Below are 54818 nucleotides of genomic sequence, written 5' to 3'. Positions count from 1 at the left end.
CTCTCGACTGCCCGGCACGCTACCGCCTCAGGGTGCCGCGCCTGCCTCGGCCCGGGCGAGCGCGAGGACGCCGGCGCAGATCAGCGCGATGCCCAGCAGCTGGGGGAGCATCCACCACCCCGTCCGCAGGTGCTCCTCGTAGAGCACGACGCCCAGCGCGACGCTGACGGTCGCGTCGCCCAGCGTCAGCGCGGGCTGGGAGGCGACCAGCGGCCCGCCCTGCATGGCGTGTTCGAGCAGGAGCAGGGCGCAGATCCCGGTGGCGGCGAAGGCGTACGTCTGCCACGCGCTCAGGAACGGGCCGAGGCCCCCCTCGTCGAGCAGTTTGACCGAGTCCTTCATCAGGGCGGCGGTCAGCGCGTAGCAGACGGCGGTGGCGGCGCCCAGGCAGCCGGCCCGGGCCCGCCCCGGCGGGCGGCGCAGCCCGGCCGCCGCCAGGGCCAGGGCGACGACCGCGCACGAGGCCAGGGCAGGGGCCCACCGGTCGGGCGGTACGTGCGTCCGGTTCCCGGCGGGCGCGGCCGCGGCCAGCGCGAGGCCCAGCCCGGCCACCACCCCCGCGACGGCCAGCCACAGCGCGCCGGGCAGCCGCCGCCGCGCCGCCGCCGAGGCGATCAGCAGCGCGAGCGGCAGCTCCAGTACGAACAGGGGCTGTACGAGGACCAGCGGGCCGGTGGCGAGGGCGACGGCCTGCCCCACCCCGGCCGCGATCACGGCCAGGATCCCGGCGATCCACACGGGCCGCCGCAGCAGGTCCAGGACCAGCCCGAAGCGGAAGCCGGAGCTCTGGGGCACGGTGAGCGCGGCGCGCCGCTGCAGCACGGTGGCCAGCGCGTTGCTGAACGCCGCGAACAGCGCGCAGAAGACCGGCAGGACGAAGCCCATCCGCCGATCGTCACCGGGCGGGCCGCCCGGCCGGCCCGCCGACACGCCCCGCCGGGCGTAATCCCCCTGTCCGGCCTCAGCCCCCGCCGGACCCGCCAGACCCGCCGGACCGGCCGAGGGCCAGGGCAGCCAGGGCCTGCGGAGCGCCCGCCTGGCCCCGGATCCCGGGGAAGGCGTTGACGTCGACGATCAGCGGGCTGCCGTCGCCCGTGGCGATGACGTCCACGCCGTACACGTCGAGCGAGAACACCGAGCCGGCCCGGCGCACCAGATCGGCCCACCCGGCGGGCAGTTCGCCGAGGGCGAGCGGCCGGGTGGGACCGCGCCCCTCGGGCGAGAGCTCGGAGCGGCGCAGTGCGGCGAAGACCTGGTCCCCGATCGCCCACAACTTGTGGTCCCAGCCGCTGTTGGCCGCGAACTCCTGGACCACGACCGGCTCCCGCGACCAGTCCACCGCCAGCTTCGCGAGCCCGGCCGGGTCGTCGACGCGGGCCACCAGGTCGCCGCGGTAGCTGTACCGGCTCTTGACGACCACCGGCCCGGCGGGCGGGGCGTGGCAGGCCCATGCCGCGAGGGAGTCGAACGTACGGGTCGGGGCGAAGGGGAGACCGGCCCGCAGCGCGAGCTCCGCCATCTCCGTACGGTCCTGACACAGCTCGGTCGCCGCCGCCGAGTTGACGACGGGAACGCCCCGCCGCTCCAGATCCCGCGCCAGCGCCAGGGCCTGCGGGGTCCTCGACTTCAGCAGGTACACGTCGGCCGGCGAGGACGGGGCGTCCCCCGCTGCGAGCGGATCGAGGACCTCCACGGCATGTACGGGCGCCAGCAGGGCCGCCGTGGCCGCGAGCAGCGGATGGCCGGGTTCCGGGGTGATCAGGCCGATCCTCACGCGCCGTCCCCCGCCCGCGCGGACGCCTGCACCGGGATGGACACGGGCAGCGTGTACGGGCGCTCCGACGGCGGGGGCGGTGCACCGCCCGTGCGCGCCAGCCCGAGCACCGCCCGGGCCACCCGTGCCGCGGCGTCCGGCACCTGACGGAAGCTCGGGAAGTCGTTCACGTCGACGACCACGGGGCCGTCCGGGCCCAGCAGCACGTCCAGCCCGTACAGGTCGAGCCCGTACACGTCCCCCACCTGCGCGGCGATCGCCGCGACCTCGGCCGTCAGCGGAACGCGGCGCTCCCGCACCGAGGGGTCCGGGTGCAGCGGGGAGCAGCGCTCGGTCGCGAACAGCTCGCCGCCGACCGCGTACACCTTGATGTCGGTGCCCGAGTTGGGCACGTACGGCTGGGCGATGAGCAGGCCCTCGCCCGCGAGCGCGGGGAGCAGCGCCGCAAGCCGGTCGGGCGAGGACACCAGGTGCACGGCCCGCCCGGAGCTGCCGTCGGCCGGCTTCACGACGAGCGGGTACTCGGCCGCCGGTATCTCCCCGAGCAGTTCGGGGCGGGCGGCCGCGTAGGTCGGGGGCAGCGGGAGCCCGCGCGCACGGCCGATGGCGGCGGCCAGCGCCTTGTCCCGTACGCCCCGGATCGACCGGGCGTCGTTGACCGTGGTCAACCCGGCGGCGGCAGCGGCTTCGAGGAGGGTCAGCCCAGGGCCGCCGGACACCGTCTTGAGCACCCAGGCGTCGTGCGTGCCGGCGCTGACCACCTCGGTCATGCGCAGCAGAGAGCCGCCCGGCCGCACCACGTCGACCTGGTGCCCCCACGCGGTGAGCTGCCGGATCACCTCGTTCGGCATGCCATCGTGGCGGTAGTGCTCCTCCACCAGGAAGCAGAGCCTCATGGACCTTCCCCATATTCCCCGGACGTCCGCCGATCCCGCCCGGCGAGTTGTGACGTCACAGGATGTCATGAACCGCAATGTGATGATCGTCCCGCGTGTACGGGTCCACGCGCGGCAGCCCACCCCCGCGGGTGCGGAAGCCCCGAAAAGGCACGGACAGCCCGGCGCCGACGCTACCGTCACTCCCGTGAGGATCACCGTGCAGGTCAAGCTCTTGCCGTCGCCTGAAGTGGCCGCGGCTCTTGAAGCCACCCTGCACGCGGCGAACGAGGCGGCGAACTGGCTTTCCTCGCAGGCCCAGAACCGTGAGCACGACCGTGACCGTACCCGCAGGGCACTGCAGTCTTTCGCCTACGCGGAACTCAAATCCCGGGGCATGTCCGCCCAGCCTGCCCTTCATGTCATCCGGAAGGTTGCCGACGCGTACGCGACGCGGAGGGCGAACCTGAAGGCGGGGAACCACGGAGCGAAAGGATCTGGGCGGTATCAGCGGATCGCCGGTGCGCAGGTGCGGTTTCGGCGCGATGCCGCGCACCCGTACGACGATCGGTGTCTGTCGTGGCAGTACGACACGCAGACCGTGTCGCTCTGGACCACCAGCGGACGTATCCGCAGTGTCCGGTTCGTGTGTTCACGGGACGCGCTCCGGCTGCTCAGTGAGCACCGCAAGGGCGAGTCGGACCTGATCCGCCGTGACGGTGTGTGGTTCCTCATCGCCACGTGCGAGGTACCAGCCGCCGCCGTCAACAGCCGGCCATCCGGGTGGATCGGCGTGGACCTCGGCATCGTCAACATCGTCACCACCTCGGATGAGGGCGAAGCGTTCGCAGGGGAGAGCCTGAACAAGTACCGTCGCCGCCAGATCCGCATCCGAGCCGAGTTGCAGGTGCGTGGTACCAAGTCCGCCAAGCGGAAGCTCAGGCAGCGGGGCCGTCGCGAAGCGAGACATGCTGCCAACGTCAACCACATCATCTCGAAACGCATCGTGGCCGAGGCTGAACGCACCGGTCGCGGGATCGGTCTTGAGGATCTGACCGGTATCCGCGAACGGGTACGGCTCCGCAAGCCCCAACGGGTCGCGCTGCACTCCTGGGCGTTCGCCCAGCTCGCTGCTTTCGTCGAGTACAAGGCAAAGCGAGCCGGGGTTCCGTTGGTTCGGGTCGATCCCGCCTACACGAGCCGGATGTGTTCGTGGTGCGGGCATACGGAGAAGGCCAACCGAGCTACACGGGAACGCTTTGCCTGCCGGTCATGCGGCGTCGTTGCGCACGCGGATCACAATGCGGCCCGCAATATCCGGGCTCGCGCCGAATACGTCTGGGCGGTCGTCAACCAGTCCCATGCGGCGGACATCTCTGGTGCTCCAGCTGCAAGCCCGGCCCTTCCAGGCCGGGCAGTTGACAGGCAGAACACGTTCGTCCACGGCTGATCCGCCACTCCGGGAAACGCCGCCGGTGTGCGCAATTGGGTGGCAAGCAGGAGCCCGGGAGCTGGACATGCTCCCGGGCTCCGTCACGTCTCACGTCTCACGCCCTCACAGGGGCACGGACACGAACGCCTTGCCGGCCTCGTTCTCGACCGTGATCGCCTTGACGTCCGCCGGGTCCACGGCCGCCGAGCCGTTCAGGGCGGCGCCCTTGCCCTCGCCGTTCTCCTGGCTGCCCACGACCCAGCCGCCCGCGGTGGTGCGCGTACCGTCCTTGGCGACCACGACCAGCCGGCACCGCTCGCCCGCCGGCACCCCGGTGACGGCCGCCTGCACCTTGACCCACTTCGCGGCGGGCGTCATCCGTACGGTCAGCCGCGCGCCGGTGCCCGGATCGGTCACCGAGCCCTGCCTGGCCCCGGCCGGCACGGTCGACGGGGCCGTCGAGACCGTCGGGGACGGCAACGGCAGCGCGACCTGCCCGGGGTCACCGGCGCCCAGCCGCGCGCCCGCCCAGAACACGGCGGCCAGCGAGGCCGCCACGGCCAGTCCCGCGAGCGCCGCCCGGCGGCGCCGCGCACCGGCCAGCTCGCCGCGCACCTCCCGCAGGGTGCGCTGGAGCAGCAGGTCCCCGCCCTGCGGCGGTCCGTCCAGGAACGCCTCCTCGGGCACCTCGCCCAGTGCCGCCTCCATCTCGCGCAACGTGGCCACCTCCTCCCGGCACTGCACGCATCCGCTCACGTGTTCCTCGACCCGGCGGACCTCCTCCTCGTCCAGGACGCCGAGCACGTACGGGCCGAGCTGTTCCTCCTCGTGCCGCTGCCGGTTCATGCCACCACCTCACGCAGTGCGGCGGGCTGCTGGGGCGGCCTGCCCGTTCGATTGCCGTTTCTGGAGCCCCTGTCCCCGGCGCTGTTGTCCCGGAAGACCTCGCGCAGGGCCTTGAGCGCGTAGTGGGAACGGGATTTGACCGTTCCGGCCGGGATGCCGAGGCGGTCGGCGGTCTCGGCGACGCTGAGCTGCCGGTAGTACAACTCCGTCAGCACGTCACGGTGTTCCGGCGACAGCTGGTCGAGGGCCCCCAGCACCGTCATGCTGTCCACGACGGAGTCGGCGTGGTCCGCTTCCACCGGGGGAGCGGCCGACTCCCCGGAGACCTCGGGCGGCCGGGCGGCCTTGGCCCGGTAGCGGTCGGTGATGATGTTGCGGGCCACCGTCAGCAGCCAGCCGCGTACCGAACCCTTTCCGTTGACGAGGACCTCGGAGTGCCGCCAGGCCCGGATGAGCGTCTCCTGGACGACGTCCTCGGCGGCGGCCCGGTCCCCGGTCAGCCGGGTGGCGTACGAGAGCAGGGCGTGGCCGTGCTCCTCGTACACCGACTTGATCAGTGCCTCATCGGTCGAGCCCCGCCGAGTGCGGGGCCACAGTGGTCCGGCCATCTCACCCTCTCCGTCTTCCTCGCCTGTGTGGTGCGGTCGGAACACGCCCCCCGGAGGGTTTCGGTTCATGTGGCCTACGTCACTCGGGGGTGCCGTTCACATCCGGCACTCGCGGCCTTCGTTGAGGCAGTCGACCACCTCCGCCATCCGGCCGTCGGTCATCGCGTTCACGAACATCCCGTGGTCCGTCCGCGGACTGTGCCGCTGCTCGGGGAAGGAGTCCAGCGCGACGGCCACGCCCGCGGGGACCTCGTACGCGAGCGAGATGCGCAACTCGGGCACGGCGAAGGTGCCGTCCGGGCAGACTCCGCCCGCGCCGGGGAAGCGCAGGTGCGAGCGGTGGCCCGCGCCGGCGGTGTCCAGGCCGTTCCAGCAGCTCGGGAAGACCAGGGTGCGGGTGATGCGCTCCCCCTTGGGGCAGCGCGGGTAGCTGGTGGTGGAGCGGTCGGGGGAGCCGGAACAGCCCCAGCGGGCCCGGACGTCCGCGTCGCTGCCCGCCGTGAACGCGACGGCGTCGCCGGTCATCCCGCGCAGGAACCGCGGCATCGCCACCACCTTGCCGACCGGACTGCCGCGGAACTCCACCCGCACCGAGGCCTCCGGCAGGATCTCGCCCTCGTTGCCGTGGCCCGCCGCGCTCTCGTGCGGGTGGGTTCCCGGCCGGTCGAGGCGGCGCAGCACGGGCCAGTAGTACGTGGACCGGTCGCCGCCCGTACAGCTGGTGGCGGCCGCGTCCAGGGAGGCGTCGGTCGACATCGCGTTCGTGGACAGGTTCCCCACGTACGCGTGGGTGTGGTGGGCGCCGGCCCGCAGGCCGGGCGAGACGACCAGATTGTCCTCGTTGTAGTGGCCCTGTTCGTTGCGTCCGCAGTCCACCGCCACCGAGCCGGCCGAGGCGTCGGGGCCGGCGGGGGCCGCGGCCGGGGCCCGCGGCACCGTGCGGATGTCCACGTAGTCGGCGGCGGCCGGGCCGGCGGCCGCCGCCCCCGATCGCGGCCCGGCCGCCCGCGAGGCGCCCAGCACGGCGGCGGCCAGCCCGCTGCCCAGGACCAGGCAGATGACGAGAGTGAGCAGTCGGCGTCGGTTCCCCATGGCGGTCACGGTTGCCGGTGGCGACAGCGCCGTCAACGGGGCATCCGCATGCCGGTCCGCATGCCGGGCGCCGCCCCGTCCACATGCCGGGCCGCAGGTCGCGAACCGGCCCCGCCGGCGGGCGGATTGTCCGTGCGCCCGCTTGTCCGACGGGGCGGCGGCCCGCACAGTACGGCCTATGACATCCGCCAAGACCCCGGCCGAGCTCCTCCAGGCCTTCGCCCGCACCCGCGCCTCGCTCGACGGCGCCGAGGTGACGTTCTGGTGGACCGGCGACGTCCACTCCTGGGCGCCGGGGGAGCCCTACGAGCGGCTCTTCGGCTTCGAGGGGCTCAACGTCGCCCGGCTGACGGCGGACGAGGAGACGGGCGGCTACCGGCTGCTGTCCCGGGAGGCCGCGTTCTACCTCGACCCCCGGACCCGCGAGATCGCGGAGACCTGGCAGGGCAGGCCGGTGGTCCACGTCTGGAACGACCCGGCGAACCAGTCGTGGCGGCCCTTCCCGGTCCCCGTGACGGAGCTGGGCGACCAGGTCTGCTTCAGCCTGGAGATCCCGCTGGCCTACCCCTCGCCCCTGCCGGTCGCGGACTACCCGGCCCAGTCGGCCGACGACACCTACCGGGCCCTGGAGCTCTTCCAGTTCTTCGCACCGGCGGACGTCCTCACCACCGACGCCCCGAGCGTCCCCTCCACGATGTCCTGGACGCGGATGTCGCCGTGGCTGCCCTGGATGGAACAGGGGCAGCGCCCCGGCGGCCTCACCTTCCACTGCCGGGGCCGCAAACTCCGCTCCTACGCCGAGGTCCCGGAACGGACCCGCGCGTACATTTCGGACCGGCACCCCGAGTTCGCCCACGCCCCGGAGAAGTGGAGCGAGCCGAACGAGACGAGCTGGACGTACCACCGCAAGCTCTTCCCACCCCGCCGGTAGGGCGGCCGGACACCCCCCTTAGGATCCCCCAGGGCAGCGGCAGGGGGCGGACAAGGGTTTTCCCCGTATCCGGTTCATCTCCGCGTTGCCTACTGTCTGCCCACCGGCGATCTTCCCCAGGCCAGCGGCCAACGCGCCAACCCCACATGGCGTGATGCCGCTCTGCCCGGGGAACCGCCGGAGACGCCGTTGCCCTGCCCCGCCGTCGAGGCCGGGACAACGTGGCGCGCGGTGGCGCCGGGGGGAGTTCGACCAGCTCGCCCCGGTTCCGCAGCCGCCGGAAACCTCCCACACTGCACCGACCGGCCGCTCCGGTCCGCCCGGACACGGCCCGCGAAAGGGAACACCGTGCACGCATCCAGACGTAGGCTCATATCCGTGGTGGCGATGTCCGTCACCCTGCTCGCGGGCTCCGCCACCGCCTCCGTGGCCCTGGCCGCCGAGATCCCCGGTGCCGCTCCTGCCGCCTCGGTCGCCACCCCCGCCGCCCCGGTCGAGAACCTCATCGTCGGATACAAGGCCTCCGCTTCCGAGGCCAGCTCCAACACCGCGGCCGCCGACGACGCCGCCGCCAAGGGCAAGAAGGCCGGCAAGAAGGCGAAGTTCGACCGCCGCCTCGGCACCGGTGCCGCCCTCGTCAGCCTGGGCGGGACCACCGCCCCCACCGAGGCCGCGAACGTCATGGCCCAGTTCAAGGCCGACCCGGACGTCGCCTACGTCGAGGCCGACACCCGCGCCTACGCCATGGCCGTCACCCCGAACGACACCGAGTACGCCAAGCAGTGGGACCTCTTCGAGCCCACCGCCGGCATGAACGTTCCCGCGGCCTGGGACAAGAGCACCGGCTCCGGCGTCACCGTCGCCGTGATCGACACCGGCTACGTGGCCCACTCGGACGTCGCGCCGAACATCGTCGCCGGCTACGACTTCATCTCCGACTCCGCCGCCGCCCGTGACGGCAACGGCCGCGACAACAACCCGGCCGACCAGGGCGACTGGAGCGCGGCGGGCGAGTGCGGCACCGGCTCCACCGCCAGCAACTCCTCCTGGCACGGCACCCACGTCGCGGGCACCATCGCGGCCGCCACCAACAACGGCCAGGGCGTCGCGGGCATCGCGTACAACGCGAAGATCCAGCCCGTCCGCGTCCTGGGCAAGTGCGGCGGCATGACCTCGGACATCGTCGACGCCATCACCTGGGCGTCCGGCGGCTCCGTCGCGGGCGTCCCGGCCAACGCCACCCCCGCCAAGGTCATCAACATGAGCCTCGGCGGCTCCGGTGCCTGCGGCACCAGCTACCAGAACGCCATCAACGCGGCCGTCGCCCGCGGCACCACCGTCGTCGTGGCCGCCGGCAACAGCAACGCCAACGCCAGCGGCTTCTCGCCCGCCAGCTGCGCCAACGTGGTCAACGTGGCCTCCACGAACCGCACCGGCGACCGCTCCTTCTACTCCAACTACGGCTCGATCATCGACGTCGCCGCCCCGGGCGGTGAGACCCGCCGCGCCACCGACACGCCCGGCACCGTCACCACCCCCGAGAACGGCATCCTCTCCACCCTCAACGCCGGCACCACCACCCCCGGCGCGGAGATCTACAAGCCCTACCAGGGCACCAGCATGGCCGCCCCGCACGTCGCCGGCCTCGCCGCGCTCGTCGCCGCCGCCAAGCCCTCGCTGACCCCGGCCCAGATCGAGTCGGCGATCAAGGCCAACGCCCGCCCGCTCGCCGGCACCTGCACCGGCGGCTGCGGCACCGGCCTCGCCGACGCGGCCGCGACCCTCACCGCCGTGACCTCGACCCCGACCACCCCGGTCTTCGAGAACACCGCGGACGTCGCCATCGGCGACAACACCACCGTGGAGAGCCCGATCACCGTCAGCGGTGTGACCGGCAACGCCCCCGCCACCCTCAAGGTCGGCGTGAACATCGTGCACACCTACATCGGTGACCTCAAGGTGGACCTCGTGGCCCCCGACGGCTCCGTCTACACCCTGCACAACCGCGCCGGCGGCAGCACCGCCAACATCAACACCACCTACACCGTGAACGCCTCCTCCGAGGTCGCCAACGGCACCTGGAAGCTCCGGGTCAACGACAACGCCGGCGGCGACACCGGCTACGTCAACTCCTGGAACCTCACCTTCTGAACCGTCTGACGGGCCGATAGTACGGACCAACAGACCCCGCGGACCTGCCTGTACACCTCGTACGGGCAGGTCCGACTGGTTTTCCCGTCCTCCGACTGATTTCTGCGTCACAATGCGGGCCCACCCGGCATCCGACCTCGTATTGTCGCGTCTCACAGGAAAGGCACAGGAGCTGGGGAAGGCTGGTGGCCGTGCGTGGGGGCAGCGACGGGGCACGCTGACACGAGTGTGGGACAGGGCGAACTGATCAGGGCGGTCGACCGCGCCCTGACCGAGCACGGCCGCGCCCTGCTCACCGGACCCGCCGGAGCCGGCAAGACCGAGGTGGTCCGCGCCGTCGCGGCCGCCGCCGGGTGCCGCCGCGAGATGGTACTGCGCCTCGCCCCCGAGGCCGCCGACCAATGGATACCCGAGGCCTCCGCCGCCGCCCTCCTGGCCTCCGTCCCCTGCGCCGCGCTGGAACGGCTCTCCGGCCCGCAGCGCACCGCCATCGCCCTCCTGCGCCGCGAGGCGGACGCCCCCCGCGCCGGCCGCGACCACGTCGCGCTGCGCCTCGCCGTCGTCGAGGTGCTCCGCACGCTCGCCGCCCGCCACCCCGTCCTCCTCGTCCTCGACAACGCCCAGTGGCTCGACGCCGAGAGCACCGACCTGCTCCGCTTCGCCCTGCGCCTCACCCCGCCCCGCGTCCGCGTCCTCGTCGCCGAATGCGTCCAGGGCGGCACCTCCGTCGGCGAACCCCTCTGCGGTACGGGCACCCCCGCGATACGGGTGCCCCCGCTCGGCGCCGACGAGGTCGCCGAACTCCTCGTCCGCCACGGCCTCCCCGCCCGCCTCGCCGGCCGCATCCACCAGGCCAGCGGGGGCAACCCGCGCCTCGCGCTCGCCCTCGGGCACTCCCTCGCCGAAGCCGCCGGATCCCGGGACGGCGGCGCCCACCACGCCGACGTCCTGCCCGTCTCCGGACAGGCCCGCGAGGTCGCCCGCCGGCTGCTCGCCGAAGCCCCCGCCCAGGCCCGGCGCACCCTGCTGCTCGCCGCCCTCGCCGCACGCCCCACCACCGCCCTGCTGCGCCGGGCCGGGCGCCCCGACGCCGAGGCGGAGCTGGCCGAGGCGGAACGGGCCGCGCTGGTCCGGGTCCGCGAGGACGGCGCCGTGGAGTTCACCGCCGGCGCCCTGCCCACCGCGCTCGCCGCCGACGCGGGCTGGCCCGAACGCGCCGCCGGGCACGCCGCGTTGGCCGCCGCCGTCGACGACCCCGTCCAGGCCGTGCGCCACCGCGCGCTGGCCGTGGACACCCCCGACCAGTGGCTCGCCGCGGAGATCACCGAGGCCGCCGCGGTCTGCCGCCGCCGGGGCCAGCGGGCCCTCGCCGCCGAACTCGGCCTGCTCGCGGCCGAACGTACGCCGCCCCATCTGGCCGGCGAGGAACTCGCCCGGCTCGTCAACGCCGCCGAGGACGCGGGCTGGGCCGGCCGCGCCGACCTCGCCGGCCTCGCCACCCGGGCCGTCCTGGCCCGCGACGCCTCGCCCGCCGACCGGGTACGGGCCCGGCTCGCGGTCATCGACGCCGCCGGGCAGGCCCTCGGTACCCTCGACGAGACCTTCGCCTACGCCATGGACGAGGCCGCCGGGGACCCCGCCCTCCAGGCCGCCGTCCAGCTGCGGATCGCCACGAAGCACAACCTCAGCGACGGTGACCCCGTCCGCTCCCGCGACGCCGCGGCCCGGGCCGGGGCCCTCGCCGCACTCGGCGGCGACCAGGTCGCCGAGGCCATGGCCCTGACCGTACGGGCCCGCATGGGCCGCATCCTCGGGGACCCGGGCGCCGAGGCCATCCTGGCCGAGGCGCTCGCCCTCCCGGCCCCCGAAGTGCCCCTCGGCATGCGCAACGCGCCCCAGTACCTCGCCGTACGCCACGCCCTCTTCGACGACCGGCTCGACGACGCCCGCAACCAGCTGATGGTCCTGCTGCCCGCCGTCCAGCGCACCGGGTCCGCCGAGGACGTCTTCGAGGTCCTGCGCAGCCTCACCGAGGTCGAACTGCGCAGCGGCCGCTGCAAAGCCGCCTCCGCCCGCGCCCGCCGGGCCCTGGAACTGACCATCGAGGCGGGCCTCTCGCCCGGCCCCGCCTGGTACGTCGCCGCGATGGCCGAGGTCATGGGCGGCAGCTTCGCCCGCGCCGCCGGATACGCCCGGCGCGGCATCCAGGCCTCGCAGGAGGAGCACGACCAGGTCTTCCTCTCCCGCAGCCTGCACGCGCTCGGCCTCGTCGAACTGGCCACGGGCGAGGCGGCCAAGGCCGTCGCCACCCTGCGCCGCGTCGCCGAACTGGAGGCCGCCCAGCAGGTGGTGGACCCCTCGATCCTGCGCTGGCACGGGGAGCTCGCGGAGGCCCTGGTCGCCGCCGACGCACCCGACGAGGCCGCCCGCCTGATCGATTCCGTACGGACCGTCGCCCGCGGCCTCGGCCGCACCGGGGTCGTCGCCGCCCTCGACCGGGCCCGGGGCCTGTGCCTGTCGGCCCAGGGCGAGGCCGACGAGGCCGTCCGCCTCCTGGAGGCCACCGCGCAGCGGTTCGATCTGCTGGGCCTGCCGCTGGAGCGCGGCCGCACCCTGCTCGCCCTCGCCCGCGTGGAACGCCGCCGCCGGCGGCGGGCGCCGGCCCGCGCCGCGCTGCTGGCGGCGGCCGGGGTCTTCGAACGGGCCGGGGCCGCCCCGTGGACGGAACTCGCCCGGGAGCCCGCTCAGGGCGAGGCGGCCGGCCGCCCGGAGGTGGCGGCCATCGCGGCCCTGACCGAGGCGGAGACCCGCCTCGCCCTGCTCGTCAGCCAGGGGGCCAGCAACCAGGAGGCCGCGGCGAAGCTGTTCCTCAGCGTCAAGACGGTGGAGTCGCGCCTGACCCGCATCTACCAGAAGCTCGACGTCCGCTCCCGGGCCCAACTGGCCACGGCCCTGGCCCGGTCACATGGGAACGCGCCGGCGTAGCGGGGCTGCGCCGGCGCGGATCCGAAGGGCGGTGCGGGTCAGCTGCCGTGCGAGAAGTTGCCCGAGAGGACCGGGATGTTGTCCAGGATGTGCGAGAGGGGCTCGTCGCCCTTGGCCTGCGTGGAGTTCTCGGCGCACTGCTGGTTCTGCGGGTTCGACAGGATCGGGATGTCCTGAACGCCGACGTTGATCAGGAGGAGGATCGACTGGACGTCGGCCTTGGCGGGCAGGCCGATGCAGAGCTTGTTGAGGGAGCCCTGGACCAGGCTGGCCTGGGGGCTCATGATGCCCTTGGTCTCCTGGTTGCCGTAGATCTGCTCTTCGCCGTTGCCGTTCACGGTCTTGATGCCGTTGTCGTTGCCGATCGCCATGGCGGGTGAGGCCACCGCGGCACCCACGCCGAGCACGGAGGCGGTGACCGCGGCGGTGGCCATGAACTTCTTCAACATGTGGGGGATCCTTCTGTCGCTCTGTCGCATGTGATGGCTGCCCTCGGCGGGACGCGCTGATCAACTGCCGGCGACTCCCGGGGTTATCCCCTCTCACCCGGGTGGCCCAACACACGACGGGGCGGCCCCGTCCCGCCGCCGTGACGGCGAGACTGAGCACCTCGTCTCCGAGGGTCAGCCGGTCTTGCGGCGGACCTTCTTGTTCTTGCCGCCGGGGCCGCTGCTCGCACCCTGGACCTTGGCGCGGCTCTGGTGGGCCTGCTGGGCGTGGGACTTCGCGGCGTTGCGCTCCAGCGCCTCCCGGAACCTGCGCTTGGCCTCGTCGGCCGGGGATTCGCCCTGCGGGGCGTCTGTCTCGTCTGCCATGTGTCCTCCTGGGGTGGTCAGGCCGTTTCAGTCTGTCAGCTGGGGTGCGCGCTGACCAGCGAGTTCAGCGGGCCCGGCGGCGCGCTCGGGGCTCCGTACCCCAAGGAGTGCTTTGGGGAGTCATAAGATCAGCTGATGGGGTCATAAGCCGATACCGGGTGCCGGGTTAGGGTTGCCTTCGCTTAGGGTTCCCTTGATCCATCTTGCTGTCGCTCGAAGGGAACCCCTGCCATGCCTCGCCCTCTGCGAGTAGCAATCGTCGGTGCCGGCCCCGCCGGGATCTACGCCGCCGACGCGCTGCTGAAGTCCGAGGCCGCCTCCGAGCCCGGTGTGTCCATCGACCTCTTCGAGAAGATGCCCGCGCCCTTCGGTCTGATCCGCTACGGGGTGGCCCCCGACCACCCGCGGATCAAGGGCATCATCACGGCCCTGCACCAGGTGCTCGACAAGCCGCAGGTCCGCCTCTTCGGCAACGTCGACTACCCGAACGACATCAGCCTCGACGAGCTGCGCTCCTTCTACGACGCCGTGATCTTCTCCACCGGCGCCACCGCCGACCGCGCGCTGAACATACCCGGCGTCGACCTCGACGGCTCCTACGGCGCCGCCGACTTCGTCTCCTGGTACGACGGCCACCCGGACGTCCCGCGCACCTGGCCGCTGGAGGCGGAGAAGGTCGCCGTGCTGGGCGTGGGCAACGTCGCCCTCGACGTCGCGCGCATCCTGGCCAAGACGGCCGACGAGCTGCTGCCGACCGAGATCCCGCCGAACGTCCACGACGGCCTGAAGGCCAACAAGGCGCTCGAGGTCCACGTCTTCGGCCGCCGCGGTCCGGCCCAGGCCAAGTTCAGCCCGATGGAGCTGCGCGAGCTCGACCACTCGCCCAACATCGAGGTCATCGTCAACCCCGAGGACATCGACTACGACGAGGGCTCGATCGCCGAGCGCCGCAAGAACAAGCAGACCGACATGGTCGCCAAGACCCTTGAGAACTGGGCGATCCGGGACGTCGGCGACCGCCCGCACAAGCTGTTCCTGCACTTCTTCGAGTCGCCCACCGAGGTGCTCGGCGAGGACGGCAAGGTGGTCGGCCTGCGCACCGAGCGCACCGAGCTCGACGGCACCGGCAACGTCAAGGGCACCGGCCGGTTCACCGACTGGGACGTCCAGTCCGTGTACCGGGCCGTGGGCTACCTCTCCGACGAGCTGCCGAAGCTTCCCTGGGACGTCGACTCGGGCACGGTCCCGGACGAGGGCGGCCGCGTGATGGAAGCCGGCGGCCACCTCCAGTCGACGTACGTCACCGGGTGGATCCGGCGCGGTCCGGTCGGCCTGATCGGCCACACCAAGGGCGACGCGAACGAGACCGTCGCGAACCTGCTGGCCGACCACGCGGAGGGCCGCCTGCACGCGCCGGCCGCGCCCGCGCCGGAGGCCGTCGAGTCCTTCCTCGGCGAGCGCGGCGTCCGCTACACGACGTGGGAGGGCTGGCACCGCCTGGACGCGGCCGAGAAGGCCCTCGGCGAGCCGCAGGGCCGTGAGCGCGTGAAGATCGTCGAGCGCGAGGACATGCTCGACGCCAGCGGCGCCTAGCCGAACGGCGAGAGAGGGGCCGGGACCCGGACGGGTCCCGGCCCCTGCGCCGTGCGTCAGTCCCGGACGGACACGATCTTCCGGGTGGCCAGGTCCGCCTGGACGAAGACCCGCGTCGTGTCGCTGCCCCAGGTCAGGGTGACCGTGGCACTGGTCCTGCCCGTGCCGCTGCCGGTGGAGGTGACCTTCCACCCGAGCGGCACGTTCTGGGCGCGCAGCACGCCGTCGGCGTGGTTGGCCTCCTCCCACCGGGCCAGCTCGGTCCGGAGCGCGGGGGAGAGGTAGGCGGAGCGCAGCCGCTCGGCCGTCGCCCCGTCTCCGTCGTAGACGGCGTCGATGTACGCGCCGTAGAAGTCGGCGATCCGGGTGAAGGCGGCCTCGGGGCTGCCCGATACGGAAGGGGCGGCGGCGGTGGGAGCCGCCTTCGGTGCGGAGCCGTCCGCGGAGGCGGTGGTGGCGAACGCGAGAGCGAGTGCGGCGGTGGCCGCGAGGGCGACGGCGGCGGTGTGCCTGGACGGGAGTGTGAACATCGGCTGGGCCTTTCCCCGTGCTGGGTGTCTGCACTGACCGACGCAGGCCCGGTTCCGTGCGGTTCTCGGAATGCGTGGAACGGCCGGAATGTTACGCCGCCGGGCGTACGGACCAGGTCAGCGGGACGCTCCGAACCGCCCGACCCCCGTACGTCGGCCCGATCGCGTCGCTCGTCCGGGGGATGTGCGCCCCGGGACGGAATGCCGCGCCGCCCGGGGGAGTTCGTACCAGCGCACCACCCGAATCCGGACGCACGGGAGAGCTCATGAAGATCGGCATCATCGGCGCGGGGAACATCGGCGGCAACCTCACCCGGCGGCTCACGGCCCTCGGGCACGAGGTCTCCGTGGCGAACTCGCGCGGCCCCCAGACGCTGACCGCGCTCGCCGAGGAGACCGGCGCCACCCCCGTCACCGTCGCCGAAGCGGCACGCGGCGCCGAGATCGTCGTCGTCACCGTCCCCTTCAAGAACGTGCCGGACCTGCCCGCGGGCCTCTTCGACGGGGCCGCACAGGGGTTCAGCGTCATCGACACCAACAACTACTACCCCCAGCAGCGCGACGGCCGCATCGCCGCCGTCGAGGACGAGGGCCTGACCGAGAGCCGGTGGACCGAGCGGCAGCTCGGACACCGCGTGGTCAAGGCCTTCAACGGCACCTACGCCCAGGACATCCTCGACCGGCACCGCCCGGCCGGCGCCCCCGACCGCATGGCGCTGCCCGTCGCGGGCGACGACGAGGCGGCGAAGAAGGCCGTCCGCGCCCTCATCGACGAGCTCGGCTTCGACACCGTCGACGCCGGCGGCATCGACGACTCCTGGCGCCAGCAGCCCGACACCCCCGTCTACGGGCTCCGGGCGGGCGTCGACGAGGTCACCAAGGCACTCGCCGAAGCCTCCCCGGAACGCCCCGCCGCCTTCCGCGGCTGAGGACGACCGCCTGCCCCGCGGGCTAACCTGGCTCCAGGAACGGGGAGTTCGGCAACCCGAGGGCTGCCCGGCGCATCGAATCCAGGAGGACGGATGTTGGCCGAGTCACTGACGGCACTCGCCGGCGCGGGCGCCACCGCGCTGATCGGAGCCATGGCCACCGACGTGTGGCAGGGCGCCCGCGGCGCGGTCGTCCGGCTCTTCGGGCGGGGCGGCGAGGCCCGCGGGGAGGCGATCGGGGCGCAGCTGGACGAGGACGCCGTCCTCGTCGGCCGCGCCGAGCCGGAAGGCGCGGACGAGATCCGGGCGGAGCTGCTGCCCGTATGGCGTCGGCGACTGCTCCTCCTGCTGGAGGAACACCCCGACAGCGAAAGCGAGTTGCGCGAGCTGGTCGCCCGCGTGCAGAACGGCCTGCCGGACGGGCGACAGGTCTGGACGCAGTCGAACACCGCACGCGACCACGGCACGCTCTTCGCGGTGCAGGGCGGCAACCTCCACTACCACCAGGCGGCCGAAGGGCAGGTGCCGCCGCCCGCCGACGAGGACGGCGTAGCGGACGGGACCCGCTGACCGTGGACCTCCCCGACGAGGTCCACCAGGAGGTCCGCGCCGTCGCCGGCTTCGCCTACGGCGCTGTCGGCGCCGACATCCACGTCTTCGGCGACGGCACCCCCGTCTACCTGCTGTACGCCCGCGACACCCACGGCGCCGCCGACACCCTGCGGCGGGACTCCGCCTGGCTGCGCGCCCAGCCCAGCAGGATGCTCGACACCCGCAGCGAGATCGTGGAGTTCACCGGCCGCGAAGCGGAGCTGGCCCGGCTGCGGGAGTGGCGCGAGCAGCCCGACCGGTCGGCCGTACGCTGGCTGCACGGCCCCGGAGGCGCGGGCAAGTCCCGCCTCGCCGCCCGCTTCGCCGCCGAATGCGCCGACGCCGGCTGGCTCGTCGTGGACGCCGTGCACGGCACCGACACCCACCCGCCCGCCGAGGGCAGCCAGGACCTGCGCACCGGGAACCGCGCCGGGGTGCTGCTGCTCGTCGACTACGCCGACCGCTGGCCGGACGCCCACCTCAGGTGGCTGTTCCACAACGGGCTGCTCGGCGGCGAACTCCCCGCGCGGATCCTCCTCATCGCGCGCACGGTACGGCCCTGGCCCGCCCTGCGCGCGCAGCTCGGCCGGCAGCGGCGCGCGACCGACCTCTCCGACCAGCCGCTGGAGCCGCTCTCCGGCCGACAGGGCGAACGCAGCAGGATGTTCGAGGCCGCCCGCCGCAGCTTCGCGGCCCACTACCCGGACCCGGCCGCCCTCGACGGCCTGCGCCCGCCGTACGAGGACCTCGCCCGCCCGGACTTCGGGCTGACCCTCGCCGTCCACATGGCCGCGCTCGTCGCCGTCGACGCCCGGGCCGGCGGCCGCGAACCGCCCGCCGGCCTCGCCGGCATGACCGCGTACCTGCTCGACCGGGAACACGACAACTGGCGCCGGCCGGGCGAACACGACACGCCCGGTCCCGGTGGGGCGCATCCAGCGGGCGCCGAGGACGGCGACCGCCGCGCACTCGACCTCGCCCGCACCGTCTTCACCGCCGTCCTCACCGGCCCGATGCGCCGCGACACCGCCCGCCCCCTCCTGGACCGGCTCCTGCTGCGCACCCCGGCCGACCGGATCCTGAGCGCCCACGCCGTGCACTACCCGCCCACCGACCCGGCGGCCGCCCACGTGCTCGAACCCCTGCTCCCCGACCGGCTCGCCGAGGACTACCTGGCCCTCACCCTCCCCGGCAGCCCCGTCACCGGCTACCCGACCGACCTGTGGTCCGTCACCGCGACCACCCGCGTCCTCCAGCGCGACGGCGGCGCCGCGCCCGCCTGGACACCCCGCGCCCTGACCTTCCTCATCGCCGCCGCCGAACGCTGGCCGCACATCGGGCCGGCCGTCCTCTTCCCCCTGCTGCGCCGCGACCCCGCCCTCGCCGTCCGGGGCGGCGGCTCCGTACTGACCTCCCTCGCCACCCTCGACTCCGTGGACCTCGACGTCCTGGAGGCCATCGAGCCGCTGGTGCCCCCGGGCGACGTACGGGTGGAGGACGGCGGCGCGGACCTGGCCGTACGGCTCGCCACCCACCGCCTCGAAGGCACCGCGGACGGAATGGAACGGGCCCGGCTCTGCTCGCAGCTGGTCACCGCCCACCTCAAGGCGGACCGCCGTGGCGAGGCGCTCCCGTACATGGAGGAGGCCCTGCGCCTCACCCGGCAGGCCGCCGAGGAGGATCCCGCGCACCGGCCCGCCTACGGCGACGCCCTCCTCAACCTCGGAGGCCTCTTCCTGAAGGAGATCGCCGCCGAGGACCGGGTCGACCTCCTCCAGGAGGCGATCCCGCTGCTGCTGGAGGGCGGAGAGCGGGACGAGGACGGCGGCCCCGCACCGACCGCGCTGGGCGCCCTGGCCCAGGCGCACACCCGGCTGGCCCTCGCGTTCTGGGAGACCGGGGCCCCGGAGCGGGCGCACGAGGCCGTGGCGGAGGCGCAGCGGCTCTTCGAGGAGGTGCTGGACCACGATCCCTTCCTGTGGTGGAGCATGTCCTCGGACGTGAACCGCCTGGAGATGGTGAAGAGCTTCCTGTTGTCGGTGTCCGGACGCAGCGACGAGGCGGCCGAGGGCGCGGGAGCGGTGGTGGCGTACGCCCGCCAGATGGCGGAACTCAATCCGGCCCGCTTCGGGGACGACCTGGCCGGCAGCCTGGGCATCCAGAGCCTGCACCTGTGGAACGCGGGGCGGCACGCCGAATCGGTCGACATGCACCTGGAGGCGCTCCACCTCTACCGCCAGCTCGCCGAGGTCCGCCCCCACTACCGGGACGTCCTCGCCTCCCAGCTCGACGGCGCGGCGGCCAGGCTCATCGCGCTCGGGCGGCACACCGAGGCCGTCGCCATCGCCGAGGAGAGCCTCGCCCTGCACCGGGAGCGCCTCGCCCGCGATCCGGACTCCGCCGCTGCCGACGCCGAGCGCGCCGCCATCGGCCGCGCCCTGCTGTACCTGCGGGAACGGCGCGGCGCCGACCGCCTGCCCTGGGGCACCGCGGCGGAGATCGACGACGCGGCCGAACACCTCGTACGGGCCGCCGACCGCGCGGGGCTCTGGGACCTCATGCGCGGGGTCCCCGTCACCGACGCGATCCGGATCGCCCACCGCCATCCGCCCGAGCACTGGGCCCCGCACGAGGACGGCCCCGGCCGGATCCTGGCCGCCCGGCTCGGCTCGCGCCGCCACCGGCCGCAGACCGCCGAACGCACCGCCCGGGCCGCGGCCGGGCGGGCGGTGTGGCACCTGCCGCGCCGCGACGGCCCGGTGGCACCGGACCGGGTCTCCTTCGCTCCCGGGGCGCCGGTCATGACCAGGGAGAGCTACCGCCCCCCGGGCCGGGGGCGCCCCCGCGACGAGTACGCCACCCGCATCGAGGTGCACGACCTCGCCTCCCGCTCCCTGCTCTGGTCCGCCGATCACATCAGGGTGGGCACCGCCCCCGTGACCTGCCTCGGACCCGACGCCGTCCTCGCGCTGCGCACGATCCTGTGGTTGGCCCCCGAGCTCGTCCTGTACCGGCCGGGGCGCGCGGAGGTCCTGGCGTCCGGTCCGGACCTCATCGGGGCGCGGACCTTCGCCACCGCCCGGGGCTTCGTCGTCCTGCTGTCGGGCGGGCCGGTGGCCCTGTTCGGCGCGGCGGACCGGCCGCTGGAGCGGATCGACCTGCGGGACCTGGGCCTGGAGCGCTGCACCGTCCACGCCGTCGACCCCACCGGGCAGCGGATCATGCTGGCCGGCGACCGCCGGGTGATCCTCACCGACGCGGAGCTGCGGCCGCTGTCCGCCCGCGGCTGGTGGGGAGTGCCCGAGCAGCACGGCACGGTGGACGCCGCCGCCTTCCTCTCGCCGCACGAGTTCGTGACCGCCGCGTCGACCGGGGGCGTCTACTGCTTCGAACAGGACTCCGACCGGACCATGGTGACCGCCTGGAACACGGCCGGACCCCGCCTGGAGCACCTGTTCGCCGTCCCGGGGTGGCGGGTCCTCGGCGGGCAGAGCCGGGGCGAGGGGGCGGCCCCGTACTTCCATGACGCCGTGGGTCTCGCCGCCGTGCCCCAGCCCCGCCCCCTCGCCGGGCCCGCCCGGGGCGGCCCGCATGCCGTGACCGCCGCACCCGGCGGCCGGCACGTGGTCCACGGCACCGCCGTGCACGACCTCGGCGACCCGCTGTCCTTCACCGGACGTCCGCTCGCCTCGCTGACCGCGGCCGACCGGGCCGCCCTGGGCGCCTACCTCGACGGCGGGCGGGCCCCCTACGCCGCGATCCGGGAACTGCTGGAGCTCGTACGGGATCTCGCGTCCCCCCTGTGACCGCCACCGAACGAGGAGAGTGACGGCGATGTTCCGAAGGAAGCGCGCCGAGGGCGCCGCTCCGGAGAACCCCCCGAAGCCCGCGAACCCGCCGAATCCCGGGACTCCGCCGAGCCCGCTCGACCTGCGGCTGGACGACCCCGGCGACGCCCCGGTCCACCTCAGCCCGGACGCCACCGTGCGGATGCGCGACGAACTCGCCGAGGCGGAGCGGCGGCTGGGCCCGGGGCACGAGGACGTCCTGCGGCTGCGCCACAACTACGCCCTCTTCCTGTGCGTCTGGTCCGCCGCGGCCCCGCCCGGGGACACCTACATGCAGGACCGGGCGATCCCCCTGCTGCTGGAGAACCTGCGCCACCAGTCGGCCTCCCTCGGCCCGCACGCCCACGACACCCTGATCACCCTCCAGGCGATCGGGGCCGCCCACCTGTCGGCCGGGCGCCCCATGGAGGCCGTCCCCTACCTCGAACAGGCCCTGGAGAGCGGCGAGCTCAACCCCGACGTGGACGAGGAGCAGGGCCTCGACTGGCGCGAGAAGCTGTCGGACGCCTACGCGGAGGCGGGCCGCGAGGACCGGGCGATCACCCTGCTGGAGGAGACCGTGGCCGACAGCAGGCGCCTCCTGCCGCCGGGCGGGGAACGTCTGGAGGCCCGCAAGCTGAAACTGTTCAAGGCCTACCGCGAGGCGGGCAGGCTGCCCGAGGCCACCGCGCTCTGCCGGGAGATCCTCGCGGACATGGAGCGGTTCTACGGCCCCGACCACCTCGGCACCTACACGTGGGTGGACAACCTGGCGCACCTGCACCACGACGCCGGGGACCTCGACGCGGCCATCGCCTGCTACGAACGGGCCGTCCACGGCTTCGAGCACATCCACGGAGCCGACAGCGACGAGGTCTCCTACCGCTACCACAACCTCGCGATCGCCCACCTGGAAGCCGGCCACCACGAGCAGGCGCTGCCGTACCTCAAGGCGTCCCTCGCCGCGCGCGAACACACCTCGGGCCCGGACCACGTGGACACCCTGCGCGCGCTGACCACCCTCATCTCCGGCTACGCCCAGGCAGGGCGCCGCGACGAGGCCATCGCGGCGACCGAACGCTTCATCGCCGCCCTGGAGCGCATCGGCGGCCCCACGCACCACAAGCTCCCGGAAGCGCGTGCCTACCTGGACCAGCTCAGGCGTGCCGCCCCTTAGCCCCCCTAGCCCAGCTAGCCCCCGCTAGTCGCCGCCCCGCTCCAGCAGGCCCCGTACGAAGGCGGCCTGGCCGGCGTGCTGGAGGTCGTCGGAGAGCACGCTGACCAGGCGGACCCCCAGGGTGACGGGCGGATCCCAGCGCTCGTCGACCACCCGGTCCAGGTCGGCGGCGGCGAGCCCCCGCACGAAGCGGAGGCTCTGCTCGTGCACCGCGTCGTAGTACCCGAGCAGCAGCTCGCCGGAGTCGACGCGGACCGTGCCCACCTGCCGGGCCGTGTGACCGAAGCCGGTGGCCGAGGCGGGCAGCGGCAGGGCGAACCGGTCCGCCCAGCCCCCGGCCCGCCACACCTGCTCCAGGTCCCCGGCGTCGGCGATGTGGTCGTCCTGGATCCGGGCCAGGTGCCAGACGAGCCAGGTGATCGAGTTCGCCGCAGGGTCCACGCGCGCGTTGAGCCGCTCCGCCGGGAGGCCTTCCACGGCCTCGTGCACGATCTCCCGGATGCGTCCGAACCCGTCGGCGATGATGTCCGTAGCCTTCATGCACCCACCATGCGGCGCCCCGGGCGTCAGCGCACGGCGTCGGCCTTCTCGGCGGCCGCTTCCCCGGCAGCGGCCGCCGGCTGTGCCGGGCCGCCCGCGGCCACGGTCCCGTGCCCGCCCCGCAGGCCGATCCAGCCGATCACCGCGACGAGCGCGAAGGCCGCGGCCCCGATCGCGAAGGTGAGGGTGAACCCGGACTCGGCCGGCAGCGGGGGAACGCCCGCGGGCAGGTGCTCGATCGTCTTGGACGCCAGGATCGTGGTCACGATGGCGGAGCCGATCGCGCTGCCCGTGGAGCGGGAGATCGAGTTGATGCCGTTGGCGATGCCGCTCTGGTGGTGCGGGACGCTGGACATGATCACGGCGGGCATGGCGGCGTAGCCGAAGCTGACGGCCGCGCCGACGACCACGCCGGCGCCGATCACCGACGCGGTGTGCTGGTGGTCCAGGGCGAGCCAGGCGAAGCCGACGGCGCCGAGCGCGGCGGCCAGGCCCAGCGCCACGCGCGGACCCCGGTGGCGGACCAGCTGGCCGCCGATCGGGGAGGCGAGGAGCGAGACGATCGCGCCGGGCAGCAGGAACTGCACGGAGGCGCGCAGGATGGAGGCGCCGAAGCCGTAGCCGGTGAGCGCCTCGGGCATCTGGACGAGGTACGAGACGCCCAGGAAGTTCGCGAACATGCCGAAGCCGACGAGGATGCCGGCCAGGTTGGCCATGAGCACCGGGCGGTGGACGAACATCCGCATGTCGACGAGGGGCTCGCGGACCTTGCGCTCGACGAGCACCCAGACGGCGGTCATGACGGCGGCGCCGGCGAAACTGCCCAGCGTCCGGGCGGAGGCCCAGCCCCACTCGTGGCCCTGGGAGATCGGCAGCAGGAGGAGCAGCAGGGCGATGCCGAGGGTCAGCGCGCCCAGGAAGTCGGTGCGGCCGCCCGTCTTGTGGCGGGTCGCGGGCACCAGGAAGACCACGGCGAGCAGGGCGATGGCCGCGAAGCCCGTCGCCATCCAGAAGGCGTTGCGGTAGTCCGCTCCGGACCCGGAGGTCAGGAGTCCGGTCGCGACGAGCGCGAGGCCGCTGCCGAACGCGAGCGTGCCGCTGACCAGCGCCATGGCCCCGGGCAGCTTCTGCGGGCGGACCTCCTCGCGCAGGACGGAGAGGGCGAGCGGGAAGATCGCGGTGGCGGCGCCCTGGAGCACCCGGCCCAGGATCAGCAGCGGCAGCGAGGTCGCCAGCGCGGCGATGACGGATCCGGCGACCATCACACCGAGCACGGCCACCAGCGTCGGCTTCTTGCCGTGCTGGTCGCCGAAGCGGCCGAGCAGCGGGGTGAAGACGGCCGCCGACAGCAGGGTGGCGGTGGTGACCCAGCTCACGTTGGCGGCGGAGGTGCCGAGGTCGTTCCGGATCAGGCCCAGGATCGGGACCGGGAGGGTCTGCATCATCGACACGACCATGGCGGCCAGGCTCAGGGCGAAGACGATGACCGTCTCGTTCCGTTGCCCGGTGGCGGCCGGGGCGGCGGCGGGGGAGGGGGTGCTCATGGCTGGCAGGACCTTCTTCGTGCTTCAGAGCTTCAGGACGCAGATGTTTGACGTCATCAAGTAACTCGACCGAAGGTAGACCTCAATAGTTAAGGTGGTCAAGTAAACAATTGATAATGTCAATCAAACTGGGTAGGCTCCAGACATGAGCGACACCGCCACGCACGCCCCCTCCAAGCTCGAGCTGCTGGAGCTGCTCGCGGCCATCGGCACCGCCCAGTGGCGCGACTTCGCGGCCGCCGCCGCGCACTACGGCCTCACCTCCACCCAGGCCCGGGTCCTGGCCCAGCTGAACGGCCCGCTCCCGATGCGCGGCCTCGCCACCCTGCTGGTGTGCGACGCGTCGAACGTGACCGGCATCGTCGACCGCCTGGAGGCCCGCGAGCTGGTCCGCCGCGAACCGGACCCCGCCGACCGCCGCGTCAAGAACGTGGTGGCCACGGACGCGGGCCGCGAGGTCATCCGCCGCGTACGGGAGGAGATGCAGGCGACGCACGGCGCGCTCGACACCCTCGACGAGACCGAGAGCGCGACGCTCTACGCCCTCCTGGAGCGACTGCGCCCCACGATGGAGAAGGACGCCTCCCGCGCATGACGGGCAGCGCCGGGCTCCGGATCCTGCGGGCGGCCGACCGCGCCGCCGGCGAGTGGAAGAACGGCGGCGGGGCCACCCGGGAGATCGCGGTCTTCCCCGAGGGCGCCGGCATGGACGACTTCCACTGGCGGGCGAGCCTCGCCGAGGTCGCCGCCGACGGGCCGTTCTCGGCCTTCCCGGGGATCGACCGCACCCTCACCCTCGCCGAAGGCGCGGGCATGGACCTCACGGTCGGGGGTGTCCGCAGGCTGGTGGACGAGCGGTTCGCGCCGCAGGACTTCGCGGGGGACGAGCCGACCGGCTGCCGGCTCCTGTCGGGCCCCGTCGTGAACTTCAACGTGATGTACCGCCGGGGCGCCGCGGAGGTGGAGACCGCCGTCGTACGGGGCCGGATCACCCTCGCCGCCGAGCCCCGCGAAACCCTGCTGGTGGTCGCCCTCGGCAGCCCGGCCGAGCTCGACGCGGCGCCGGGTCCGGCCGTCGCCCTGGGCCCGTACGACGCGGTCCTGGCGACGGGCCCCTTCACCGGGCGTGTGCGGACCTCCGGGCACGCGGCGGTGGCGCGCTTCCGGTAGCGGGCGGCGGCCCGGTCAGCGGACGCCGAGCTTGACCCACTTCGCTGTGCTGGGGACGCCCTTCGAGTTGAGCAGGAACAGCATGTAGTAGCCGGGCGGGGCGTCGGCCGCGCTCGGCGGCGTCCGCAGACCGATCGTGTTGCCGTGGACGCCCGTGCGCCGGAGCTCCAGGTGGCGCTGGCTGGTGTTCACCGAGTGGGTCACCGTCGTCGGGGCGAGCAGCACGGCGCGTGCGACCTGGCCCGGCGTGGCACTCGACACCTGGAAGGCGGCGTCGTAGGCGAGTTCGCCGGCCGGCGCCCGGTCGAGGGCGGGCCGCGGGCCCCGGTGGAGGTAGGCGGGCTCGTACAGCTCGATGCTGCCGTCCATGCCGTCCCGGATGTCGGGGTCGTTGGCGATCTGCTGGAGCTCGTCCCCGGTCACCAGCATCCGGCCGTCGGGCAGGACCAGGGCGTTGGAGTGGTAGCCGCGCGGCAGCCGCTGCGCCGGACCGAGCCGCCAGTGCCCGTGCGCGTCGCGCAGTTCGATCCGGCGGTACTTCGGATCGGCCTTCGGATTGAACGGGCCGCTCCCGTAGTCCCGGGTGTCGAGGGCCCCGTTGACCGTCAGCAGGGTGCCGTCGGGGAGGATCAGCGTGTCGTCCTGCGTCCGGCCGAAGGCGCGCGGCTCCTCGGTCGTCCAGCGGCCGCCGGACAGCCGGTAGGTGAGCGGGTCGCGCGGGTCGCCGCCGAGCACCAGCACCGAGTCCGGGCCGCGGAACCCGGCCGGCAGCGGGACCGCCGAGCCGTACCCCCGGAAGTCGGCCGGCCGCCGCGGCAGGTCGGTGCGGACCTCCTTGACCGGGTCGTACCGCCACTGCTGGTCGGCGTCGCGGCCGAGCCCGTAGATCATCCCGTCCCGGAGCGAGAAGAGGTGCGGATAGTCGTTGCGGAAGGGCGCGTCGGCGCGGAGGCGCTGCGAGGGGAGGTCCAGCGGGATGTCGAACGGGCGCCAGGGCACGGGATGGCGCAGCGAGGGGAAGCGCTCCACCACCGGAGTGGGGGTCCCCGTACCGCGTTCGGACTGGCCGGACATGATGATCTGGCGGCCGTCCGCCCCGGTCACGGCCGAGGGGTACCAGCGGCCCACGGCCATGTCGCGGTTGCGGTACCACTGCTCCGTCCACGGGTCGAACACGAAGGAGAGCTTGGCGCCGCTGCCGCCCTTTCCGCCGACGTTCCCGCCGAAGACGCCGACCATGCCGTTGGGGAGGTAGGAGTGCCCCGCGCAGAAGAAGGGCGCCGGGCGGGGGGCGTAACTGCCGTCCGGCATCAGGACCGTGGGCGGCGGCACGTTCTTGAAGGCCCGCGGGCCGGTGCCCCGGGCCGGGTCCCACAGGTAGGCGCGGCCCGCGTTCGTCCGGCCGACCGTGTTGGTGGGCCCGGTCTCCTTGGTGGGGTCGGCCTCCACGCGCTCGAAGGAGAAGAGCAGCACCTTGCCCGTCCGCAGCAGGGCCACGTGCACGCCGAAGTCGGGCGAGGGGAAGAACTCCGTGAACCGGCCGGACTCGGCGGCCGACAGACCGGCGTTGGTCTTGAGCTGGGACTCCCGCAGTGCGGCCAGGCTCGCGGTGCGCTTCGCCTGCGGATAGGACTGGGTGCCCTTGGCGGCCTCCCGGAGCCGTGCGTGCACCCGGGCGTGGGCCTCGCCGATCACGGCGGCCTCGCCGGCCTCGCCGGCCTTCGGCTCAGGCCCGCCGACGGGACCGGTGTGGTGGCCCGCGGTGCGCGGGACGCCGGCGAGGGCCGGGGCGGGGCTCACCGCCGCGAGGGCCACGGCGGCGGCGATCATCCATGCCGAGACGACGGCGGACCGATGGGCGCGGGGCAGGGGTCTCCTCATTGCGCCGATATTAGGAGAAAAGGGATCAATCGCCGTTGATGTGACGCGAGGTGGGGCCATTCGGGCGTCCCATATGTGGCGAATAAACGTTTCTGCGGTGAACTCCTGCGGCCATCGAGGTGAGTCCGCGTACCCGTCGACCGCCCGGAGCCGCCGCCGGCGGCTATCCATGTCCACGTGATCAAGTCGCTCCGTACCGGATTCACCGCAGCCGCCGTGACCGCAGCTCTCGTCACGCTCTCCCCCTCGGCCGGGGCCATCGCCTCGGCTCCCGCCGCCAAGGCTCCCTCCGACCAGGTGACCGTGGACGTCGCCTCCGTCAACGGATCGGGCTGCCGCCCAGGCAGCGCGGCCGTCGCCGTCTCCCCGGACAACACCGCCTTCACCGTCACCTACAGCGAGTACCTGGCCCAGGCCGGCGGCGGCGTACCCGCCACCGAAGGCCGCAAGAACTGTCAGCTCTCCCTCGTCGTGCACGTCCCCCAGGGCTTCACCTATGCCGTGGCCAAGGCCGACTACCGTGGCTTCGGCAGCCTGCAGGAGGGTGCCATCGGCACCCAGAAGGCCAGCTACTACTTCCAGGGCATGAGCCAGACCGCCCAGCGCACCCACAAGTTCACGGGCGCGCTCGACGACAACTGGCAGGCGACCGACACCACCGGCGTCCAGGCCCTCGTCTTCGCCCCCTGCGGCGAACAGCGCAACTTCAACATCAACACCGAACTGCGCACCGAGATCGGAACCTCCGACCCGGACAAGACCAGTTTCATGGCGCTCGACTCCACGGACGGCAGCATCAACAGCGTGTACCACTTCTCCTGGAAGCAGTGCCCCGTGCGGGGCTGAACCGGGATCGGCAACCCGGCGCGCCGGGGCCCTCGCCACGGGCCCCGGCGCGTCCGGCTGTCCGCGCCCCCACGCCGTGCGGCCGGGCCCCGACTTCAGGCGGACGCGCGGCGGACCAGCTCCGTGGCGGTGATCACCGGAGAGGCCGCGGACCCCTCGCCCCGCTCCCCGCCCAGGATCTCCAGGAGCAGCCGCGCCATCAGCCGGCCCATGCCCTCGATGTCCTGGCGTACGGTCGTCAGCGGCGGATCGGCGCTCTCGGCCACCGGCTCGGCGTCGTCGAAGCCCACCACCGCCACCTCCGCCGGCACCGCCCGGCCCGCCTCCCGCAGCACCCGCAGTGCCCCGGTGGCCATCAGGTCGTTCGCGGCGAACACCGCGTCGATGCCGGCACGGCGCTCCAGCAGTTCGGCCATCGCGCGGGCCCCGCCCGCCACGGTGAAGTCCCCCTCCGCGACCAGCGCGGGATCGGCCCCGGGCAGTACGTCCCGGTAGCCGCTGAGCCGGTCGGCCGCCGAGGTCTGGTCGAGCGGGCCGGCGATGTGCGCGATCCGCCCGCGACCCCGCTCCAGCAGGTACCGGACGGCCGCGCGCGCCCCGCCGCGGTTGTCCGCGTCCACGTACGGCACGCCGTCGGGCTCACCGGGCGCGGCGGTCCAGCCCGGCCGTCCGCCGTAGACCGTGGGCACGGCGAGCCGGCGCGCGATCGCGGGCAGCGGGTCGTCGGTGTGCAGGGAGAAGGCGAGCGCGCCGTCCACGTGGCCGCCCGCCAGGTAGCGCCCGATGCGGTCGTAGTCCCCGCGGTCCTCCACCAGCAGCAGCACCAACTGGGTGTCGTGCGCGGTCAGTTCCTTGCTGATGCCGCGGATCTGGCGGGAGAAGAAGGGGTCGGAGAAGATCCGGTCCTCCGGCTCGGCGATGATCACCGCCACGGCGCCGGTGCGCCGGGTGACCAGGGTGCGGGCCGCGGGGTTCGGCACGTACCCGAGGTCCCGGACGGCTTCGCGCACCTTGTCCACCAGGTGCGCGCGGACCCCGTCACCGCCGTTGACGACGCGGGACACGGTGGCCCGCGACACCCCGGCGCGCTCCGCCACCGCCTCCAGGGTGGGGCGGTTCCCGGGACGCTGTACGGGCACGGGCGCTCCTCCTGGGTGTCCGCGACCGGTCGCCCGGCCGGGGCAGCAGGGTATCCCGTCCGCCCGGAGGCGCGGGGCGGTGCCGGGCGACCCGGAAACCGTGACATGCGTCACGTCGTGGGTGTCGATACGACGGGGGGCGGGGTGATCGTCGAGCGGTCGACATTTCCGCTTTTTGTCTGTTTGGCGAGGACATGCCGTACTCCGACGGAAACGGAACCGGAGTCTCTGGTTTCGCGCCCCTCAACGCTGCTGATGGAGGACGGTTCTGGTGTGGCGTCAGGGGCGCCGCGGGACGGCAGGGGCGGAGGGATGCACGATCTTCGGGCCGATTCAAGCGCCGGCCCGGCACTCCTATGCGCCTTAGTAGTGGCGGCTTGCCAGGTCGCCGCCGGGCTTCTCAGAATGGCGGCTCCTCCGGCGCCCCGCGGGTCCGGCGTCGGGAGCTTCGCGATCACCGAGTGAGGTCACGCATGAGGAAGCACCGTAAGAAGACGCATCGCCGGAAGATAGCCGTCGCCGTCGGAGCGCTGGCGATCGTGGGCGTGCCCACCGCCGCCATGGCGTGCTTCGACGGGCACGAGTCCGGTTCCGGCCGGCCCGCCGCCGCCCGGCACGAAGGCAACCCCTGGCGCGGAACCCCCCTCGGGCTCCCGGGCTCGCAGCAGCCCGTGACGTCCCCGGTCCCGGCCGAGGTCCCGCCGGCGCCCGTCGAGCCCACCGCGCCCGTCGCTCCGCCGGTCACCGAGACGCCCCCGCCGGCGCCCCGGCCCGCGCAGCCGAAGCCGCAGCCGAAGCCGGTGAAGCCGCCGGTCACGACGTCCGCGCCCACCGCGTCGGCGCCCGCCCCGACCGGCGCCGCCGCCGAGGTCCTCGCGCTCGTCAACCAGGAGCGCGCTGCCGCCGGGTGCCCGGCGCTGACCGTCAACGCGAAGCTCACCAAGGCCGCACAGGACCACAGTGCCGACATGGCCGCACACAACACCATGTCCCACACCGGCTCGGACGGCTCCGACCCGGGCCAGCGCATCACCCGCGCCGGGTACGCGTGGCAGACGTACGGCGAGAACGTCGCGTACGGCTACAGCACGGCCGCCAAGGTCATGGAGGGGTGGATGAACAGCCCGGGCCACCGGGCCAACATCCTCAACTGCTCCTTCAAGGAGATCGGCATCGGCCTCGCACAGCCCGGCCAGTACTGGACGCAGGACTTCGGCGCGGCTCGCTGACCCGCCGCCGGGGAGTACGGGGCGCGCCGCCGCGGCGTGCCCCGTACGGCCCACGGTTCAGTGGCCGAAGTCGAACCAGTTGACGTTGACGAAGTCGGCGCCCTGGCCGCTGCTGAAGATCAGGTACACGTCGTGGACGCCCGTGACCCCACTGATGTTGGCGGGGACCGTCCGCCAGCTCTGCCAGCCGCCGGTGTTCGCGACGGAGAAGCTGCCCACCGGCGCGCCGGTGGGGCCGTCCAGCCGTACCTCGACGAGTCCGCTGACGCCGCCGGCCGCGCCGGAGGCGACGCGCCCGTGGAACTGCCGCGCCGCGGTGGAGCCGAAGTCGACGCCCCGGTAGAGGGCCCAGTCGCCGTTGCCGATCGCGCCGAGGTCCTGGCCGCCGCCGGTGTCCGAGGTGGCCTCCTTCACCACGCCGCTCTGGCCGTCGTAGGACTCGGCCTGGATCGCGGAGTACGCGTCGCGCCGCCCTGCCGGCGGGGTCGTCGGAGGAGTGGTGGGCGGCGTCGTGGGCGGTGTCGTCGGCGGGGTCGTGCCTCCGGTCGAGCGCAGGACGGACACGTAGTCGACGACCATCGGGTGGCCGGGCTCGGTGCCCGCGTCGGGGCCCCCGCCGAAGGCGTCCGGGAACCCGCCGCCCATGGCCACGTTGAGGATGATGAAGTAGCCGTGGTTCGTGGCGTTCGTCCACGTCGCGGCGTCCACCTGATCGGCCCGTACGGTGTGGTAAACGGTCCCGTCGACGGAGAAGCGCATCTGCTCGACGGCGGCCGACCGGTCCCACTCGACGGCGTAGGTGTGGAACCCGCCCTGGCAGCTGGTGCCGGGGCAGACGCGCTGGCCGCCTATGCCCGAGGTCTCGTTGCAGGGGCCGCCCGGGCTCGTGCCGCAGTGCATGGTGGCCCAGACGTTGTTGATGCCCTGGACGTTCTCCATGATGTCGAGCTCGCCGATGCCGGGCCAGTTCCACCAGTTGCCGCGGTACGGGGCGCCGAGCATCCAGAACGCGGGCCAATAGCCCTTGGCCGCGGCGCCGGTGACGTTCGGCATCTGGATGCGGGCCTCGGTGCGCAGGGTGCCGCCCGCCGGGGGCTGGAAGTCGGAACGGCGGGTCTCCACCCGGCCGGAGGTCCAGTTCCCGGCGGCGTCGCGCCGCGGGGTGATGCGCAGGTTGCCCGCCCCGTCGAGGGAGACGTTGGCGGGGTCGGCGGTCATCGTCTCGATCTCGCCGGTGCCGAAGCCGCCCGGGCCGCCCGGGTAGCTCGTGCCGGTGGTGTACTGCCAGTCGACGGTGTTCACACCGGAGCCCGCGGCCCCGTTGAAGTCGTCCAGGAACACCTGGGACCAGCCGGACGGGGCGGGGGGAGCCGCGGCGCTCGCGGGCGGGACGACGGCCGCGGCGGCGGCCGCGACCACGGCGATCGTGCCGAGCGCGGCGGTCACGGCCTTTCGGACGGCGGTCGGACGTTTCCTGCCGGATGTCTCACGCATGGGGGCCCTCTCGGCCGGGGAGTCGGGGGAGTGCACCGCTTGAGAGCGCTCTCAAGCCGCGCCGCTGGACACTGTGCTCCCCGCCCCTGCGGGCGTCAAGAGATGGAACCGGGCAACGGGCCGACGGGCCAAGGGAGTTCACACGTTGAACGCTCACCCGTGCGGCCCAGTCCGCCGTGTTCAGTTCGGCCGGCCGATGACCTCCTCCGCGCCGGGCAGTTCGTACACCGAGGCCGCCCTCCCGGTGAGCGGCAGCAGCCCGGCGAGCGGGCACGTGGTCGGCATCTCGTGGTCGACCTCCCACTCGCCGACCCTGCTCCCGCGGCCGCCGCCGTCGGTGGTGCACACCGCGTACAGCCGGCCCGCGCAGCCCCGGCAGAGCAGGGCCTCGCGGCCGGTCACGGCCGACCCGGTGGCAGCGCCGCGGCCGGGCGGGGGCGCGGGCGCCCGCCGGCGCCCAACGTGCCGGTTCCGCCGCGCGCTTGTAGCGTCGGTCGCGTCAGGATTCCCGGTGGTCCGAAGGGAATCCGCCGGCCGGTGCGCATCCGCGGCACACGCCCCAGGAGCGCGCCGAGCCACCCGAGCGCAGCCCGCGCGGGCGCCGGGACGGTCGATCCCCCGCGCCGCGGCAGGGCGCACGCGCAGCCCCCGTACGAGAGGCCGTGCCGATGCAGAACGACGTACCGATATCGAGCCTGCTGCGTGTCGAGAAGGGTCTGGCCGCACCCGAGGAAGTGGCTGCGATCGCGGTCGTGGTGGCGTGTTGCGCGCGCCGCACCGCCGGGGCCCCCGAGGCGGCGAAGGGCGGTCCGCGGCCCGGCCGCCGGCGCGCCGCCCCGCCCCCCGCCGGCTGTTGGGCGGGCTGCTGGGCCTGCCGCTGAGCCCGCCGCCGGGCCCGTCGCCCGGTCCGTCTCTGAGGCCCTGCCGCCGGCCGCGCGCACGGCCGGCGGGAGGGGGAGCGAAGGGCTCACTTCCGGTGGAGCACCGTGGAGAGGACCTCGAGCAGCGCCGCCCGGGGGTCGGCCACGGCCCCCTCGGAGCGCCATGCCACGAACCCGTCGGGCCGTACGAGCACCGCGCCCGCTGGGTCCGTCGCGTGCACCTCGGCCCAGTCGGCGCCCCTCTCCTGGAGCAGGTCGGCGTCCGGCCCTGAGCCGATGGCGTAGGCGTCCAGCCGGACGGCCGGCAGCTGCTCGGCCACCCGTTCGGCCGCCTCCCGCCACGGTGTCCCGGCGCCGCTGAGGAGCACGAACGAGCGCTCGTACAGGTCCAGGGCGGAGATCCGCTCACCGGCCCTCAGCAGCCACATGTGCGGGGCCCGGGTGCCGGTGTCACCCATCAGGCGCATCGCCTGGGGGATGATCGGCCGGTCCGGGTCGCCGCCGACGACCGCGCCGCGCGGGTAGCAGTAGCCCATGGCCGTGGGCAGCACCCCGCTGCCCGGTCCGCCGCCCATCGTGGGCGGCGGAGCGTACCCCGGGTGGCTGTGCTCCGCCGAACGGGCCGAGGCCCGCTCGCTCGTGGCCTTGGCGACCGGCAGCCGCTCGGCCTCGTAGGTGTCGAGCAGTTCGAGGCCGGCCGCCCCGTCCAGCACTGCGGCGATCTTCCAGGCCAGGTTGTGCGCGTCCTGGATGCCCGTATTGGAACCGAAGGCTCCGGTCGGGGACATCTCGTGGGCCGCGTCACCCGCGAGGAACACCCGGCGGCCGGACGAGTAGCGCTCCGCCACCCTTTCGGCGGCGTGCCAGGGAGCCTTGCCGCCGATCTCGACGTCCAGGTCGGGCACTCCGATGGCGTTGCGGATCTGTTCCACGCACCGCTCGTCGGTGAAGTCCTCCAGGGTCTCGCCCCGGTCCGGGTGCCAGGGGGCGTGGAAGACCCACTGCGTCGCGTTGTCCACCGGAAGCAGCGCGCCGTCCGCTCCCGGCCGCATCAGGTAGCAGACGATGAAGCGCAGATCGCCCAGCACGTCGATGAGCCGCTCCGAGCGGAAGGTGACGCTCACGTTGTGGAACAGCTCGCCGTTACCCGTCTGGGGGATGCCCAGCAGCTCCCTCACGGGGCTGCGCGGACCGTCTGCGGCGATCAGGAAGTCGGCCCGCACGGTGGTGTGCTCGCCCGTCTCGCGGTTCTTGACCAGGGCCGTCACCCCCGTCGCGTCCTGGTCGAAGTTCATGAGTTCGCTGGAGAACCGGATGTCGGCCCCCTGAGCGCGGCTCTGCGCGGCCAGTACCGGCTCGATGTTGTTCTGGCTGCACAGGCACCAGCCGGTCGGGCTGAACTTGCGCAGCGCCCCGGACGGGTCCACCGACTTGATCAGCCACGTCTGGTCGCCTTCGGTCAGTGACCTGGCCTGCAGAATGCCCTGAACGCCCTCCAGCGCGGACGCCGCATGGCGGATCGCCCGTTCGGCCCCCGCCGTGCGGAAGAGCTCCATGGTCCGGGCGTTGATGCCGCGGCCGCGCGGGTGCGGGGAGGTACCGGAGTGCTTCTCGACCAGAAGGTGCCTCACTCCGTGGCGGCTCAGGAAAAGCGAGGTGGACAGGCCCACGAGGGAGCCGCCCACGACGAGAACCGGTACGCGAACATCGGCGTTGTCTTCCATCAGCTGCGGGCTCCTGTTTTCTGTGTGGGGGAGTGGACTCTTTATGCCCCCGATCGTCCATCAGGCCCGGATGATTCGCCGGTTGTCACCCGCTTGATCCGGACATGTAGCGGTACGTCCGCACCCAGATGACGATGAGCGACAGCGGCTCCCCCCAGATGCGCCGGCCCCGCCGTTCCCGACCGAGACGACCGGCCGCCGGCCCGGGCGGACGCCACCGGTGACGGACGAGGGGTCCGTACGCGATGGATCTCCACCCCCTCATGAAGGAGTGAGTAGATGACAACCACCCTGTCCGAACGGGTGTCGCAGTCAGCCTTCGACGGCTCCATGCTCCGGGTCGTCCTGCTGATGGACCTCCACGAGGGAACCCAGCAGCAGTTCTTCGAGGCGTACGAAAAGCTCCGCAACGACATCGCGTCGGTCCCGGGCCACATCAGCGACCAGCTGTGCCAGTCCTTCGAGAACCCGTCGCAGTGGCTCATCACCAGCGAGTGGGAGAGCGCCCCGCAGTACCTCGCCTGGGTCAACAGCGAGCACCACGCGGAGCAGGTCAAGCCGCTGGGCGCCTGTGCCCGCGCCATGCGCCCGCTCAAGTTCACCGTCCTGCGCGAAACCGGACGCGGCTACGACCAGGCGGCGCGGCCGGCCACCGCGCGGCTCCAGCACGCACCCCGGCTGGGCGAGGGCATCGTCCGCCACGCCCTCACCTTCACCGTCAAACCGGGCAGCGAGAAGCAGGTCGCGTCCATCCTCTCCAGCTACGCCTCCCCGGCGGCCCGCGTCGACGACCACACCCGGCTGTGCCGCACCTCGCTGTTCATGCACGGCAACCGCGTCGTACGGACCGTGGAGGTCCAGGGCGACCTGATGGCGGCCCTGCGGCACGTCTCCGAACAGCCCGAGGTGCGCGCCGTCGAAGAGGCCATCAACCCCTACCTGGAACAGGACCGGGACCTCAACGACCCGGAATCCGCGCGGATGTTCTTCATGCGCGCCGCGGTCCCGGCCGTCCACCACATCGCCGCACCGGAACCCGAGTCCGCCGACGTGCAGCGGCACGCGCTCTTCTACCCGGCCAAGCCCGGCTGCGGCACGGCGCTCGCCCGGTTCCTGGCACGCCAGGACGAGGCCGCGGCCGACCGGCCCGCCAGCCCCGTTCGGAGCAGCAGCATCTTCCAGCGCGACGACATCGTCGTCCGCCTGATCGATGTGCGCGGCCCGTTCGACGCCGAGCCCGAGACCACCTTCGGTGTCCACGGCCCGCGCAAGGCGGCCGTGCTCGGACGCCTGATGGCCGAGCACGGCGAGCGCGTCCACGCCGCGCACCACACCATGAACCTGATCACCGACCGCCGGGCACCCGCGCAGTCCTGACCCCTCTCCGCCCCCACCCCCCAGCCCCGTCCAGGCTCCCCACACGCCAGGAGGACCCCGCCATGACCAGACAGCGCCCACGCATCGTCGACCTCAGCGAGACGCCGCCCAACCGTCGGCGCGGCGGCGACCTCAGGGCCGTGCTCACCCCGACCTCGGTGGGCTCCACCAGCGGCTTCATGGGCATGGCGATCATGGCTCCCGGGGAGTCCATCGCCGAGCACTACCACCCGTACTCCGAGGAGTTCGTCTACGTGGTCGCCGGCCGGCTGGAGGTCGACCTCGACGGCGAGTCCCACCCGCTGCGCGTCGACCAGGGACTGCTGGTCCCGCTCAACGTGCGCCACCGGTTCCGCAACATCGGCGACACCGAGGCCCGCATGGTCTTCCACCTCGGCCCCCTCGCCCCCCGCCCCGAACTCGGCCACGTCGACACCGAGGAGGCCCCGCACCCGGAGAGCACCGCCTGGGCGCAGCCCCCGGACCGCACAGGAGCGGTCTCGTGACCCGCCGCCGGGTGGCCGTCACCGGGGTCGGGGTCGTCGCACCCGGCGGGATCGGCGTCTCGGCCTTCTGGGACCTGCTGTCCAACGGCCGTACGGCGACGCGCGGCATCACCCTCTTCGACCCGGCCGGCTTCCGCTCCCGGATAGCCGCCGAGGTCGACTTCGACCCCGCCGCGCACGGCCTCGGCGCGGGGGAGACGGCCCGGGCGGACCGGTACATCCAGTTCGCCCTGGTCGCCGCACGCGAGGCCCTGCTCGACGCCGGACTCGACCTCACCACGGAAGAGGCCTGGCGGACCGGCGTCTCCCTCGGCACCGCCGTCGGCGGCACCACCCGCCTGGAGCACGACTACGTCGCCGTGAGCCAGTCCGGCGCCTGGTGGGACGTGGACCACAAGTTCGCCGGGCCCTACCTGCACCGGGCGTTCACGCCCGCCACCCTCGCCTCCGCCGTCGCGGAGGAGACCGGGGCGCGCGGCCCGGTCCAGACCGTGTCCACCGGCTGCACCTCGGGACTCGACGCCATCGGGTACGCCGTGCACTCCATAGCCGAGGGCCGGATGGACGTGTGCATCGCGGGCGCCTCCGACTCGCCCATATCGCCGATCACGGTGGCCTGCTTCGACGCCATCAAGGCGACCTCCCCCAACAACGACGACCCGGCCCACGCCTCCCGGCCGTTCGACGCCGACCGGGACGGCTTCGTCCTCGGCGAAGGCGGCGCCGTCCTGGTACTCGAAGAGCTGGAACGCGCCCGCGCCCGCGGGGCGACCGTCTACTGCGAGATCGGCGGCTACGCCACCTTCGGCAACGCCCACCACATGACCGGGCTGACCGCCGAGGGCCTGGAGATGGCCCGGGCCATCGAAACCGCCCTGGCCCAGGCCCGGACCACCGCCGACGAGATCGACTACGTCAACGCGCACGGCTCGGGAACCAAGCAGAACGACCGCCACGAGACGGCGGCGGTCAAGCGGGTCCTGGGCGACCACGCCTACAAGACGCCGATGACCTCCATCAAGTCCATGGTGGGTCACTCCCTCGGCGCCATCGGGGCGATCGAACTGGCGGCCTGCGTGCTCGCCATGACCCATCAGGTCGTACCGCCGACGGCGAACTACGAGACGCCCGACCCCGAGTGCGACCTGGACTACGTGCCCCGCACCGCCCGCGGCCGCAAGCTGCGCAACGTGCTCTCGGTCGGCAGCGGCTTCGGCGGGTTCCAGTCCGCCGTGGTCATGACCCGGCCGAAGGAGGAGGTCTCGTGACCAGCCGTACGGTCATCACGGGCATCGGGGTCGTCGCGCCCAACGGCGTCGGCGCCGAAGCCTTCTGGAAGGCCACCCAGTCCGGCCTGAGCGTGCTCGACCGGGTCACCCGCGCGGGCTGCGAGCACCTGCCGCTGCGGGTCGCGGGCGAGGTCCGGGGCTTCGACCCCGGCGCCATGGTCGAGGACCGCTTCCTCGTCCAGACGGACCGCTTCACCCACCACGCCCTCGCCGCGGCCGACCTCGCCCTGGAGGACGCCCGCCTCGGGCAGGCCGACTACGCGGACGACCCCTTCTCCTTCGGCGTGGTCACAGCGGCCGGCTCCGGCGGCGGCGAGTTCGGTCAGCGCGAGCTGCAACACCTCTGGGACCAGGGGCCGCGCTACGTGGGCCCGTACCAGTCCATCGCCTGGTTCTACGCCGCGAGCACCGGGCAGATCTCCATCCGCCGCGGCCTCAAGGGCCCCTGCGGGGTCGTCGCCAGCGACGAGGCGGGCGGGCTGGACGCCTTCGCGCACGCGGTCCGGGCGATCCGGCAGGGCAGCCGGGCGATGCTGGTCGGGGCGACGGAGGCGCCCCTGGCCCCGTACTCCATCGTCTGCCAGCTGGAGTACGAAGGCCTGAGCACCCGGGACGACCCCGAGCGCGCCTACCGGCCGTTCACCGCCGACGCCTGCGGATACGTGCCCGCCGAGGGCGGCGCGATGTTCGTCGTCGAGGACGAGGCGGCGGCCCGCCGGCGCGGCGCCCCGGTCCGCGCCGTACTGGCCGGCCACGCCGCGACCTTCAGCGGCACGCAGCGGCCGGACCCCTACGGCGAGGGACTGGCCCACGCGGTCCGCGGCGCCCTCCGGGAAGCCGGCTGCGCACCCGAGGAGGTCGACGTGGTCTTCGCGGACGCCCTGGGCACGGCCGAGGCCGACGCGGCCGAGGCGGCGGCCATCGCCGACGCCCTCGGCACCCACGGGCACAAGGTGCCGGTCACGGCCCCCAAGACCGGTACTGGCAGGGCGTACTGCGCGGCGCCCGCCCTGGACACCGCGGCCGCGGTCCTGGCGCTGGAGCACGGCATGGTCCCGCCGACCCCCAACGTCTTCGACGTCTGCCACGACCTCGACGTGGTGACCGGCGACGCCCGCCCCGCGGAGCTGCGCACCGCGCTCGTGCTGAGCCGCGGACGGATGGGCTCCAACGCCGCGCTCGTCCTGCGCAAGGGCGCCTCGGCGCCCCGGTAGCGGGACGCGTCAGGACACGTCAGGACCCGCACGGTCCCCTCGTAGGAAGAGAGAACGCACATGACCGACCGACTGACCCTGGAGGAGCTGGCGGCCCTGATGAAGACCGCCGGCATCACCGTCGACCCCGGCGAGCTGGCGAGCCGGCCCGACTCGGCCTTCGACGACTACGGCCTCGACTCGCTGGGCCTGCTCGGCATCGTCGGGGAGCTGGAGAACCGGCGCGGCCGGGCGCTGCCCACCGATGCCGACCGCTGCAAGACCCCCAACGAGTTCCTCGACCTCGTCAACAACAGCCTCATGACAGGAGCGTGACATGCCAGGACACACCGAGAACGAGATCACGGTCAACGCGCCCGTGGACGTCGTGTGGGAGATGACCAACGACCTCCCCAACTGGCCCCAGCTCTTCAGCGAATACGCGTCGCTGGAGATCCTCGACCGGCAGGGCGACACCACCCGCTTCCGCCTCACCATGCACCCCGACGAGAACGGCAAGGTGTGGAGCTGGGTCTCGGAGCGCACCGTGGACCGCAAGAGCCTCACGGTCCGTGCCCGGCGCGTGGAGACCGGCCCGTTCGCGCACATGGACATCCACTGGCAGTACTTCAAGGTTCCGGGCGGCACCCGGATGAAGTGGACCCAGGACTTCGCGATGAAGCCGGACGCCCCGGTCGACGACGCGTGGATGACCGACAACATCAACCGCAACTCCCCGATCCAGATGGCGCTCATCCGCGACAAGATCGAGCAGCGCGAACGCGAGAACCGCACCCCCGCCGCCAGCCGCGTCTGAAACGAAAGGCAAGCACCCCGGATGCACACCCCGCACCGCGCTCTCATCGTCGCCCGGATGGCGCCGGAATCGGCCCCGGACATCGCGAAACTGTTCGCCAGCTCGGACGCGGGCGAACTCCCGCACCTGGTCGGCGTCACCCGGCGCAGCCTCTTCCAGTTCGGCGACGTGTACATGCACCTGATCGAGTCGGACCGGCCCCCCGGCCCGGCCATCGCGAAGGTCACCGACCACCCGGAGTTCCGGGACCTCAGCGAGCGCCTCACCGCCTACATCAGCCCGCACAACCCCGAGACCTGGCGCAGTCCGAAGGACGCCATGGCCCACGAGTTCTACCGCTGGGAGAAGCCCCCCGCGAAGTGACCCCGGCGGCCCGGACGGGACCCGCACACCGCGTGTGCGGGTCCCGCCGCGTGAGCAGCCGGCACCTCAGGGGGTGCCCGGCCCCCAGCCCCGACACCAGGAGACGGCATGAACCCGACCGACCACGAGACCTTCCCCGCGGACCCCGCCCGCCCGCACGACGGCGGGAGCGCCCGTTCCACCCTGCGCGTGTTCGTCCTGTCCGGGTCCTCCCGCACCGGCTCCGTCAACGCCCGCCTGGCCGCGCTCGTCGCGCGCCTGGTGGTCAGGGCCGGGGCGATCGCGGACCCGGCGGCGCTCGGCGACTTCCCCATGCCGCCCTACGACGGCGACGCGGAGGCCGACGAGGGGCTGCCGAAGGGCGCGGTGGCCCTGTGTGAGCGGATCGAGGCGGCCCAGGCGCTGGTGATCGCCTCGCCCGAGTACAACGCCTCCGTCCCGGGCGTGGTGAAGAACGCCATCGACTGGGTCTCCCGCGTGCGGCCGCAGCCCTTCAAGGACCAGCAGACCCTGCTGGTCTCGGCGTCGCCGTCGATGGTCGGAGGCAACCGCGGCCTGTGGGCCCTGCGCGTCCCGCTCGAACACCTCGGGGCCCGGGTCTACCCCGACATGTTCAGCCTCGCCGGCGCCCACCACGCCTTCGGGGAGGACGGCTCGCTCACCGACCACGGCCTGGGGGACCGGCTGAGCGAGACCATCGGCTCCTTCCTCGACCTCGTCGAGGCGGACACCCGCTACCTGTGCCTCCAGCGCCGCTGGTACGAGTTCCTCGGCGATCAGACCGACGCCCCGGTGACCTCGCGCGCCCAGGACTGATCTTCGTCGGCCACGGGGCGTGAGCTATGTTTGATCCCGAGTGACATGAGAAGGAGGCCCTCCGGTGTCATCGGGTCAGCAGGCACGCGCACAGGCGGCTGCGATCACGCCGAGCGGCCAGTCGTCCGAGCAGGTCCGCCCTCCGGCCGACCGGCTCCTCGCGCTCTTCGACGGCCGGCGCCTCTCCCCGGGCCAGCGCCGCATCGCCCAGTACCTGATCGACCACCTCACCGAGGCCGCGTTCCTCTCGATCACCGAGCTCGCCGAGCGGGTCGGCGTCAGCCAGCCCTCCGTGACCCGGTTCGCCGCCTCCCTCGGGTTCAGCGGCTACCCGGCCCTGCGCGACGTGCTCCAGCCGATCGCGCTGAGCGCCGTCGCCGGATCCCCCGACTCCCGTGAGCAGATCCGCCGCAACGAGCTCCAGGCGGCCGTCGACGCCGAGATCGAGAACCTGGAGAACGTGCGCCGGCTCCTCGCCGACACCAACCAGGTGCTGGACATCGGCCGCGAGCTGGCCGCCTCGGTGCCCCTGACCGTGCTCGGGCTGCGCATCTCGGTCTCCCTGGCCGAGTACTTCGCGTACGCGGCCCGGCGCATCCACCCCGACGTGCGGCTGGTGACCCGCGGCGGCAGCGTCGCCTACGACGCCCTGCTCCAGTCCCGGGCGGCCGGCGGGACGTGGGTCCTGGCGTTCGCCATGCCCCGGCACGCCAAGGAGACCCTGGCCGCCATCCGGGCCGCCCGCAGCACGGGGCTGCGCGTCGTCCTGATCACGGATCCCACGTTGGGACCGCTCGTGGACGAGGCGGACGTGACCCTGACGGCGGGGACCGGGTCACGGCTGGTCTTCGATTCCTACGCGGCACCCGGAATGCTCTCCGCGGCACTGCTTCAGGCCATGGCCGACGCGGACCCGGAGCGGACGCAGGCGCGCCTCGAGGACTACGAGCAGGTCGCCGACCAGCACGGTTTCTTCCTGTAGGGCGTATTCCTCCCGATGTCCCACGGGGGATATTCAGCCTGCGGCATGCATGAAATTTTTCATGCGCTTGCTTACTCGACGGTATATATGTTTACTGACGGCGGCGTTCCGGATCCACCAGATGCCAAGGAGAGCGACCCCATGCCCTCCCGAACACACACGCGGCGCGACGAACCTCCTCACGTCGCGACAGCGTGTCGAGTCCAGGCTTTCGGATCCCGCAGAGCGCCCCTGGCGGCCTCGGTCAACCCCTGGGCCGAGGCCGCCCACAGCAACGTCTCGATCAGAGTTCGACACCACTCGGAAGTGACGAGAATGCCCCAGACGGCCACCATCACGCGCAGCCCGGACTGGCCCTTGCAGGTCAAGGCGCCCGGGACCCACGACTGGGAACGCACGGCCACCCGCTGGCTGCGGGACCTGCTCCCGGCCCGCTACGGCGGCTACCTGACCCTGACCCGTCACCACGCCCTCCTGGCGCGGCACGTGCAGCTCCAGTTGCAGCACGAGATGCGCGCGGTCCGGGTGGCCCTCCAGACCAGCCGGGCCGAACTGCCGATGATGGGCGTCGCCGAGTCCGTCATAGAGAACACGATCAGGATGTACGCGGTGGAGCTCGAACAGCTGGGGCGCCTGGCGCGCGGCGCGCGGCTCGTCAGCGACGCGCTCCTGGTGGGCACCACCCCCGCCCCGCGCAAGCGCTGAGGCGGCGCGGCGCTACGCGGGCTGCCAGGAGCGCAGCCGGTCGGCCACGTCGAAGACGGTCGCACGGAGCGTGCGGATGTCGGTGACGAGGTCGCGCCACTGCTCGTACGAGGCCTCCACCGTCTTGCCGGAGGCCTCGATGTACGCGACGGCGACCCCGTAGCCGAAGTACTCGTTGGCGTCGGGAAGCGGGCGCAGCAGGACGATCGCCTCGAGCAGGGCGGCCGCGCGCCAGTAGGCGTCGGGGCTGTCCACGTCCAGGCTGGGCGTGTTCACCCGGTGCCGGGCCACGGCGGCGACCAGCGCGGAGTGGTCGGCCACCTCCACGTCCTTGAACAGCGCCTCCTGCCGCTCCAGCAGCCAGCGGTGATCGATGAGCAGTTCCACGCGTCCGAGTATCCCTGTCCGGGGCCCGGACCGTGGGCGGTTCGGCCGGTGCGGTCCGGCCGGTGCGGTCCGGCGGCCGCCGCCCGGCCCGTGGGGGGCCGGGCGGCGGACACGCCTCAGGGCTTCGGCAGGGCGCAGCCCGCGCGGCTCAGGTCGATCTTGTTGCCGGGGGCTATGCAGGGGACGATGATGTAGGTCTCCTGCGCGTAGTTGATGCCCTGGCGGACCGTCACGTTGCCGCTCTCGTCCACCTCGCACGGGTTGTTGTCCGTGCACCGGCCGCCGTCCTCGTTGCCGGTGTTGTTGACGGCGACGACCTTGCCGGTCGTCGTGTCGATCACCGGCGAACCCGAGGTGCCGCCGATGGTGTTGCAGGACGAGGTGTAGCGGACCGAGTCCTTCCAGGTCCACTCACCCTCCTTGAGGCGGTAGGCGAAGCCGTCGACGCTGCAGCTGTAGGTGCGCTTCCAGTAGCCCGAGACCACCTTGATCGACGAACCCTGGGTGGGGCGGGCGTCGTTGAGGGTGAGCGCGGTGATGCCGTACTGGCTCTGGATCTGCGCGTACGTCTTGGTCAGCTGGTAGATCGACACGTCGGTGTCGGTCATCGTCGCGTACGAGACCTTGCTCGCCCGCAGCGTCCCGACCTTCGAGCCGGACGCGTTGAGCAGGGAGAAGGAGCGGCTGGACGGCTGGTCCTTGACGACCTCGCCGGCCGCCGGGAACCCGGTCTCCAGGCAGTGGCCGTTGGACAGTACGAGCGCGGGGTCGTTCGGCTGTGAGGCGGGGGCGCGGACGACGGAGCCGGAGCAGTTGCTGAGCGCCACGGTACCCGCGTAGGTGACCGCGACGGCCGGTGCGGCCGGTGCGGCCACGGCCGGGGCGGCCGCCGCTCCCACGAGGAGCAGGGAGAATAAGGCGCCGGCGAGAGGCTTGTTCATGTGGGGGTTCCCCTCTGAGGACAAATGCGACCGAAGATCCTTCGGTTGTCATGCGCATTGTCGAGAACCCTTGTCTCAACTCGCAAGGGGGCGTGGGGAGTCGGGAACCGTGAAGATCTCGCCACCGCACGGGTGTTCCGTAGCGGAGCCATTGCCTCCTACGGTCTGTCCAGAACGGATCGGACCCGGGAGGCAGCGTGGAGCGCGAGATCGGCATCGGCATCGACATCGACCGGCTGGTGACGGCCATGAGGGCGGTCGACGAGGCGGGCCGGCTCTTCGACGAGGCCCTCGCCGTCTATGAGGCGCGCGGCCCCAGGCGCACGAGCGAGGACTTCAACGTGGCGGGCGGCTCCGTGCAGACCCTCCAGGGCGCCGAGGAGATGGCCCTCGGGGCCCGCAGGTTCCTCACCGAGCTCGCGCTGATCGCGGGCTACGCCACCGCGGGCCTCGACGACCGCCTCGGCGGGAGGGCCGAGACGGTGCGGACGGGCTTCCCCGCGATCCGCGCCGGCGGCTCCCGCATGGCCCGCCCGCTGCTCGACCCGACCCTGCGCGGGCTGCGGCTGCTGCTCGACGTCGACCTCTTCGACCCCGCCTTCAAGGCCGAGATGGAGGAGGTCCTGCACGCCGAGCGGGCGACCTACCCCGATCCCTCGACGTTCCGCGTCCCCGCCCCGGCGGCCGGCCGCACCCCGTGAGCGCCCGGGATGCCGGGTCCGGCCGCCGGGGCGAGGCTGGTGGTATGCATCACGCACCCGTTGTCGTGCACCGGATCTTCCCGTCGGGGGGCCGGCAGGTGACCCTGCGGACCGCCGGAGGGGAGGAGTCCCTCGGCGTGGCCCGCTCGGACGCGGACGTCATCGAGTTCCTGCGGCGGGCAGGCATGCCCGACCCGGACGAGGCGGTCCTCGGCGGCGCGGATCTGGTGGAGTGGGATTCCGACACGCCCCACGTCTACGAGGCCGACCTGCCGACCGACGACCTCCCGTGACGACGCACGCCGCCGGCCCCGCTCGTTCGTACGAGGGTCGGCGGCGTCAGCCGCGGAGATAGGCGAGCACGGCGAGCACCCGCCGGTTGTCCTCCGCGCAGGGGGCGATCCGCAGCTTCGCGAAGATGCTCGCCGTGTGCTTGGCGACGGCGCTCTCGCTGAAGTGCAGGGTGACGGCGATCGCCGCGTTGGACCGGCCCTCGGCCATCAGCTCCAGCACGTCCCGCTCCCGCGGGGTCAGGCTCGCGATGGTGCCCCGGGCGTCGCCGCGCGAGAGCAGCCTGGAGATCACCTTCTGGTCCAGGACGGTGCCGCCCGCCGCGACCCGGCGTACGGCGTCGATGAACTGGCCGGTGTCGGTGACACGGTCCTTGAGCAGGTAGCCGACGCCTCCCTCGTCACCCGCCAGCAGCTCGTTGGCGTAGAGCTGGTCGACGTACTGGGAGAGCACCAGGACGGGCAGCCCGGGGCGCCGGCGGCGGGCCTCCAGTGCGGCCTGCAGGCCCTCGTCGGTGAAGGTCGGCGGCAGGCGTACGTCGACGACCGCGACATCGGGGCGCTCCTCCAGCAGGGCGCGCAGCAGGGAGGGGCCGTTGTCCACCGAGGCGGCTATGGAGAAGCCGTGCTCCCGCAGGGTGCGTTCCAGCCCGTCCCTCAGGAGGAAGAGGTCTTCGGCAAGGACAACGCGCACGGAATCTCCAGCGTCACTGTGGTCGGGCCGCCCGGCGGGCTCTCCAGGGCGAGGGTCCCGTCGAAGGTAGCCAACCGCCTGCGCACGCCCAGCAGCCCGGTCCCCCGTGACGGGTCCGCGCCGCCGCGCCCGTCGTCGGTGACGGTGACGCGCAGCAGGGGGTTGCGGGCGTCGTGGTGTTCGACGGTGATCCGGACGAGTCCGGCGCCGGAGTGCTTGGCGGCGTTGGCCAGCAGCTCGTTGACCGCGAAGTAGGCCGCCGACTCCACGGGCGCGGCGAGCCGCCCCGGCAGCCGGGCCTCGACCCGCACGTCGAGGAAGCTGTCGAGCGCGAGGGAACGCAGCGCGTCGCCCAGCCCGCGGTCGGTGAGGACGGGCGGCTGGATCCCGCGGACCAGGTCGCGCAGGTCGTCCAGGGCGCGCGCCGACAGCGCGCGTACTTCGGCCAGTTCGGCGCGGGCGGCCACGGGATCACGCTCCAGCAGCCGGGTGGCGGTGTCGAGGCACATGCCCAGGGCGACCAGCCGGGCCTGGGCGCCGTCGTGCAGATCCCTTTCGATGCGCTGGAGTTCGGCGGCCTGCGCCTCCAGGGCCTCGGTGCGGCCGTCCGTCAACTCCTCGATGCGGCGCTTCAGTTCGGTGCCCCGAGGACGGGAGAGGAGGAGCCCGGTCCAGCGGGCGTGCAGGCGGAGCACGCGGGGCGCGACGGCGGCCCCGAGGACCATGAGGGCGAGACCGAGCGCGAGGGCCGCCAGCATGGCGGGGGTGCTGTCCACGAGGACGAAGCCGTACCAGTTGCCGTCGCCGAGGAGGCGCCAGACGAACGGCTGCACGAGCACGCCGAAGGCCCCGTACTCGACGAGGGCGAGCGGCAGCGCGACCAGCAGGCCGCCGGCCAGGGGCTCCAGCCAGGCCCAGGCCAGGTCCCGCCAGAAGCCGTCGGCGGCCAGGAGGGCGCGGTGGGCGCGGGGGAGGGGCTCGGGCGGGCCGATCCGCACCCCCGACCAGCCGCCGGCCCGTTCGCGGGAGCGCTCGGACCGCCGCCGCAGCGCGGCCGCGGCGGCCGGCAGGGCCCGGCGGCCGAGGCCGACGGGCAGGAGCAGCAGCGATCCGATGACACCCGCCCCGACGAAGAACGCGGCCACGGCCGCGAGACTCGCGAGCTGGCACCGCCAGACGGCGGCCAGGGCACGGGAGATGATCGAACTCATGTCCCGTGCAGGGTAGCCGGTTCCCGGTCCGCCCCGGCCCCGGCCCGTGCGGCCCGCAGCACGACCGCCAGCAGGGCCGCGACCAGGGAGGAGGCCCCGAAGCACACCATCGCGAGGACGCCGCCGGCCTCCTCGTCCAGGAAGAGGAGCATGCCGAGGTTGACCAGGGCGTGGAAACCGCCCGCGAGCAGCAGCCGGTAGACGCCGCCCGTGCCGTCGAGCGCGAGGCCCAGCACCACCGACATGCCGGTGGTCGCGGCGAGGAACGCCGCCGCGTACGCGGGCCGCTGCGCGAAGACCTGTACGTGCCAGACGCCCCACAGCACACCCACGGCGACGGAGGAGGAGACCGGCCCGAACCGGGTGCGCAGCAGCGGCTGGAGCAGGCAGCGCCAGCCGATCTCCTCACCACAGGCGCCGATCAGCTGCGCCACCACGATCAGCGCGAAGGGATGCCCGAGCACCCCGGGGCGGGTGAACCACCCACCCCCGCCGGCGCCCCCGGCGTACCCCGCGTACGCGAGGACCGCCGGCGCGACGACCAGCGCCGCCATGGCGAGCAACGCCCCGGCCCGGCCCGCCCCGCGCAGCCCGCCCCCGCGCAACAGCCCGGCGACCCGCTCCCGTTGGAACACGGCGAGCACTGCCACCCCGGCCGCCGGGCCGAACTGCGTCAGCTGCACCACCTCGCTCGGCACCCCGAGGGCCGGCTGCACCGCGCCCAGCACGCCGGAGGCCGCGAAGGCCACCACCAGGAACACCCCCGCCGCACCCCGGATCCGCCGTGGCCGCTCCGCGGCGCCGCCCACCTTGACCGTCCCCATGTCCCCGCTCCGTTCGGCTCGTCCACCGCTGTGTCTCACGGACGACGATGCCGGTCGGGCCGGCCCGGGCCACTGCACCTGGCCACCGGGCAGGGGTGTACCCAGGTGCACCTACTCGGAGGCGATGGCCCGCAGGACGTCCAGGCGCGCCGCCCGGCGGGCGGGGCGCCAGCCGGCCAGGACGCCCGCCGCCGCGCCGACCAGTGCGACCAGGCCCAGCTGCAGCGGCGGCACGGTGAACGCGAGCGCGCCGTCCTCCGCCCCGTCCGCAGCCTTCACCAGGACCCAGCCGAGGATCGCGCCCAGGCCGAGGCCGCCGGCCGTGCCGAAGGCGGCCACCAGCACCGACTCCCAGCGGACCATGGCCCGCAGCTGCGCCCCGCTCTGCCCCACGGCCCGCAGCAGGCCCAGTTCGCGGGTGCGTTCGTGCACGGCGAGGGTGAGCGTGTTGGCGATGCCGAGCAGCGCGATCAGCACCGCGAGGGCGAGCAGCGCGTAGACGAGGGTGAGCATCATGTCGATGCCGCCCGCCGAGGACTGCGCGTACGCCTCGCGCGTCTGCACCTCCGGGCCGCCGTACCGCGCGGCCGTGCGCTCCACCGCCGCCACCCCGTCCGCGAGCGGCACCCCGTCCTTGAAGGTGACCGCCACCAGCGAGTCGCTGTCCTGGGCCCGGTGCGGGGACCAGGCCGCGCGGGTGATGACGTAGTCGCCCGCGAGCTGCGACTCCTCGTAGACCGCGCGGACCGTGAACCGCTGCTTCTGCCCGTCGGTGAAGGCGAGTTCGAGGCCGCTGCCGGGCTGCCAGCCGTGCCGGGCGGCTTCCCTGCCCGCGACGGCGATCCCGTCCGTGCCGAGCGCGTCGAGCCGTCCGCGGACGGTGCCGAGGTCCAGGCCGACCGCGAGCGCGGCCGGGTCGGTGACCGTCAGCGCCCGCCCGGAGCCGTCGACCTCGGCGACTCCCTTGCCGAGGCCGACCGCGCCGGCCACCTCCGGGAGCGCCGCCACCGCCGGGGCCAGGGCCGGGCTGAGGCCGCTGCCGCCCGCCCCGAACGAGGGCGCGCTGATGGCGACATCACCGGCGAAGGACCGCGACACGGTCCGGTCCATGGTCGCCTTCAGGGAGGCGCCGAAGACCGTGAAGAGGGAGACGACGGCGACGCCGATCATCAGCGCGGTGGCCGTCGAAGCCGTCCGCTTCGGGCTGCGCCGCGCGTTGCGCCCGGCCAGCGCGCCCGTCACCCCGCGCAGCCGTTCCAGCGGCCGCGCGAGGATCCGTACGGCGGCCGAGGAGGCGACCGGCCCCAGGACCACGAACGCGGCCGTGACCAGCACCGCACCCGCACCGGACAGCCACAGCGACGGCACGGCGAACACCCCGGTCACGATCACCGCGACACCGGCCGCGGCCAGGACGGCCCCGGAGACGGTACGGGCCCGCGAGGCGCCGGAGGTGTCCACGGCGCTCTCGCGCAGCGCGGCCAGCGGCGCGGTCCGCCCCGCCCGCACGGCCGGGAGCAGGGCCGAGCCCAGGCAGACGACGACACCCACGGCCGGCGGCAGCAGCAGCGACGTGCCGCCGACCACCAGGCCCCCGTCGGGGAAGGGGAAGCCGATCGCAGGGAACAGCGCCTGGAGTCCGGCGGCGATCCCGATGCCGCCGGCCAGCCCGGCGGCGGAGGCGAGGACCGCGACGACGCCGGCCTCCGCCAGCGTGCCGCCGACGACCTGGCGGCGGGAGGCTCCCAGGGCGCGCAGCAGGGCGTTCTCGCGGGTGCGCTGGGCGACGACGATCGCGAAGGTGTTGTGGATGCTGAAGGTGGCGACCAGCAGGGCGATGCCGGAGAAGACGAGCAGCAGGGTGGTGAAGAGGGTCAGGAACTGACCCGAGATCATGTCCGTGTTCTCCTGGGCCGATTCGCGGCCCGTGATCGCCTCGACGCCCTGCGGCAGTACCGGGGCCAGCGCGTCGACGAGCTGCTGCTGGCCCGTTCCCGGCGCGGCCCGCACCTGGAGGGAGGCCGCCTGGCCTGGGCCGGCCGTCAGGTACTTCTCCGCGTCCGCCAGGGTCATGCCGGTGTACGTGACCTGGGCCATGCCGTCCTCGCCGCCGAAGGTGGCCAGGCCGACGACCGTCACCCGGACCGGGTCGGGGGTGCGCAGCACCGTCGTGTCGCCGACCCTCAGACCGCCCTTGACGGCGGTGCCCCGGTTGACGACCACCTCGCCGGAGCGCTCCGGCGCGCGGCCCTGCGCGAGCTTGTACGGGTTGAGCCGCGGGTCCGTGATCCAGTTGCCGGCGAGGGTGGGCGGGCCCTGGCCGCCGATCGGTTCGCCGTTCCGGCCGACGAGCTGGCCCGCGCCCTGGATGTTCGGCGCGACGGCGGCCACGCCCGGCGTGCGCTGGATCCGGTCCACGAGGGCGGTCGGTACCGGCGGGCGGGTGCCCTGGGCCCTGCCCGGCACGGTGACCACGCGCGCGCTGCGCACGACGGCGTCGGTGCCGCTCGCGGCGCCCGCGAACATGGTGTCGAAGCTCGCGCGCAGCGTGTCGCCCATGACGAGGGTCCCGGCGAAGAAGGCGACGCCCAGCAGGACCGCCGTGAACGTCCCGGCGAAGCGCCGCTTGTGCGCGCGCAGGGCGGCCGTGCTCAGCCGCAGAGTGGTACGGGCCGCGCCCATGCCCCTGCTCATGACCCCGCTCCCGTCGTGACGGCGCGCGCGTCGAAGGCCTTGAGCCGGTCCAGGACGCGCTCGGCGGTCGGGCCCGCCATCCGGTCGACCAGGCGCCCGTCGGCGAGGAAGACGACCTCGTCGGCGTGGGCGGCGGCCACCGGGTCGTGGGTGACCATGACGACGGTGCGGCCCATCTCGCGCACCGCCCGGCCCAGCAGGCCGAGCACCTCCTCGCCCGAGCGGGAGTCGAGGTTGCCGGTGGGCTCGTCGGCGAACACGACGTCGGGACCGCCCGCGAGGGCGCGGGCGACGGCGACCCGCTGCTGCTGGCCGCCGGACAGTTCGGCGGGCCGGTGGTGCAGGCGGTCGCGCAGGCCGACGACGTCGATGAGGTGTTCGAGCCAGACGTCGTCGCCGCGGGCGCCGGCGAGGTCCTGCGGGAGGGTGATGTTCTCGGCGACCGTGAGGGTGGGCACCAGGTTGAAGGCCTGGAAGACGAAGCCGATGCGCTCGCGGCGCAGCAGGGTGAGCCCGCGGTCGTCGAGCCCGCCCAGTTCCGTACCGCCGATGAAGGCGGATCCGGAGGTGAGGGTGTCGAGGCCGGCCGCGCAGTGCATCAGCGTGGACTTGCCGGAGCCGGACGGGCCCATGATGGCGGTGAAGCGGCCGGCCGGGAAGTCGACGCTCACCCCGTCCAGGGCCCGCACCTCGGTGTCGCCCCGGCCGTAGACCTTCAGGGCGTCGACGACCCGGGCGGCGACGGCGCCGCCGCCCGGCAGGGTGGGGGCGGTGCTCATGCCGCACCGCCCTTGGAGGCGGGGCCGAACTGCTCGTCCAGCACGGACAGCCGCCGCCAGTACTCGTCCTCGTCGATCTCCCCGGAGGCGAAGCGCCGCCCCAGGATCGCGATCGGCGAGTGCTCGCCGTAGGCGGCGGCGCCGCGGCCCTGCCACGGTCCGCGGCGGCCGCGCCACACCGTGCGCCGCAGTACGGTCACGGCGCCGATCACGACCGCCGCCCAGACCAGCGGGAAGAACAGGATCCACGGGCCGGGCCCGTCGTACGCGAGGGTGGTGAGGGTGTTCATGTCGTTCAGCTCCTCGGAGTGCGGGGACGTTTCGTCTCACTCCGAGACTGGCTGCGGGAAGGGGTCCGGGTCGTCGTACGGCCGGCTGCACCGGGGGTACTTCCCCGGGAGTACGGGCCGCCCCGTCACCGCACGACGGCCGCGGCGGGTCAGCCCAGCCAGCCGGGGCGGACCAGCCCGGACTCGTAGGCGAGGACGACCAGTTGGGCCCGGTCGCGGGCGCCCAGCTTGACCATCGCCCGGCTGACGTGGGTCTTCGCCGTGAGCGGGCTGACGACCAGACGGCGGGCGATCTCCTCATTGGACAGGCCCATGCCCACCAGCGCCATCACCTCCCGCTCCCGGTCCGTGAGCCGGCCCAGCCCCGCCGCGGCGGCGGGCTGCTTCGAACGGGCCGCGAACTCGGCGATCAGCCGGCGGGTCACCCCGGGGGACAGCAGGGCGTCGCCCTCCACCACCGCCCGGACGGCGCGCAGCAGTTCCTCCGGCTCGGTGTCCTTGACGAGGAACCCGGACGCGCCGGAGCGGATCGCCTCGAAGACGTACTCGTCGAGCTCGAAGGTGGTGAGCATGACGACGCGGACGTCGGCCAGCGCCCCGTCCGCGGTGATCCGCCGGGTGGCGGCGAGCCCGTCCAGCACCGGCATCCGGATGTCCATCAGCACCACGTCCGGGCGCAGCTCCCGCGCCAGCCGCACGGCCTCCTCGCCGTCGGAGGCCTCGCCCGCGACCTCGATGTCGGGCTGGGCGCCGAGCAGCGCCCGGAAGCCCGCCCGGACGAGCAGCTGGTCGTCGGCGAGCAGTACGCGGATCACGGAACCTCCTCGGCGGGCCCATCCTTCAGCGGGAGCCTCGCGACCACCCGGAAGCCCCCGTCCGCACGCGGGCCGGCCTCGATGGTGCCACCCAGGGCCGCGGCCCGCTCGCGCATTCCCACGAGGCCGTTGCCGCTGCCGCCGGCGCCGCCCCCGGTGCCCGGGCCGTCGTCGTCCACGCGCAGCTCCAGGGCACCCGGCCGCCAGACCAGGCCGATACGGGCGGTACGCGAACCGGAGTGCCGCACCACATTGGTCAGCGCCTCCTGGAGGATCCGGAAGGCGGCGAGATCCGCGCCGGGCGGCAGCGCCCGGGCCCTCCCCTCGGCGGAGACGTCCACGGCGAGGCCGGCCGCGGCGGCCTGCTCGACGAGCTCGGGGAGCCGGTCGAGACCGGGAGCCGGCGTGCGCGGGGCCTCTCCGGGGGTGCGCAGCGTGTCGAGCACCTGCCGGACCTCGCCCAGGGCCTCCTTGCTGGCGGCCTTGATGGTGGTCAGCGCCGACCGGGCCTGCTCGGGGTCGCTGTCGAGCAGGGCCAGCCCGACACCCGCCTGCACGTTGATCACCGAGATGCTGTGCGCCAGGACGTCGTGGAGCTCACGGGCTATGCGCAGCCGCTCCTCATCCACCCTGCGCCGCTCGGCGGCCGCCCGCTCGACCCGCTCCCGGGCCCACTGCTCGCGGCGTACGCGGACCAGCTCCGAGACGGCGAGCATCGCGAGCACCCACGCGGTGATGGCCAGCTCCTGCCCCCACGGCGCCGGGCCGTCACCCGCGGGCGGAAGCCACCGGTACAGCCAGTGCCCGATGAGCAGGTGCCCGGCCCAGAGCAGCCCGACGGCCCCCCAGGCGGCCCTGCGGTGACCGGCGACGACGGCGGCGAAACAGGCCAGCGCCAGGCTGATGAACACCGGGCCGTAGGGGAACCCGGACCCGATGTACACCAGCGTGACCGCGCTGACCCCGTACACCACGGCCACCGGATACCGGTGCCGCAGCAGGAGCAGCGCGGGCCCCAGCAGCAGCAGGATCCGCGCGAACGCGTCCAGGGCCACCCGCCCGCTCTGCTGCTGCGCGGCCCACCCGGAGCCGGCCTGCGCGAAGACGGCGACGAGCAGCGCCGAGCGCCAGGCCGGGCCCCGCCCGGTCCGCTCCGCCCATCGCCGCCACGGAGGATCCGGGCGCTCGCGCTGCTCATCCATACCCGCCACGCTAGTGCGGGCCCGCCCTGACCCGCGTCACCCCGGCGTAGCGTTTGCCGCGTACTCCCCAGGTAGTAGCCGGGGGTGCCCTACCGGCCGGCATCCCCCATCCGGCGGCCCAGCGGCAGCAGGTACTGGAGCGGCTCGTCCTCCTCGTCGAGGCCGAACAGCTCCTGGGCCGGCTCGTCCCGGAAACCGCCGAGCGGGGTGGTGGACAGGCCCAGCGCGGAGGCGGCCAGCAGCAGCGACTGGGCCAGGTGCCCCGCCTCCAGCAGGCCGAGCCGCAGCGCGCGCAGCCCGTAACGCTCCCTGAGGCGGCCGAGGTCCACGTACAGGCCCAGGACCGCCGGGGCGGCGTCCACGTTGATGCCCTGGGGGTCGTCGGCCGGGCGGTCCAGGTAGGAGCACATGCTCTTGATCTCGTCGAGGTCGGGCACCGGGCCCACGAAGCGCAGCGACCGGCGCTCGGGAACGCACTGGTAGGTCCCCGGGGCCAGGCCCTCCACGTCGAGCGCGAACAGCCGCAGCCCCGCCGTGTACAGGGCGCCCGCGCTGGGATGCGGCCGGTGCCGGAAGGTTCCCGCCGTCCCGTCCGGGAGCGGCACCTCGGAGGTGTGCGAGAAGGCGTGCGCCCCCCACAGCAGCGTGCCGAGCCCGGTCGCGGTCAGCGGGCCCCCGAGCGGCCCCCGCACCGAGACCCGCCCGGCGATCGCCGTACGCAGCGATACGTCGGGCAGCGGCTCGGCGGGCAGGACCAGCTCCGCCCGCAGCGCCGCCGGGCCGGGGTCCGCGGCCGGAGCGAGCGGCCGGGGCAGCGAGTCGTTGTCCCGCCCGATCCGGAACCGGCTGCTCTCCAGGTACTGCCGGTCGGACGCCAGGTGACCGGCGGGGAAGTACGACGGCGGCTCCCCGGAGTCCATCAACGCCCGCGCGGCGAGCCGGCACACGGCCCGCTCCTCGTCGGGGACGATGCCGATCCGGTTGAACAGCATGTGGAGCTGCGACCCCCACACCCGCAGCCGCTCCGGGGAACCGTCGACCGCGTGCAGGTCCCCGTCGGCGGCGGCCACCGCGCGGGCCCAGCGCACGGCGAGGCCGTCGGCGCCCGCGGCGTCCGCCGCGAGCTCCTGCCGCAGTGCGTCCGCCCGCCGCAGCAGGGCCTCGCGCTGGGCCGTGTACACGACGTTCACGTGGGCGAGCAGGAGGCGGGTGGGCAGCAGCGGAACGTCCGTGGCCCACCGCCAGCCCGCCGCCTGCGCACGCAGCCACCGCGCGGCGGCGTGCCGGTCCAGCCCGAGGGCGAAGGCCGTGGCGTGCGCCAGGTCCACGCCCAGGGCC

At 73.6% G+C, this 54818-nt stretch carries 53 protein-coding genes (1 of these 53 only partly in view); 26 read left to right on the top strand and 27 right to left on the bottom strand.

Annotation, left to right across the window (positions count from 1 at the left end; translation table 11 throughout):
- Positions 1–27 precede the first annotated feature (27 nt).
- The 3 genes from ACFTXQ_RS09065 to ACFTXQ_RS09055 all read right to left on the bottom strand — a co-directional run bounded on the left by ACFTXQ_RS09065 (position 28) and on the right by ACFTXQ_RS09055 (position 2670).
- Complete coding sequence (locus ACFTXQ_RS09065) at positions 28–885, bottom strand: DMT family transporter (RefSeq protein ID WP_382637376.1); 858 nt, start codon at positions 883–885, stop codon at positions 28–30.
- Positions 886–961: 76 nt separating this feature from the next.
- Positions 962–1774, bottom strand: coding sequence for a RimK family alpha-L-glutamate ligase (locus ACFTXQ_RS09060; RefSeq protein WP_382637374.1), 813 nt, complete (start codon positions 1772–1774; stop codon positions 962–964).
- Positions 1771–2670: a RimK family alpha-L-glutamate ligase gene (locus ACFTXQ_RS09055; RefSeq protein ID WP_382637371.1), complete on the bottom strand. Its 900-nt coding sequence runs from the start codon at positions 2668–2670 to the stop codon at positions 1771–1773. The genes ACFTXQ_RS09060 and ACFTXQ_RS09055 overlap by 4 nt, the downstream gene beginning before the upstream one ends.
- A 187-nt stretch (positions 2671–2857) precedes the next feature.
- Here ACFTXQ_RS09055 and ACFTXQ_RS09050 point away from each other — a divergent pair, with 187 nt between their 5' ends.
- Positions 2858–4099, top strand: a complete 1242-nt coding sequence (locus tag ACFTXQ_RS09050; RefSeq protein WP_382637368.1) for an RNA-guided endonuclease InsQ/TnpB family protein — start codon at positions 2858–2860, stop codon at positions 4097–4099.
- A 105-nt stretch (positions 4100–4204) separates the two neighbouring features.
- On the opposite strand, the gene ACFTXQ_RS09045 is transcribed toward ACFTXQ_RS09050, so the two are convergent.
- From ACFTXQ_RS09045 to ACFTXQ_RS09035, 3 genes are all read right to left on the bottom strand, one after another.
- Positions 4205–4927, bottom strand: coding sequence for a zf-HC2 domain-containing protein (locus tag ACFTXQ_RS09045; protein ID WP_382637366.1), 723 nt, complete (start codon positions 4925–4927; stop codon positions 4205–4207).
- Positions 4924–5535 (bottom strand): sigma-70 family RNA polymerase sigma factor, encoded by a 612-nt coding sequence (locus ACFTXQ_RS09040; protein WP_382637363.1) that lies wholly within the window; start codon positions 5533–5535, stop codon positions 4924–4926. Before ACFTXQ_RS09040 ends, ACFTXQ_RS09045 begins: the two co-directional genes overlap by 4 nt.
- 96 nt (positions 5536–5631) lie before the next feature.
- The gene (locus ACFTXQ_RS09035; protein ID WP_382637360.1) at positions 5632–6627 is read right to left on the bottom strand and encodes a DUF1996 domain-containing protein; all 996 of its coding nucleotides are present in this window, start codon (positions 6625–6627) and stop codon (positions 5632–5634) included.
- Positions 6628–6805: 178 nt separating this feature from the next.
- Between ACFTXQ_RS09035 and ACFTXQ_RS09030 the strand changes: the two genes are divergently transcribed.
- The 3 genes from ACFTXQ_RS09030 (at position 6806) to ACFTXQ_RS09020 (ending at position 12694) form a co-directional block, all read left to right on the top strand.
- Complete coding sequence (locus ACFTXQ_RS09030; protein WP_382637357.1) at positions 6806–7558, top strand: DUF1838 family protein; 753 nt, start codon at positions 6806–6808, stop codon at positions 7556–7558.
- A gap of 387 nt (positions 7559–7945) precedes the next feature.
- Complete coding sequence (locus ACFTXQ_RS09025; RefSeq protein WP_382637412.1) at positions 7946–9709, top strand: S8 family serine peptidase; 1764 nt, start codon at positions 7946–7948, stop codon at positions 9707–9709.
- Between the two features lie 228 nt (positions 9710–9937).
- Entirely contained in the window at positions 9938–12694 is a 2757-nt protein-coding gene (locus tag ACFTXQ_RS09020; protein WP_382637355.1) for an AAA family ATPase, read from the top strand.
- 38 nt (positions 12695–12732) lie between these two features.
- On the opposite strand, the gene ACFTXQ_RS09015 is transcribed toward ACFTXQ_RS09020, so the two are convergent.
- Positions 12733–13143: a rodlin gene (locus tag ACFTXQ_RS09015; protein WP_382637353.1), complete on the bottom strand. Its 411-nt coding sequence runs from the start codon at positions 13141–13143 to the stop codon at positions 12733–12735.
- A 174-nt stretch (positions 13144–13317) separates the two neighbouring features.
- Positions 13318–13509, bottom strand: coding sequence for a DUF5302 domain-containing protein (locus ACFTXQ_RS09010; RefSeq protein ID WP_382637351.1), 192 nt, complete (start codon positions 13507–13509; stop codon positions 13318–13320).
- A gap of 231 nt (positions 13510–13740) precedes the next feature.
- On the opposite strand from ACFTXQ_RS09010, the gene ACFTXQ_RS09005 reads away from it, so the two are divergent.
- Positions 13741–15102 carry an FAD-dependent oxidoreductase gene (locus ACFTXQ_RS09005; RefSeq protein ID WP_382637348.1) on the top strand — a complete coding sequence of 454 codons (1362 nt, stop codon included), beginning with the start codon at positions 13741–13743 and terminating at the stop codon, positions 15100–15102.
- A gap of 56 nt (positions 15103–15158) precedes the next feature.
- Here ACFTXQ_RS09005 and ACFTXQ_RS09000 read toward each other — a convergent pair whose 3' ends face one another.
- Complete coding sequence (locus ACFTXQ_RS09000; protein ID WP_382637346.1) at positions 15159–15632, bottom strand: hypothetical protein; 474 nt, start codon at positions 15630–15632, stop codon at positions 15159–15161.
- Positions 15633–15898: 266 nt separating this feature from the next.
- Between ACFTXQ_RS09000 and ACFTXQ_RS08995 the strand changes: the two genes are divergently transcribed.
- From ACFTXQ_RS08995 to ACFTXQ_RS08980, 4 genes are all read left to right on the top strand, one after another.
- The gene (locus ACFTXQ_RS08995; RefSeq protein WP_382637343.1) at positions 15899–16561 is read left to right on the top strand and encodes an NADPH-dependent F420 reductase; all 663 of its coding nucleotides are present in this window, start codon (positions 15899–15901) and stop codon (positions 16559–16561) included.
- A gap of 93 nt (positions 16562–16654) precedes the next feature.
- Positions 16655–17131: a hypothetical protein gene (locus ACFTXQ_RS08990; RefSeq protein ID WP_382637341.1), complete on the top strand. Its 477-nt coding sequence runs from the start codon at positions 16655–16657 to the stop codon at positions 17129–17131.
- A 2-nt stretch (positions 17132–17133) separates the two neighbouring features.
- Complete coding sequence (locus ACFTXQ_RS08985) at positions 17134–20958, top strand: tetratricopeptide repeat protein (RefSeq protein ID WP_382637339.1); 3825 nt, start codon at positions 17134–17136, stop codon at positions 20956–20958.
- Between the two features lie 28 nt (positions 20959–20986).
- Entirely contained in the window at positions 20987–22156 is a 1170-nt protein-coding gene (locus ACFTXQ_RS08980; protein WP_382637336.1) for a tetratricopeptide repeat protein, read from the top strand.
- A 24-nt stretch (positions 22157–22180) separates the two neighbouring features.
- On the opposite strand, the gene ACFTXQ_RS08975 is transcribed toward ACFTXQ_RS08980, so the two are convergent.
- Positions 22181–22696, bottom strand: coding sequence for a DUF664 domain-containing protein (locus ACFTXQ_RS08975; protein ID WP_382637334.1), 516 nt, complete (start codon positions 22694–22696; stop codon positions 22181–22183).
- Positions 22697–22722: 26 nt separating this feature from the next.
- Positions 22723–24240, bottom strand: coding sequence for an MFS transporter (locus ACFTXQ_RS08970; protein ID WP_382637332.1), 1518 nt, complete (start codon positions 24238–24240; stop codon positions 22723–22725).
- Positions 24241–24385: 145 nt separating this feature from the next.
- On the opposite strand from ACFTXQ_RS08970, the gene ACFTXQ_RS08965 reads away from it, so the two are divergent.
- Both ACFTXQ_RS08965 and ACFTXQ_RS08960 read left to right on the top strand, forming a co-directional pair.
- Positions 24386–24835, top strand: coding sequence for a MarR family winged helix-turn-helix transcriptional regulator (locus ACFTXQ_RS08965; RefSeq protein WP_382637330.1), 450 nt, complete (start codon positions 24386–24388; stop codon positions 24833–24835).
- On the top strand, positions 24832–25410 hold the full coding sequence (locus ACFTXQ_RS08960) for a HutD family protein (protein WP_382637328.1): 579 nt from the start codon (positions 24832–24834) through the stop codon (positions 25408–25410). The genes ACFTXQ_RS08965 and ACFTXQ_RS08960 overlap by 4 nt, the downstream gene beginning before the upstream one ends.
- A gap of 15 nt (positions 25411–25425) precedes the next feature.
- Here ACFTXQ_RS08960 and ACFTXQ_RS08955 read toward each other — a convergent pair whose 3' ends face one another.
- Positions 25426–27291, bottom strand: coding sequence for a galactose oxidase-like domain-containing protein (locus tag ACFTXQ_RS08955; protein WP_382637325.1), 1866 nt, complete (start codon positions 27289–27291; stop codon positions 25426–25428).
- Between the two features lie 177 nt (positions 27292–27468).
- Between ACFTXQ_RS08955 and ACFTXQ_RS08950 the strand changes: the two genes are divergently transcribed.
- A complete protein-coding gene (locus ACFTXQ_RS08950) occupies positions 27469–28137 on the top strand; it encodes a DUF4360 domain-containing protein (protein ID WP_382637323.1) in 669 nt (222 codons plus the stop codon).
- A 95-nt stretch (positions 28138–28232) separates the two neighbouring features.
- Here ACFTXQ_RS08950 and ACFTXQ_RS08945 read toward each other — a convergent pair whose 3' ends face one another.
- A complete protein-coding gene (locus tag ACFTXQ_RS08945; protein ID WP_382637321.1) occupies positions 28233–29276 on the bottom strand; it encodes a LacI family DNA-binding transcriptional regulator in 1044 nt (347 codons plus the stop codon).
- Between the two features lie 473 nt (positions 29277–29749).
- Between ACFTXQ_RS08945 and ACFTXQ_RS08940 the strand changes: the two genes are divergently transcribed.
- Positions 29750–30505 (top strand): CAP domain-containing protein, encoded by a 756-nt coding sequence (locus tag ACFTXQ_RS08940; RefSeq protein WP_382637318.1) that lies wholly within the window; start codon positions 29750–29752, stop codon positions 30503–30505.
- Between the two features lie 57 nt (positions 30506–30562).
- Here ACFTXQ_RS08940 and ACFTXQ_RS08935 read toward each other — a convergent pair whose 3' ends face one another.
- Positions 30563–31999: a glycoside hydrolase family 16 protein gene (locus tag ACFTXQ_RS08935; protein ID WP_382637315.1), complete on the bottom strand. Its 1437-nt coding sequence runs from the start codon at positions 31997–31999 to the stop codon at positions 30563–30565.
- 180 nt (positions 32000–32179) lie between these two features.
- Positions 32180–32401, bottom strand: coding sequence for a hypothetical protein (locus ACFTXQ_RS08930; protein WP_382637312.1), 222 nt, complete (start codon positions 32399–32401; stop codon positions 32180–32182).
- Between the two features lie 266 nt (positions 32402–32667).
- On the opposite strand from ACFTXQ_RS08930, the gene ACFTXQ_RS08925 reads away from it, so the two are divergent.
- Complete coding sequence (locus tag ACFTXQ_RS08925) at positions 32668–32880, top strand: acyl-CoA carboxylase epsilon subunit (RefSeq protein WP_382637309.1); 213 nt, start codon at positions 32668–32670, stop codon at positions 32878–32880.
- 86 nt (positions 32881–32966) lie between these two features.
- Here the strand turns inward: ACFTXQ_RS08925 and ACFTXQ_RS08920 are convergent, their stop codons facing one another.
- The gene (locus tag ACFTXQ_RS08920) at positions 32967–34604 is read right to left on the bottom strand and encodes an FAD-dependent oxidoreductase (protein ID WP_382637304.1); all 1638 of its coding nucleotides are present in this window, start codon (positions 34602–34604) and stop codon (positions 32967–32969) included.
- 279 nt (positions 34605–34883) lie between these two features.
- On the opposite strand from ACFTXQ_RS08920, the gene ACFTXQ_RS08915 reads away from it, so the two are divergent.
- The 10 genes from ACFTXQ_RS08915 (at position 34884) to ACFTXQ_RS08870 (ending at position 42652) form a co-directional block, all read left to right on the top strand.
- The gene (locus ACFTXQ_RS08915; RefSeq protein ID WP_382637302.1) at positions 34884–35981 is read left to right on the top strand and encodes a SchA/CurD-like domain-containing protein; all 1098 of its coding nucleotides are present in this window, start codon (positions 34884–34886) and stop codon (positions 35979–35981) included.
- A 62-nt stretch (positions 35982–36043) separates the two neighbouring features.
- Positions 36044–36487, top strand: coding sequence for a cupin domain-containing protein (locus ACFTXQ_RS08910; RefSeq protein ID WP_382637299.1), 444 nt, complete (start codon positions 36044–36046; stop codon positions 36485–36487).
- Positions 36484–37755, top strand: coding sequence for a beta-ketoacyl-[acyl-carrier-protein] synthase family protein (locus ACFTXQ_RS08905; RefSeq protein WP_382637297.1), 1272 nt, complete (start codon positions 36484–36486; stop codon positions 37753–37755). The genes ACFTXQ_RS08910 and ACFTXQ_RS08905 overlap by 4 nt, the downstream gene beginning before the upstream one ends.
- On the top strand, positions 37752–38990 hold the full coding sequence (locus tag ACFTXQ_RS08900; RefSeq protein ID WP_382637294.1) for a beta-ketoacyl synthase N-terminal-like domain-containing protein: 1239 nt from the start codon (positions 37752–37754) through the stop codon (positions 38988–38990). Before ACFTXQ_RS08905 ends, ACFTXQ_RS08900 begins: the two co-directional genes overlap by 4 nt.
- A gap of 60 nt (positions 38991–39050) precedes the next feature.
- The gene (locus tag ACFTXQ_RS08895) at positions 39051–39305 is read left to right on the top strand and encodes an acyl carrier protein (RefSeq protein ID WP_382637291.1); all 255 of its coding nucleotides are present in this window, start codon (positions 39051–39053) and stop codon (positions 39303–39305) included.
- Between the two features lies 1 nt (position 39306).
- Positions 39307–39786, top strand: a complete 480-nt coding sequence (locus ACFTXQ_RS08890; protein ID WP_382637288.1) for an SRPBCC family protein — start codon at positions 39307–39309, stop codon at positions 39784–39786.
- 21 nt (positions 39787–39807) lie between these two features.
- Entirely contained in the window at positions 39808–40149 is a 342-nt protein-coding gene (locus ACFTXQ_RS08885; RefSeq protein WP_382637286.1) for a TcmI family type II polyketide cyclase, read from the top strand.
- A gap of 183 nt (positions 40150–40332) precedes the next feature.
- Positions 40333–40965: an NADPH-dependent FMN reductase gene (locus tag ACFTXQ_RS08880; protein WP_382637409.1), complete on the top strand. Its 633-nt coding sequence runs from the start codon at positions 40333–40335 to the stop codon at positions 40963–40965.
- A 64-nt stretch (positions 40966–41029) separates the two neighbouring features.
- On the top strand, positions 41030–41947 hold the full coding sequence (locus ACFTXQ_RS08875) for a MurR/RpiR family transcriptional regulator (protein WP_382637283.1): 918 nt from the start codon (positions 41030–41032) through the stop codon (positions 41945–41947).
- A 315-nt stretch (positions 41948–42262) separates the two neighbouring features.
- Positions 42263–42652 (top strand): hypothetical protein, encoded by a 390-nt coding sequence (locus ACFTXQ_RS08870; RefSeq protein ID WP_382637281.1) that lies wholly within the window; start codon positions 42263–42265, stop codon positions 42650–42652.
- A 12-nt stretch (positions 42653–42664) separates the two neighbouring features.
- Here ACFTXQ_RS08870 and ACFTXQ_RS08865 read toward each other — a convergent pair whose 3' ends face one another.
- On the bottom strand, positions 42665–43039 hold the full coding sequence (locus ACFTXQ_RS08865; protein WP_382637279.1) for a toxin Doc: 375 nt from the start codon (positions 43037–43039) through the stop codon (positions 42665–42667).
- A gap of 116 nt (positions 43040–43155) precedes the next feature.
- Entirely contained in the window at positions 43156–43980 is an 825-nt protein-coding gene (locus ACFTXQ_RS08860) for a serine protease (RefSeq protein ID WP_382637277.1), read from the bottom strand.
- Positions 43981–44177: 197 nt separating this feature from the next.
- On the opposite strand from ACFTXQ_RS08860, the gene ACFTXQ_RS08855 reads away from it, so the two are divergent.
- Together ACFTXQ_RS08855 and ACFTXQ_RS08850 are read left to right on the top strand one after the other, a co-directional pair.
- Positions 44178–44681 carry a hypothetical protein gene (locus ACFTXQ_RS08855; protein ID WP_382637274.1) on the top strand — a complete coding sequence of 168 codons (504 nt, stop codon included), beginning with the start codon at positions 44178–44180 and terminating at the stop codon, positions 44679–44681.
- Positions 44682–44725: 44 nt separating this feature from the next.
- The gene (locus ACFTXQ_RS08850; RefSeq protein ID WP_382637273.1) at positions 44726–44974 is read left to right on the top strand and encodes a hypothetical protein; all 249 of its coding nucleotides are present in this window, start codon (positions 44726–44728) and stop codon (positions 44972–44974) included.
- A 46-nt stretch (positions 44975–45020) separates the two neighbouring features.
- Here the strand turns inward: ACFTXQ_RS08850 and ACFTXQ_RS08845 are convergent, their stop codons facing one another.
- The 9 genes from ACFTXQ_RS08845 to ACFTXQ_RS08805 form a co-directional block, all read right to left on the bottom strand.
- Positions 45021–45665, bottom strand: a complete 645-nt coding sequence (locus ACFTXQ_RS08845) for a response regulator (protein ID WP_382637270.1) — start codon at positions 45663–45665, stop codon at positions 45021–45023.
- Positions 45629–46876: a sensor histidine kinase gene (locus tag ACFTXQ_RS08840; protein WP_382637267.1), complete on the bottom strand. Its 1248-nt coding sequence runs from the start codon at positions 46874–46876 to the stop codon at positions 45629–45631. The genes ACFTXQ_RS08845 and ACFTXQ_RS08840 overlap by 37 nt, the downstream gene beginning before the upstream one ends.
- Positions 46873–47700, bottom strand: coding sequence for a CPBP family intramembrane glutamic endopeptidase (locus ACFTXQ_RS08835; RefSeq protein ID WP_382637264.1), 828 nt, complete (start codon positions 47698–47700; stop codon positions 46873–46875). Before ACFTXQ_RS08835 ends, ACFTXQ_RS08840 begins: the two co-directional genes overlap by 4 nt.
- A gap of 111 nt (positions 47701–47811) precedes the next feature.
- Entirely contained in the window at positions 47812–50394 is a 2583-nt protein-coding gene (locus tag ACFTXQ_RS08830; protein WP_382637261.1) for an ABC transporter permease, read from the bottom strand.
- Positions 50391–51173, bottom strand: coding sequence for an ABC transporter ATP-binding protein (locus ACFTXQ_RS08825; RefSeq protein ID WP_382637259.1), 783 nt, complete (start codon positions 51171–51173; stop codon positions 50391–50393). The genes ACFTXQ_RS08830 and ACFTXQ_RS08825 overlap by 4 nt, the downstream gene beginning before the upstream one ends.
- Entirely contained in the window at positions 51170–51463 is a 294-nt protein-coding gene (locus tag ACFTXQ_RS08820; RefSeq protein ID WP_382637256.1) for an SHOCT domain-containing protein, read from the bottom strand. Before ACFTXQ_RS08820 ends, ACFTXQ_RS08825 begins: the two co-directional genes overlap by 4 nt.
- A gap of 149 nt (positions 51464–51612) precedes the next feature.
- The gene (locus ACFTXQ_RS08815; protein WP_382637254.1) at positions 51613–52278 is read right to left on the bottom strand and encodes a response regulator; all 666 of its coding nucleotides are present in this window, start codon (positions 52276–52278) and stop codon (positions 51613–51615) included.
- On the bottom strand, positions 52275–53480 hold the full coding sequence (locus ACFTXQ_RS08810; protein WP_382637251.1) for a sensor histidine kinase: 1206 nt from the start codon (positions 53478–53480) through the stop codon (positions 52275–52277). Before ACFTXQ_RS08810 ends, ACFTXQ_RS08815 begins: the two co-directional genes overlap by 4 nt.
- Positions 53481–53569: 89 nt before the next feature.
- Positions 53570–54818 carry the 3' portion of a thiopeptide-type bacteriocin biosynthesis protein gene (locus ACFTXQ_RS08805; RefSeq protein ID WP_382637248.1) on the bottom strand. Its footprint extends 413 nt past the window's final position, so the window shows 1249 of its 1662 coding nt (coding positions 414–1662); its start codon lies beyond the right edge, outside the window; it ends in the stop codon at positions 53570–53572.

It is taken from the genome of Streptomyces sp. NPDC057010, assembly GCF_042673805.1.
In the GTDB taxonomy this organism is placed as follows: domain Bacteria; phylum Actinomycetota; class Actinomycetes; order Streptomycetales; family Streptomycetaceae; genus Streptomyces.
The sequence above is the reverse complement of the archived record's forward strand: the minus strand, read 5'-3'. Positions and strand labels throughout refer to the sequence as shown.

Excerpts from the sequence above, each read along its gene's own strand:
- ACFTXQ_RS09065 (WP_382637376.1), bottom strand. The coding sequence starts at position 885 with ATGGGCTTCGTCCTGCCGGTCTTCTGCGCGCTGTTCGCGGCGTTCAGC.
- ACFTXQ_RS09055 (WP_382637371.1), bottom strand. The coding sequence starts at position 2,670 with ATGAGGCTCTGCTTCCTGGTGGAGGAGCACTACCGCCACGATGGCATG.
- ACFTXQ_RS09045 (WP_382637366.1), bottom strand. The coding sequence starts at position 4,927 with ATGAACCGGCAGCGGCACGAGGAGGAACAGCTCGGCCCGTACGTGCTC.
- ACFTXQ_RS09040 (WP_382637363.1), bottom strand. The coding sequence starts at position 5,535 with ATGGCCGGACCACTGTGGCCCCGCACTCGGCGGGGCTCGACCGATGAG.
- ACFTXQ_RS09035 (WP_382637360.1), bottom strand. The coding sequence starts at position 6,627 with ATGGGGAACCGACGCCGACTGCTCACTCTCGTCATCTGCCTGGTCCTG.
- ACFTXQ_RS09030 (WP_382637357.1), top strand. The coding sequence starts at position 6,806 with ATGACATCCGCCAAGACCCCGGCCGAGCTCCTCCAGGCCTTCGCCCGC.
- ACFTXQ_RS09025 (WP_382637412.1), top strand. The coding sequence starts at position 7,946 with ATGTCCGTCACCCTGCTCGCGGGCTCCGCCACCGCCTCCGTGGCCCTG.
- ACFTXQ_RS09015 (WP_382637353.1), bottom strand. The coding sequence starts at position 13,143 with ATGTTGAAGAAGTTCATGGCCACCGCCGCGGTCACCGCCTCCGTGCTC.
- ACFTXQ_RS09010 (WP_382637351.1), bottom strand. The coding sequence starts at position 13,509 with ATGGCAGACGAGACAGACGCCCCGCAGGGCGAATCCCCGGCCGACGAG.
- ACFTXQ_RS09005 (WP_382637348.1), top strand. The coding sequence starts at position 13,741 with ATGCCTCGCCCTCTGCGAGTAGCAATCGTCGGTGCCGGCCCCGCCGGG.
- ACFTXQ_RS09000 (WP_382637346.1), bottom strand. The coding sequence starts at position 15,632 with ATGTTCACACTCCCGTCCAGGCACACCGCCGCCGTCGCCCTCGCGGCC.
- ACFTXQ_RS08995 (WP_382637343.1), top strand. The coding sequence starts at position 15,899 with ATGAAGATCGGCATCATCGGCGCGGGGAACATCGGCGGCAACCTCACC.
- ACFTXQ_RS08990 (WP_382637341.1), top strand. The coding sequence starts at position 16,655 with ATGTTGGCCGAGTCACTGACGGCACTCGCCGGCGCGGGCGCCACCGCG.
- ACFTXQ_RS08980 (WP_382637336.1), top strand. The coding sequence starts at position 20,987 with ATGTTCCGAAGGAAGCGCGCCGAGGGCGCCGCTCCGGAGAACCCCCCG.
- ACFTXQ_RS08975 (WP_382637334.1), bottom strand. The coding sequence starts at position 22,696 with ATGAAGGCTACGGACATCATCGCCGACGGGTTCGGACGCATCCGGGAG.
- ACFTXQ_RS08970 (WP_382637332.1), bottom strand. The coding sequence starts at position 24,240 with ATGAGCACCCCCTCCCCCGCCGCCGCCCCGGCCGCCACCGGGCAACGG.
- ACFTXQ_RS08965 (WP_382637330.1), top strand. The coding sequence starts at position 24,386 with ATGAGCGACACCGCCACGCACGCCCCCTCCAAGCTCGAGCTGCTGGAG.
- ACFTXQ_RS08960 (WP_382637328.1), top strand. The coding sequence starts at position 24,832 with ATGACGGGCAGCGCCGGGCTCCGGATCCTGCGGGCGGCCGACCGCGCC.
- ACFTXQ_RS08955 (WP_382637325.1), bottom strand. The coding sequence starts at position 27,291 with ATGAGGAGACCCCTGCCCCGCGCCCATCGGTCCGCCGTCGTCTCGGCA.
- ACFTXQ_RS08940 (WP_382637318.1), top strand. The coding sequence starts at position 29,750 with ATGAGGAAGCACCGTAAGAAGACGCATCGCCGGAAGATAGCCGTCGCC.
- ACFTXQ_RS08935 (WP_382637315.1), bottom strand. The coding sequence starts at position 31,999 with ATGCGTGAGACATCCGGCAGGAAACGTCCGACCGCCGTCCGAAAGGCC.
- ACFTXQ_RS08925 (WP_382637309.1), top strand. The coding sequence starts at position 32,668 with ATGCAGAACGACGTACCGATATCGAGCCTGCTGCGTGTCGAGAAGGGT.
- ACFTXQ_RS08920 (WP_382637304.1), bottom strand. The coding sequence starts at position 34,604 with ATGGAAGACAACGCCGATGTTCGCGTACCGGTTCTCGTCGTGGGCGGC.
- ACFTXQ_RS08915 (WP_382637302.1), top strand. The coding sequence starts at position 34,884 with ATGACAACCACCCTGTCCGAACGGGTGTCGCAGTCAGCCTTCGACGGC.
- ACFTXQ_RS08910 (WP_382637299.1), top strand. The coding sequence starts at position 36,044 with ATGACCAGACAGCGCCCACGCATCGTCGACCTCAGCGAGACGCCGCCC.
- ACFTXQ_RS08895 (WP_382637291.1), top strand. The coding sequence starts at position 39,051 with ATGACCGACCGACTGACCCTGGAGGAGCTGGCGGCCCTGATGAAGACC.
- ACFTXQ_RS08890 (WP_382637288.1), top strand. The coding sequence starts at position 39,307 with ATGCCAGGACACACCGAGAACGAGATCACGGTCAACGCGCCCGTGGAC.
- ACFTXQ_RS08885 (WP_382637286.1), top strand. The coding sequence starts at position 39,808 with ATGCACACCCCGCACCGCGCTCTCATCGTCGCCCGGATGGCGCCGGAA.
- ACFTXQ_RS08870 (WP_382637281.1), top strand. The coding sequence starts at position 42,263 with ATGCCCCAGACGGCCACCATCACGCGCAGCCCGGACTGGCCCTTGCAG.
- ACFTXQ_RS08860 (WP_382637277.1), bottom strand. The coding sequence starts at position 43,980 with ATGAACAAGCCTCTCGCCGGCGCCTTATTCTCCCTGCTCCTCGTGGGA.
- ACFTXQ_RS08850 (WP_382637273.1), top strand. The coding sequence starts at position 44,726 with ATGCATCACGCACCCGTTGTCGTGCACCGGATCTTCCCGTCGGGGGGC.
- ACFTXQ_RS08840 (WP_382637267.1), bottom strand. The coding sequence starts at position 46,876 with ATGAGTTCGATCATCTCCCGTGCCCTGGCCGCCGTCTGGCGGTGCCAG.
- ACFTXQ_RS08835 (WP_382637264.1), bottom strand. The coding sequence starts at position 47,700 with ATGGGGACGGTCAAGGTGGGCGGCGCCGCGGAGCGGCCACGGCGGATC.
- ACFTXQ_RS08830 (WP_382637261.1), bottom strand. The coding sequence starts at position 50,394 with ATGAGCAGGGGCATGGGCGCGGCCCGTACCACTCTGCGGCTGAGCACG.
- ACFTXQ_RS08825 (WP_382637259.1), bottom strand. The coding sequence starts at position 51,173 with ATGAGCACCGCCCCCACCCTGCCGGGCGGCGGCGCCGTCGCCGCCCGG.
- ACFTXQ_RS08820 (WP_382637256.1), bottom strand. The coding sequence starts at position 51,463 with ATGAACACCCTCACCACCCTCGCGTACGACGGGCCCGGCCCGTGGATC.
- ACFTXQ_RS08810 (WP_382637251.1), bottom strand. The coding sequence starts at position 53,480 with ATGGATGAGCAGCGCGAGCGCCCGGATCCTCCGTGGCGGCGATGGGCG.